53 protein-coding genes and 4 tRNA genes are annotated in these 46,907 nt (G+C 35.5%); 26 read left to right on the forward strand and 31 right to left on the reverse strand.

Annotated features, from left to right (window positions below; all coding sequences use genetic code 11):
• From R7Q39_RS23610 to R7Q39_RS23625, 4 genes are all read left to right on the forward strand, one after another.
• Positions 1-77: transfer RNA gene (locus R7Q39_RS23610), tRNA-Gln, on the forward strand.
• 12 nt (positions 78-89) lie between these two features.
• Positions 90-165 (forward strand) — tRNA-Trp (locus R7Q39_RS23615).
• Between the two features lie 4 nt (positions 166-169).
• A tRNA-Pro gene (locus R7Q39_RS23620) sits at positions 170-246 on the forward strand.
• Positions 247-257: 11 nt separating this feature from the next.
• Positions 258-334, forward strand: a tRNA-Gln gene (locus R7Q39_RS23625).
• Between the two features lie 281 nt (positions 335-615).
• Here R7Q39_RS23625 and R7Q39_RS23630 read toward each other — a convergent pair.
• The 3 genes from R7Q39_RS23630 to R7Q39_RS23640 all read right to left on the reverse strand — a co-directional run bounded on the left by R7Q39_RS23630 (position 616) and on the right by R7Q39_RS23640 (position 2,316).
• The gene (locus R7Q39_RS23630; RefSeq protein WP_229623767.1) at positions 616-1,224 is read right to left on the reverse strand and encodes a hypothetical protein; all 609 of its coding nucleotides are present in this window, start codon (positions 1,222-1,224) and stop codon (positions 616-618) included.
• A 98-nt stretch (positions 1,225-1,322) separates the two neighbouring features.
• Positions 1,323-1,508 carry a hypothetical protein gene (locus tag R7Q39_RS23635; protein ID WP_048516001.1) on the reverse strand — a complete coding sequence of 62 codons (186 nt, stop codon included), beginning with the start codon at positions 1,506-1,508 and terminating at the stop codon, positions 1,323-1,325.
• Between the two features lie 88 nt (positions 1,509-1,596).
• Entirely contained in the window at positions 1,597-2,316 is a 720-nt protein-coding gene (locus R7Q39_RS23640; protein WP_318076938.1) for a uracil-DNA glycosylase, read from the reverse strand.
• 207 nt (positions 2,317-2,523) lie between these two features.
• On the opposite strand from R7Q39_RS23640, the gene R7Q39_RS23645 reads away from it, so the two are divergent.
• Positions 2,524-3,762: a hypothetical protein gene (locus R7Q39_RS23645; RefSeq protein ID WP_258636385.1), complete on the forward strand. Its 1,239-nt coding sequence runs from the start codon at positions 2,524-2,526 to the stop codon at positions 3,760-3,762.
• Positions 3,763-3,818: 56 nt separating this feature from the next.
• On the opposite strand, the gene R7Q39_RS23650 is transcribed toward R7Q39_RS23645, so the two are convergent.
• On the reverse strand, positions 3,819-4,139 hold the full coding sequence (locus R7Q39_RS23650; protein ID WP_318076939.1) for an integration host factor subunit alpha: 321 nt from the start codon (positions 4,137-4,139) through the stop codon (positions 3,819-3,821).
• Positions 4,140-4,351: 212 nt separating this feature from the next.
• Between R7Q39_RS23650 and nrdG the strand changes: the two genes are divergently transcribed.
• A complete protein-coding gene (nrdG, locus tag R7Q39_RS23655) occupies positions 4,352-4,816 on the forward strand; it encodes an anaerobic ribonucleoside-triphosphate reductase-activating protein (RefSeq protein ID WP_085762451.1) in 465 nt (154 codons plus the stop codon).
• A gap of 37 nt (positions 4,817-4,853) precedes the next feature.
• On the opposite strand, the gene R7Q39_RS23660 is transcribed toward nrdG, so the two are convergent.
• The 3 genes from R7Q39_RS23660 to R7Q39_RS23670 are packed head-to-tail and all read right to left on the reverse strand — an operon-like array spanning position 4,854 to position 7,282.
• Positions 4,854-5,618, reverse strand: a complete 765-nt coding sequence (locus R7Q39_RS23660) for a hypothetical protein (RefSeq protein WP_258636383.1) — start codon at positions 5,616-5,618, stop codon at positions 4,854-4,856.
• A gap of 3 nt (positions 5,619-5,621) precedes the next feature.
• Positions 5,622-6,602 carry a hypothetical protein gene (locus R7Q39_RS23665; RefSeq protein WP_258636381.1) on the reverse strand — a complete coding sequence of 327 codons (981 nt, stop codon included), beginning with the start codon at positions 6,600-6,602 and terminating at the stop codon, positions 5,622-5,624.
• Positions 6,603-6,610: 8 nt separating this feature from the next.
• A complete protein-coding gene (locus R7Q39_RS23670) occupies positions 6,611-7,282 on the reverse strand; it encodes a hypothetical protein (protein WP_318076940.1) in 672 nt (223 codons plus the stop codon).
• A gap of 420 nt (positions 7,283-7,702) precedes the next feature.
• Here R7Q39_RS23670 and R7Q39_RS23675 point away from each other — a divergent pair, with 420 nt between their 5' ends.
• Positions 7,703-8,218, forward strand: a complete 516-nt coding sequence (locus R7Q39_RS23675; RefSeq protein ID WP_258636394.1) for a hypothetical protein — start codon at positions 7,703-7,705, stop codon at positions 8,216-8,218.
• Between the two features lie 37 nt (positions 8,219-8,255).
• On the opposite strand, the gene R7Q39_RS23680 is transcribed toward R7Q39_RS23675, so the two are convergent.
• On the reverse strand, positions 8,256-8,648 hold the full coding sequence (locus R7Q39_RS23680; protein WP_021486088.1) for a hypothetical protein: 393 nt from the start codon (positions 8,646-8,648) through the stop codon (positions 8,256-8,258).
• A 139-nt stretch (positions 8,649-8,787) separates the two neighbouring features.
• Positions 8,788-9,585, reverse strand: coding sequence for an SIR2 family NAD-dependent protein deacylase (locus R7Q39_RS23685; RefSeq protein WP_318076941.1), 798 nt, complete (start codon positions 9,583-9,585; stop codon positions 8,788-8,790).
• A gap of 112 nt (positions 9,586-9,697) precedes the next feature.
• Here R7Q39_RS23685 and R7Q39_RS23690 point away from each other — a divergent pair, with 112 nt between their 5' ends.
• Together R7Q39_RS23690 and R7Q39_RS23695 are read left to right on the forward strand one after the other, a co-directional pair.
• The gene (locus tag R7Q39_RS23690) at positions 9,698-10,669 is read left to right on the forward strand and encodes a hypothetical protein (protein WP_318076942.1); all 972 of its coding nucleotides are present in this window, start codon (positions 9,698-9,700) and stop codon (positions 10,667-10,669) included.
• A 72-nt stretch (positions 10,670-10,741) separates the two neighbouring features.
• Positions 10,742-11,317 (forward strand): hypothetical protein, encoded by a 576-nt coding sequence (locus R7Q39_RS23695; protein WP_258636391.1) that lies wholly within the window; start codon positions 10,742-10,744, stop codon positions 11,315-11,317.
• A 29-nt stretch (positions 11,318-11,346) separates the two neighbouring features.
• Here R7Q39_RS23695 and R7Q39_RS23700 read toward each other — a convergent pair whose 3' ends face one another.
• Positions 11,347-11,856 (reverse strand): hypothetical protein, encoded by a 510-nt coding sequence (locus R7Q39_RS23700; RefSeq protein ID WP_318076943.1) that lies wholly within the window; start codon positions 11,854-11,856, stop codon positions 11,347-11,349.
• 200 nt (positions 11,857-12,056) lie between these two features.
• Between R7Q39_RS23700 and R7Q39_RS23705 the strand changes: the two genes are divergently transcribed.
• Positions 12,057-12,605 carry a hypothetical protein gene (locus R7Q39_RS23705; RefSeq protein WP_318076944.1) on the forward strand — a complete coding sequence of 183 codons (549 nt, stop codon included), beginning with the start codon at positions 12,057-12,059 and terminating at the stop codon, positions 12,603-12,605.
• On the forward strand, positions 12,592-13,275 hold the full coding sequence (locus R7Q39_RS23710) for a hypothetical protein (RefSeq protein WP_318076945.1): 684 nt from the start codon (positions 12,592-12,594) through the stop codon (positions 13,273-13,275). The genes R7Q39_RS23705 and R7Q39_RS23710 overlap by 14 nt, the downstream gene beginning before the upstream one ends.
• Positions 13,276-13,783: 508 nt before the next feature.
• On the opposite strand, the gene R7Q39_RS23715 is transcribed toward R7Q39_RS23710, so the two are convergent.
• From R7Q39_RS23715 to R7Q39_RS23725, 3 genes are all read right to left on the reverse strand, one after another.
• Positions 13,784-14,659 (reverse strand): 3'-5' exonuclease, encoded by an 876-nt coding sequence (locus tag R7Q39_RS23715; protein ID WP_318076946.1) that lies wholly within the window; start codon positions 14,657-14,659, stop codon positions 13,784-13,786.
• Between the two features lie 186 nt (positions 14,660-14,845).
• Positions 14,846-15,235 carry a hypothetical protein gene (locus R7Q39_RS23720; protein ID WP_318076947.1) on the reverse strand — a complete coding sequence of 130 codons (390 nt, stop codon included), beginning with the start codon at positions 15,233-15,235 and terminating at the stop codon, positions 14,846-14,848.
• Positions 15,236-15,249: 14 nt separating this feature from the next.
• Positions 15,250-15,375, reverse strand: a complete 126-nt coding sequence (locus tag R7Q39_RS23725; protein ID WP_318076948.1) for a hypothetical protein — start codon at positions 15,373-15,375, stop codon at positions 15,250-15,252.
• Positions 15,376-15,535: 160 nt separating this feature from the next.
• Between R7Q39_RS23725 and R7Q39_RS23730 the strand changes: the two genes are divergently transcribed.
• The gene (locus R7Q39_RS23730; protein ID WP_258636490.1) at positions 15,536-16,273 is read left to right on the forward strand and encodes a GIY-YIG nuclease family protein; all 738 of its coding nucleotides are present in this window, start codon (positions 15,536-15,538) and stop codon (positions 16,271-16,273) included.
• Between the two features lie 8 nt (positions 16,274-16,281).
• The gene (locus tag R7Q39_RS23735) at positions 16,282-17,007 is read left to right on the forward strand and encodes a peptidyl-tRNA hydrolase (RefSeq protein ID WP_318076949.1); all 726 of its coding nucleotides are present in this window, start codon (positions 16,282-16,284) and stop codon (positions 17,005-17,007) included.
• 102 nt (positions 17,008-17,109) lie between these two features.
• On the opposite strand, the gene R7Q39_RS23740 is transcribed toward R7Q39_RS23735, so the two are convergent.
• The 5 genes from R7Q39_RS23740 to R7Q39_RS23760 form a co-directional block, all read right to left on the reverse strand.
• A complete protein-coding gene (locus R7Q39_RS23740; RefSeq protein ID WP_318076950.1) occupies positions 17,110-18,108 on the reverse strand; it encodes a hypothetical protein in 999 nt (332 codons plus the stop codon).
• A gap of 50 nt (positions 18,109-18,158) precedes the next feature.
• The gene (locus R7Q39_RS23745) at positions 18,159-19,190 is read right to left on the reverse strand and encodes an ERCC4 domain-containing protein (RefSeq protein ID WP_318076951.1); all 1,032 of its coding nucleotides are present in this window, start codon (positions 19,188-19,190) and stop codon (positions 18,159-18,161) included.
• A gap of 101 nt (positions 19,191-19,291) precedes the next feature.
• Positions 19,292-20,143: a thymidylate synthase gene (locus R7Q39_RS23750; protein WP_318076952.1), complete on the reverse strand. Its 852-nt coding sequence runs from the start codon at positions 20,141-20,143 to the stop codon at positions 19,292-19,294.
• Entirely contained in the window at positions 20,140-20,388 is a 249-nt protein-coding gene (locus tag R7Q39_RS23755) for a hypothetical protein (RefSeq protein ID WP_318076953.1), read from the reverse strand. The genes R7Q39_RS23750 and R7Q39_RS23755 overlap by 4 nt, the downstream gene beginning before the upstream one ends.
• 80 nt (positions 20,389-20,468) lie before the next feature.
• Positions 20,469-20,852: a DUF6750 family protein gene (locus R7Q39_RS23760; RefSeq protein WP_044129018.1), complete on the reverse strand. Its 384-nt coding sequence runs from the start codon at positions 20,850-20,852 to the stop codon at positions 20,469-20,471.
• Between the two features lie 377 nt (positions 20,853-21,229).
• Between R7Q39_RS23760 and R7Q39_RS23765 the strand changes: the two genes are divergently transcribed.
• Both R7Q39_RS23765 and R7Q39_RS23770 read left to right on the forward strand, forming a co-directional pair.
• Positions 21,230-22,567: a hypothetical protein gene (locus R7Q39_RS23765; protein WP_318076954.1), complete on the forward strand. Its 1,338-nt coding sequence runs from the start codon at positions 21,230-21,232 to the stop codon at positions 22,565-22,567.
• A gap of 108 nt (positions 22,568-22,675) precedes the next feature.
• Positions 22,676-23,074, forward strand: a complete 399-nt coding sequence (locus tag R7Q39_RS23770) for a hypothetical protein (RefSeq protein WP_020331476.1) — start codon at positions 22,676-22,678, stop codon at positions 23,072-23,074.
• A gap of 327 nt (positions 23,075-23,401) precedes the next feature.
• Here R7Q39_RS23770 and R7Q39_RS23775 read toward each other — a convergent pair whose 3' ends face one another.
• The 3 genes from R7Q39_RS23775 to R7Q39_RS29325 are packed head-to-tail and all read right to left on the reverse strand — an operon-like array spanning position 23,402 to position 24,528.
• Positions 23,402-23,767, reverse strand: coding sequence for a hypothetical protein (locus tag R7Q39_RS23775; protein WP_318076955.1), 366 nt, complete (start codon positions 23,765-23,767; stop codon positions 23,402-23,404).
• A gap of 15 nt (positions 23,768-23,782) precedes the next feature.
• Positions 23,783-24,163 carry a hypothetical protein gene (locus R7Q39_RS23780; RefSeq protein WP_021486224.1) on the reverse strand — a complete coding sequence of 127 codons (381 nt, stop codon included), beginning with the start codon at positions 24,161-24,163 and terminating at the stop codon, positions 23,783-23,785.
• Between the two features lie 14 nt (positions 24,164-24,177).
• Positions 24,178-24,528, reverse strand: coding sequence for an aminoacyl-tRNA hydrolase (locus tag R7Q39_RS29325; protein WP_411977359.1), 351 nt, complete (start codon positions 24,526-24,528; stop codon positions 24,178-24,180).
• A 610-nt stretch (positions 24,529-25,138) separates the two neighbouring features.
• Here R7Q39_RS29325 and polA point away from each other — a divergent pair.
• From polA to R7Q39_RS23805, 5 genes are all read left to right on the forward strand, one after another.
• Complete coding sequence (gene polA, locus R7Q39_RS23785) at positions 25,139-27,823, forward strand: DNA polymerase I (protein WP_258636499.1); 2,685 nt, start codon at positions 25,139-25,141, stop codon at positions 27,821-27,823.
• 102 nt (positions 27,824-27,925) lie between these two features.
• The gene (locus tag R7Q39_RS23790; RefSeq protein ID WP_318076956.1) at positions 27,926-29,524 is read left to right on the forward strand and encodes a hypothetical protein; all 1,599 of its coding nucleotides are present in this window, start codon (positions 27,926-27,928) and stop codon (positions 29,522-29,524) included.
• A 35-nt stretch (positions 29,525-29,559) separates the two neighbouring features.
• On the forward strand, positions 29,560-30,816 hold the full coding sequence (locus R7Q39_RS23795; protein ID WP_258636503.1) for a hypothetical protein: 1,257 nt from the start codon (positions 29,560-29,562) through the stop codon (positions 30,814-30,816).
• A gap of 10 nt (positions 30,817-30,826) precedes the next feature.
• A complete protein-coding gene (locus tag R7Q39_RS23800) occupies positions 30,827-32,083 on the forward strand; it encodes a hypothetical protein (protein WP_258636504.1) in 1,257 nt (418 codons plus the stop codon).
• Between the two features lie 108 nt (positions 32,084-32,191).
• Positions 32,192-32,590, forward strand: a complete 399-nt coding sequence (locus tag R7Q39_RS23805; RefSeq protein WP_318076957.1) for a hypothetical protein — start codon at positions 32,192-32,194, stop codon at positions 32,588-32,590.
• Positions 32,591-32,625: 35 nt separating this feature from the next.
• On the opposite strand, the gene R7Q39_RS23810 is transcribed toward R7Q39_RS23805, so the two are convergent.
• The gene (locus R7Q39_RS23810) at positions 32,626-32,985 is read right to left on the reverse strand and encodes a hypothetical protein (protein ID WP_318076958.1); all 360 of its coding nucleotides are present in this window, start codon (positions 32,983-32,985) and stop codon (positions 32,626-32,628) included.
• 332 nt (positions 32,986-33,317) lie between these two features.
• Between R7Q39_RS23810 and R7Q39_RS23815 the strand changes: the two genes are divergently transcribed.
• Complete coding sequence (locus R7Q39_RS23815; RefSeq protein WP_021485429.1) at positions 33,318-33,590, forward strand: hypothetical protein; 273 nt, start codon at positions 33,318-33,320, stop codon at positions 33,588-33,590.
• Positions 33,591-33,617: 27 nt separating this feature from the next.
• On the opposite strand, the gene R7Q39_RS23820 is transcribed toward R7Q39_RS23815, so the two are convergent.
• Positions 33,618-34,196, reverse strand: a complete 579-nt coding sequence (locus R7Q39_RS23820) for a hypothetical protein (RefSeq protein ID WP_258636509.1) — start codon at positions 34,194-34,196, stop codon at positions 33,618-33,620.
• 67 nt (positions 34,197-34,263) lie between these two features.
• Between R7Q39_RS23820 and R7Q39_RS23825 the strand changes: the two genes are divergently transcribed.
• Positions 34,264-34,638 carry a hypothetical protein gene (locus R7Q39_RS23825; RefSeq protein WP_116920932.1) on the forward strand — a complete coding sequence of 125 codons (375 nt, stop codon included), beginning with the start codon at positions 34,264-34,266 and terminating at the stop codon, positions 34,636-34,638.
• A gap of 25 nt (positions 34,639-34,663) precedes the next feature.
• Here R7Q39_RS23825 and R7Q39_RS23830 read toward each other — a convergent pair whose 3' ends face one another.
• Positions 34,664-35,656 carry a hypothetical protein gene (locus R7Q39_RS23830; protein ID WP_318076959.1) on the reverse strand — a complete coding sequence of 331 codons (993 nt, stop codon included), beginning with the start codon at positions 35,654-35,656 and terminating at the stop codon, positions 34,664-34,666.
• A gap of 399 nt (positions 35,657-36,055) precedes the next feature.
• Between R7Q39_RS23830 and R7Q39_RS23835 the strand changes: the two genes are divergently transcribed.
• Positions 36,056-36,865 (forward strand): hypothetical protein, encoded by an 810-nt coding sequence (locus R7Q39_RS23835; protein WP_318076960.1) that lies wholly within the window; start codon positions 36,056-36,058, stop codon positions 36,863-36,865.
• A gap of 37 nt (positions 36,866-36,902) precedes the next feature.
• On the opposite strand, the gene R7Q39_RS23840 is transcribed toward R7Q39_RS23835, so the two are convergent.
• Both R7Q39_RS23840 and R7Q39_RS23845 read right to left on the reverse strand, forming a co-directional pair.
• Entirely contained in the window at positions 36,903-37,208 is a 306-nt protein-coding gene (locus tag R7Q39_RS23840) for a hypothetical protein (RefSeq protein WP_053317402.1), read from the reverse strand.
• The gene (locus R7Q39_RS23845) at positions 37,192-37,890 is read right to left on the reverse strand and encodes a hypothetical protein (protein ID WP_318076961.1); all 699 of its coding nucleotides are present in this window, start codon (positions 37,888-37,890) and stop codon (positions 37,192-37,194) included. Before R7Q39_RS23845 ends, R7Q39_RS23840 begins: the two co-directional genes overlap by 17 nt.
• 191 nt (positions 37,891-38,081) lie before the next feature.
• Here R7Q39_RS23845 and R7Q39_RS23850 point away from each other — a divergent pair, with 191 nt between their 5' ends.
• Positions 38,082-38,417, forward strand: coding sequence for a hypothetical protein (locus R7Q39_RS23850; protein WP_318076962.1), 336 nt, complete (start codon positions 38,082-38,084; stop codon positions 38,415-38,417).
• Between the two features lie 35 nt (positions 38,418-38,452).
• Here the strand turns inward: R7Q39_RS23850 and R7Q39_RS23855 are convergent, their stop codons facing one another.
• On the reverse strand, positions 38,453-39,352 hold the full coding sequence (locus R7Q39_RS23855) for a hypothetical protein (protein WP_318076963.1): 900 nt from the start codon (positions 39,350-39,352) through the stop codon (positions 38,453-38,455).
• Positions 39,353-39,556: 204 nt separating this feature from the next.
• Between R7Q39_RS23855 and R7Q39_RS23860 the strand changes: the two genes are divergently transcribed.
• On the forward strand, positions 39,557-40,015 hold the full coding sequence (locus R7Q39_RS23860) for a hypothetical protein (RefSeq protein WP_318076964.1): 459 nt from the start codon (positions 39,557-39,559) through the stop codon (positions 40,013-40,015).
• A 217-nt stretch (positions 40,016-40,232) separates the two neighbouring features.
• Here R7Q39_RS23860 and R7Q39_RS23865 read toward each other — a convergent pair whose 3' ends face one another.
• The 4 genes from R7Q39_RS23865 to R7Q39_RS23880 form a co-directional block, all read right to left on the reverse strand.
• Complete coding sequence (locus R7Q39_RS23865; RefSeq protein ID WP_318076965.1) at positions 40,233-40,499, reverse strand: hypothetical protein; 267 nt, start codon at positions 40,497-40,499, stop codon at positions 40,233-40,235.
• Positions 40,500-40,513: 14 nt separating this feature from the next.
• A complete protein-coding gene (locus R7Q39_RS23870; RefSeq protein WP_258636523.1) occupies positions 40,514-41,356 on the reverse strand; it encodes a hypothetical protein in 843 nt (280 codons plus the stop codon).
• Positions 41,357-41,455: 99 nt separating this feature from the next.
• Positions 41,456-44,734, reverse strand: coding sequence for a hypothetical protein (locus R7Q39_RS23875; RefSeq protein ID WP_318076966.1), 3,279 nt, complete (start codon positions 44,732-44,734; stop codon positions 41,456-41,458).
• Positions 44,735-44,847: 113 nt separating this feature from the next.
• A complete protein-coding gene (locus tag R7Q39_RS23880) occupies positions 44,848-45,972 on the reverse strand; it encodes a trypsin-like serine protease (RefSeq protein ID WP_318076967.1) in 1,125 nt (374 codons plus the stop codon).
• Between the two features lie 246 nt (positions 45,973-46,218).
• Between R7Q39_RS23880 and R7Q39_RS23885 the strand changes: the two genes are divergently transcribed.
• Complete coding sequence (locus R7Q39_RS23885; protein ID WP_318076968.1) at positions 46,219-46,887, forward strand: hypothetical protein; 669 nt, start codon at positions 46,219-46,221, stop codon at positions 46,885-46,887.
• The last annotated feature ends 20 nt before the right edge of the window (positions 46,888-46,907 follow it).

Genomic DNA, 46,907 nt, shown 5'->3' on the forward strand with positions numbered 1-46,907 from the left:
TGGGGTGTAGCCAAGTTGGTTTAAGGCAATAGACTTTGATTCTATGATCGGGGGTTCGAGTCCCTCCACCTCAGCCAGAACAACAAAGTGTAGAGGTAGCTCAGTTGGTAGAGCATCGGATTCCAAACCCGCTGGTCGGGGGTTCAACTCCCTCCCTCTATGCCACACTCGGTGAATAGCGCAGCCTGGTAGCGCATCTGCTTTGGGAGCAGAGGGTCGAGAGTTCGAATCTCTCTTCACCGACCAAATTACATTGTTGGGGTGTAGCCAAGTTGGTTTAAGGCAATAGACTTTGATTCTATGATCGGGGGTTCGAGTCCCTCCACCTCAGCCATATTCCTTTCTGATTCTAAGAGGTTTTTATGTCATATAATAATTATTGTCTAATCATGAAATGCTTAGATATCATTGAGACAGAACTAAACAATATTGCTGAACATGTTGGACATCCAACATTCGATGAATTCATCAAAGGAAAGTCCTATGAATGAAGATAAAATGGTAAGTGACCTTGAAAGGATGCTGTTTTTAGTAAAAACACTAGACACACTAATAAGAAGAAAACTAGAATAATTGTTATTCCCCAGATATACATATCTGGGGTTATTTATTTTACTATTGCAATAGGAATATATCTTCAATTTGCTTCCAATCTTCAATAACTGGATAAGTAGATTCTGCCCCAGCTTTTCGATTACTAAAAAGATAAGACTCAATCCCTAAATCTACAGCCTCTTGAACATATTTTTCGTTACTATCTATCAATCCAGCAATTTTATTGCCTGGAATATCCATCAATAGTTCCAATACATCTCTTTTAGTTTCAGATCTACCAACAAAATGATAACCACTAAAAATATCACCAAAAAGTTCTTCTAGATTTTTTTCTCTTAACTGCATTTCATGCTCTGAACGTCCACAAGACATAACAAGCGAAATGTCATATCTGTAAGATAGCTCAATCAGAACTCGTTTAACACCTTGTGAATGCAGTTCTAATGACCCAATATACTCAGAATCACAGTATTCAGAATATAGTGATAACGCCTCTTCAAGAGAACTCGAACCGAATAAATCAACGATCCTTAGTGGATTAGATGTTTCTCTGGATTCCAAGTGTTTTGTACAGATTCCTTTATCGTCAAGAAACTTTTTTATGCCGCTTATAGGATTCAGAATTATTCCCTCGGCATCAAGTATCAAGATATCTTTCTTTTTCTTCATTTTATTTCTCATGTTTATTTGGTTTTGCAATAAAATAGCAATAAAAAAGCGCCATTGCAATTGTGGCGCTTTCAAGTATGGGGATTGATAAACTAAAGCTATTTTTTGGTTATTAACTTAACCCCTGAGACAAAAAATAGTGCTAAAAATGTAATGCCAACAAGATTAGCTGACTCTGGTGTTTTAATCGCTGTTTGTAACATGTTGGTTCCTAGAACCAATATTGTAGTTAGCAATAGAAGCATTGCGCCTATTACATCACTGAACTTTTTAAATTTTAACATACTAGTTTCTCCCCAAACTCTATATTAAGAATCTTATATTATTCGATACATAAAATCAATAATAGTTCAATGAAAATATAGATGTTTTTTAGAGATTTATCCAATTAATTGCCTTTTGACCGTTATCCAAAAGGAATTGATTGCACTTATAAAAACATTCTGACCCAAGAAAAGGGGCAAAGTCTACCCCTTGCTTATTTGATCCAAGCGGACTTGGATGAGATGTCTTTAATACGCAATGATGAGTACCCTCAGCCAACTTGGTTATCTTATGCGCATCCCTGCCCCATGATAAAAATACAAGAGGTTTTTCTCTTTTAATCAGCGCTTGAATTACATTATTTGTAAATGCATTCCAGCCCATCTTCTTATGAGAATTTGAACTTCCCTTTCGAACCGTTAAAGTTGCATTAAGTAACAATACATTATCAGCCCATTTTGATAAATCACCAGAGCCATTAGGTTGAAAATCTGGATAGCAATTTTTTAATTCCTTATAGATGTTATTCAAGCTTCTAGGAGGCTTTACCCCTTTAGGAACAGAAAAAGACATTCCCATAGCTTGAGGTATTAACCATCCATCCACAAACTCCTGATTTATGTATGGATCTTGCCCTATAATCACACATCGAACATTATCAATCGAAGTTCTTTTGAAGGCATTAAACACCATTCCCTCAGGGGGATAAACCACAAACTCAGATTTTTCTCTTTCTAGTTTTTCACTTATAGAGCATAAAAGCTCATAGTTTGAACTGATAAGAGAATCCCAACCATTAAGTAATTTTAACTCTTCGATAATTGTCATTTAACACTCACTAACATATATAAATAAAACATTTATTGTGCTTTCTATCACAAAAACCTTTACATACACGTTGTTTTATTTAAGAATATTATTTAAGAATATTACTAAAAGAAAAACAACAAATAATAAAAAAACGAGGCCAGTATGTTAAGAATAAAAAAATCATTTCTTACGATTTCTGTGGTCGCTAGTTTATCAGCTTTTAGCGTGAATTCACATGCTGAAGATGCAAACACAGCTCCTGTAACAGCAAATCTAAGGATTCCAATTGCCAACTTAGTTAAGTCTAATGCACTTCCATCTTATTTTACACCTTGGAAGGAATTCACTCCACATCGTGATCACACACCTTGGGAGCCATCTACGCCAAGCATTATAGCTTCCACACAAGGTCATCGCGGAGTAATCTTCAAAGATTCAGATGCCGATGTTAATGTTCCTGATTATTCTCAAAGCCGAACATTTACGGTAGATGAATTCCGTATGGAACAAAAGAAAATTGAAGATGGTCGCGGTGAAGTTGCAGATGATGGCGAGCCTATTCGACACGAAAGAACCATCAATAAACAAGAAAGCCGTGTGGTCGCTGTTGACAATACAGCTTGGGAAGATACAAGTGCAGTATCGTGTACTGAATGGAACTCTGTTGGTTCAGCAAGTAGATATCTGACTCCTTACACTCAAGATGCTGAAGGTCAGGAAAGAACTTGTTCTGTCGAACAAAAACGCTCAATTACCTTGAATGACCCAGATGGTGCAGTTACATACGATCAGATGAGAACATACCGTTATATCGAGACATCGACACAGCGCGGTTTGATGGATAACAGAAGCTGTAAAACACTACTGAATTTCTACAATGCCAACAAATCCGAAATCTCATCTGCGCAACCAGGCTGGAATCCAAACGGATGGAAACGTTTAGATGTTACCCCTAGTAATGCATACGTTACTTACTGCAACAACGGTTGGACAATGGTAGCAGCTCAGCGCGAAAATAGCCCTGTTGCATGGACTGGTGGTAACTACCAATACGATCTAAAATCTGTCTACAATAGAGGCGTTGGTTTTGCGATCCCGAATGAAGTATTACCTATCCACACTCGTTGGGGCGTTGGTCAGAATGGAAGTGTAACTGTCGGTTTCGATAGTGGTAGATACAGTACTGGAAACATGCACGCTACTCTATATTCACGCGGAAGGGCTTACATTGTACATAGATCTACAGGAAGACACTTTAGATGGCATAACCCTCGATCAGATTTGATGTCTGAAGGTCAATACAATAATACACTGACAGTAGAAGACTATACTGGTCGCTATGGTAGCTACTACAGATGGGCTTTCTCTCCTTGGCACTCAGCAGCATGTTCAAGAGGATACGCTCTTAATGGCGCTAAATATGGCTATGTGACAGGTCAAGCTTGGACAGTATTCGTTTACTAACGAATAACAAACAAAAAAGGATGAGTTTAAAACTCATCCTTTTTTAATCCCATCAATTATTTTCGTGACTCGAAAGCACTTTGAACCTCTGCCTTAAAATTATCCGATGGCGCAAAAGTAACAACGCGTCTCTCAGAGATCATAACTTCATCACCAGTTTTCGGGTTGCGACCTGGACGGCTTCTTTTATGATTAATATTGAAGTTACCAAAATTAGATAGCTTTAAAGGCTCACCGCTAGCAATTGTTTCTTTAATTTCATTAAAAAAAGTTTCTACAAGTGCAGTCGCATCTTTAGTCGTGAAGTTATGCTGATCAACTAAACGTTGAACTATGTCTTTCTTGGTAAGGTTTTTTTCTAAAGTTGTATCTATCATGATCTTTTCCTTATTTATTTAAAATTAAATATTTGTTCTTTAAGGTAATATTTTTAATTTATCTCAATCATAATTTTATGAATCAAAGAGCTAACAGTCAACGAATTTTTGATTTAAATTGCTTTAAATCAATAAAATATTCAATAGCTTCTATCTTATATCCCTTGATTTTGGTCTCAATGATAGAATTTGATTAATAAAGGAGATAAAAAATGAATTACATGACTTATAACCCTGTTGATTTTATCAATGGTGAAGGCACTAGATGCTCTATCTTCGTTTCAGGCTGCGAACATCATTGTCACAAATGCTTCAACGCAAAAAGCTTTCCATTCGATGCTGGCAGTGAATTTAATAGCGAAATAGAGAAGACTATTATCAATGACCTAACAGACACAAGAATAAAGAGAAATGGATTAAGCATACTTGGTGGAGAACCTCTCCATCCCAAAAATCTAAATTCAGTATTAAAGCTTGTTAAGCGTGTTAGAAGTGAGTCACCACAATCAGATATATGGTTATGGACTGGATATCGACTTGAAGAGTTAGACAAAGAACAACTTGAAGTTGTTAATTACTTAGATGTATTGATAGATGGTAGGTTTGACCACAAATTAGCCGATCCATCCCTTAAATGGAGAGGAAGCAGTAATCAACGCGTAATTTATCTTAAATAAAAAAAGCCATGCTGAGCATGGCTTTTTAATAGCTACTCTAAACTTCAGAGAGCATAAAATGTGTTTCTACAGTCAACACATGTGACAACAAGTCAATTTGTTCCATACTCAACAAATCTTTTACCAAAGGTTCACGTTCAGTTGATTGCTCATCCTCAAAACCAGCAATCATAGCAACCATTGTAAGCGATTCAAGCTCTCTGACTCCTTCTGCTAATAAATCAAAGAAATCAAAAGGTACAAAGAAATCTTCATAGCCAGGCTTTGAAACAGATAGAACATTCACTTCAATACCATAGAAATTATGAGAAAAAATCGTAAACACTATATCATTAAGGGTGATGACGATATTCTCATTTGAAGTATCAAAATTAAGATGATCAAGATCCTCATCTTTAATCTTATCAATCATGTTTAACACTAGTTGATAATTTTCATCAACCATTTCCAAGTAGCCAACATCTAAAATATCTTTAGACATGAGTTTATCTACAAGTTCTGGAAGGTGTCTTCTACTATCAAACATTTCATTTTTGTCAGATATTTCAATAGCTATTTTTGCTAATGAAGACTTATTAGGCAACAACGTAAAAATTTCATTTTTATCACCAGGTCTTGTTAAAACGAGACCATTTACGAGCACCCTGTTCGCTACATTAATCTTGAAATCATCCGTTAGACCGCTTTCACCTTTCATATGCTTATTGAAATTGAAACAGCCCGATTCTCCATCAAGTAAATGAATCATAGTCAAAGCAGGGACTGAAAGAAGCATTGTTGGCAAATTATTAATGTTATTCATAATTTATACCCTACTTTTGTGCTTGATGATGAAATCATTTACTAATGGAGCTTGAGTGTATCCATATAAACCTTCAAGAACGACCTCAAGATGCACTTCACTTGGAAAACTAAATCTATCTAGCAGTAAACTCTTCACAGAAGATCTGACATCACGACCTAAATTCTTTGAGTCAATTACTACATTAACCAACTCTAAAAGAGAGATCGAAGATTGTTCGTTTGTTGCCAACATTGTAGCTCTTGCTTTCTGTAAAACATCTTCACTTAATTGAGGATTCAACAAATATTTATCTTCCTCAATGCATGGAGTGAAAATCATTTTGCTGCGTTTTAGTTCATCAACAAAGTCAGGATTCCGAGTAGAACTTCTATTTTTTGATTTAGTTTTAGCCTTTTCAATCAAATCAAGAAGCAATTCAGCAGAAGCGAAAAAGTCATTAATTACGATTTCTTGTTTGAACGCTCCAAAGACATTCGCATTAAAATCATAAAGCATGATCTCTTTAGTGTGACTTTCTAAATCCAATTTCAACTTGAATGAGCCAAAATCCTGATGACCTTTCCCTAGATATTTTGGAGCAATATGACCATCAGCATCAATAAACCCATTTTCTTCCAAAGCTAGCATAATCAGTTGAAGTAGTTGACGGTCTTCATCAAGATAAGTTGAGTTTAGATGGTACGCTGAGATAGCTTTAAAATAAGCCAAGGTAGAAGGATTTCTAATCTCAATTTTAATGTTTGATTTTACATCACCAGAGTTAAGATCTGTTACATAGTATCCATAATCACCATGTACAGCGACAGCATAATCTTTACTCTGATCATCATTGAACACTAACAGAGCAACGGCAGACCAACACATGACTTCTGAAACATCAAATGACGAACTTTGAGAGAGGGTTTCAAATAGTTTTTTCACTTCTTCTCTTGTGTGAATTCGAATAATTGTATTCGCATTTTCCGTGTAAATGTTTGACATGTAACCACCTAAACCATGAAGAAAATTTTATTAACAAGAGCAACTAACTGAACATATGGATACTCATAAGTGTTTCCAGCATCCTTCAGCTTCTTGTTGATCATATCTTTAACATCTTCGAAATTAGAAAAATTAGATTTCGAGAACTTAGCCTTAAGTTCAAACACAATATCTTCAATTTCTCTTTCAGTAAGAGGTTCATGCTTTGTGGATGTACAAACAGATTTTACTGGTCGATTTGATGTCAAGCATGTGTGCTCGTCAGCAAACACTGGAATCGATAATCCATATGCCAAGCCAGAGAAAACTCTAGTTACGTATTCAGTATTCAGTTGGTATTTAAAATAATCAATCTCAAGCTTCTCTACAACAAATTGAGGTGACTCTTCAACAATAATTAAGGACAACTGACCAAGATGATCGTTTAGACTCATAACTTCAAATGGCTCGATTCTAAAGCCTTCAGGTGCCTTCTCTCCCATACTGTTTACGATATGAGTTAACTGATCTTGGTCAAGATTTAAACATCCTGGATTCTTACCATAGATTTCAGTCAGCATCGTGTACAGGGCATTCTCATTCCGAGGAACTATCTTCAAGAGCTTTTTGTCATGCTCATAGACTAAAAAAACTGTTCCATCAAAACAGTCTCCTAGATAAACATTTCCATTTTTATTCATAATATTAATTCTTTAATAGTGATTAGTTTTTACGCAACTGCCTGATCGCGTATATGTTTTGTTTTAGTTTAGTTGATAAGAATACATTAGAAGAATTAGAAAGTAAATAAATTGATTATTGAAAATACAAAGTATTTTCTTACTAATCATAGTTATAAATATATACTTAATAGTAATTATATATAAATAATATTAATTGATCACAAACCAATTCGTGTCAACTTTTTTTTAAAAAAGATCATCAGAAAAAAGTCTTGATCTTCCAGAATGACGATCTATAATCCTATCCGCCTGATTGATACTGATGTGTTTGATTTTTGAACGTTATCTTGAGATAACCGCGACAAGCGCGGAAAATCAATTCACTGTTTTGTTTACGTTTTTTTGTTGATTATTAATTAAAATAGAATGAATTTCATTGTGAAAGCTGCTGATAGCAAGCTTTTTGTGTTTTTGTCATACACCCTAAGCCCGATAGCCATAACTAGCACTTACGTGCTTTTTGTTTTGCTTGGAGCAGGTGTATGGGCTATTCCACCAGCTATAATCTGCATAGGTTTAGCGATCTTTGCTAACTACTGGATCGTTTCGAATGGCTTTGAATGGGAGAGAAAGTCAGCAATCGCATGGCGTTTTCTTCCTCTGACTCCTATTAAAGAATCAGAAATCAGAGAAAACATCAAAAGAGAATCGAGAGAATTTTCCGATGAATGGGCTTTTGAAATTGGCAGTGATGAATGCGATAAAATCATAAATGATCTAAAAAACAGAATAGAATTTATGATGAATACCTTTGGTTTATTGAATGAAATCTCACTTCTTATTGAGCTTAATAAAGCGCATGAGATCGCTTATTCGTCATATTTAAAGAAGATCCAAATGGAAGACGATAAAGTATACGTCGAGTTTATTAGGAAATGGGGATGGCAAGACTAAACCAAATTAGAAACAAAAGGGGGTTTCCCCCCTTTTGTTATGCTGCTAATTGTTTTTTAGTTGCTTTCTTTACGTACTTAAAAAGAGAAGCGAAAAGAATTAGCGGCGTAATTGCCAAACCAGCAGCTTCAATGATAGAGAAGTTTACTAGAAGGCTTTTCGGTAGCATTGATGTAATGCCTAGAGAGAACATGAACGCTCCCAAACCCAACATTGACCATTTATCTTTGTAACCGATGAATTTTACAACATCGTCAGCGACAATGATTAAAGATACAAAACCTAAACTTTTCAGGTATACAACATTTGTTGTGTAAGTAGGGTTTAGAGATAAGACAACCGAATATACAATAAGAAATACTGTTAAAACGGTTGCGCAATAGATGATGGTCGAAGACATGACCGCCATTGCTAATCGTGTGTTCATCATAAAAGTTTCCTCTTTAGTTATGTCTTTCCCCAAAGACGAAGCAATTATGCATCCGTGCGATTCAATTGTCAATAAAATAACAAAAGATATTGTATATTTTTTATAATATATAAAAAAGAGGCTATTGCCTCTTTTTCGTTCACTCAAATCTTAAGCAGTTTTCAAAAAACTCAGATGATGTCATCTTAGCTCTATAGTGAGGGATATTAGTCTGACTCAATACATCAAAAGCATCACTAGGCTCAACATAAATGATCTTAGCATTGTAGGCTTTATGACAACCCCTTATTGGTTCTTCCATATATGGGAATTGAAGTGATGTTCCAATCACAAATACGTGACTGACAGGCTCTCTCAAGAAATCTTCTAGTAGATAGATCTTTTCCATATCAAGCATACCATTGAACGGTACGATGTTTGGTCTCAAATCCGACTTACAAAATGAACAAGCTGGAGCATTCCTTTTCGTCTTAATATTCAAGTCTATGTCACTTATTGGAATGTAGCCATGTTTGATTCCTCGAACATTAATGCAGTTTTTGCAATACACAACAGATAAGTTTCCGTGAATGTCAATGACGTTTTCCGACCCAGCTTTCTGGTGGAGGTTGTCTACTTGCTGAGTGAATACACACGAGTCTTTGACTAGCTTTTGAATCTGCGCAATCTGTGTGTGAGCTATGTTAGGCTTGTAGCTTTCGTAACCCTTAAGTAGAGGCGAGATTACATCCCAAATCACTCCTGGTCTTTTATCCATGTTGAAGGCTGATAATAAATGCTCAATCTTTCCCTTCTGGTTTGTATAAAGACCTCCCTCACCTCTATAAGTAGGTAATCCACTTGCTACACTTATTCCCGCACCTGTAATGAACAAAACTCTATCTGAGTTTGAAATCTCAATCTCATTGTCATTTAGGCTTATTACTGCTTTTTTCATAAATTACCCTATTGCTTATTTATGCTATCTATACACTATCTGAACCTCACAATCAATACTTGACCCTGCCTCAACTTTATGTATAATTGTGATAGTTATCTAGGAGTGTTTTATGTCATTCGAAATCTACAAAACTAAGTATCAATACTGCATTTCATCAAAAAACCTACTTCATATCACAAAGCAGAATTTTGGGTATATTCCTGGTTATGACGAATTTATGCGAAGTGAAGCTGAAACACTAATTCAGACAAATGACATTCTTGGTTATAAAACAGACGCAGAAGAGAATTACTGGATCAACAATGGTTGCCCTACAATCTTTGTTGAGGATAAAGATCTGATCAATGACCTGTTTATCGCCAAGTACAAGACTGGTTTGAACGCAATGCTAGCGGCTCCCTTCCCCATTTTCTCTTTTTCGTTTCCGAGTAAGACTGTAATTAATGGAGTTGAGTTGCCACCTTGCTTAGTATGCTTATCAGGTGAAGCTGATATTTACGAAAACATGACTACTCCTTATGACGAAAAATACTTAGGGGCTGAGTTTACTCCAAAGCCTTTAACTAATAGGACATTCCTATCCATTAGTTATAGGACAAAGGATGGGTATTTAATGAATAAGTCTGTGATTATTGAAGAGGTCATGGACATCATTAATGACATGAATGAAATGGGTGATGCTAAGTGCTTCCTATACGATCAATCTTTGAATGAGCTTGAATCAAAGATGATTCTAACCCTTACAAAGATTGTTGCAGGATTGCTCATCTATCATTCAGCAACGGAAGGTAAAGGGCTTAGAAAGGGATTCCCATCAAAAACGGTTAAACTTCCAAAGCAGACAACCAGAGTAAACTATATTGGTATGTCACTATCAAACTGCAATGAATACACTCCAAAGCAAAAAGGAAGCAGTAATTCGGGTGGATATAAAGTCCTATCTAGAGAATCTTTCTTTAGAAACTTGCAGGCTGAACGCTATTATCAAGGAAAATTCCAAAATGAGCCTAAAGGTAGTCGCTGGGTTTACGTTAGTGGAATTAACCGCGATGTAGATGAGTACACTCAAGGAAAATCATAGGCTCACCACTTCTTTTAAGATTGGACATTCAATGCTAAAATTATATTTAAAAATAAATATAAGGTGCATTAAATGTCCAAATTTACTTATGTAACATCATGTGTTGGGGCTGATGGTGACGATATCAATGAAATGAAAGATGCCCCACTATCAATTGAAATTGATAAATCCGATTTCTTCAGAACTATTGGCTCAGGTATAAAAGACCAAATCGTTGATATATTTGAATTGAATAGCATTCAAGAATTTATAGATGACTGGTACACCAGTTCCTACACTTCTTGTTATCAAGGAATTCCTTGCTTATTCGTACAGCATAGCGGTATTGAACATGTTTTCGTTGACTCCAATCGAGTTCGAGAACTTAGACACGGTGAAGAGATTGAAGAGCGCCGTGATGCAATTTCCGATATAGAGGACTTGTTAGATGAGTATCAACCTTGGCAGGATGCACAAGGAAAATCCGAATGGTTTAAAGCTCTCTCAAGCTTTGTAAAAGAGAATAAGGCTCAATTCGATGCGCACAACATCTTGCTCAGTTCCATTTACACCAGCGGATACCCATACAGTGAAGTTATAGCTGAAATCGATAAAAAACTACTTATAGAACCCAGATCCAAGGAAAGAGTGTCTGGACTAAATCTTTAATAAAAAGCCCATCATGATGGGCTTTTTTCTTATGATGGACATAAGATTTGTTCTCTTCTTAAAATTTTCTTCTGTTCTAGATCTGTCCTTGCATCTATAATTAAAGACGAATCGACATCCCAATCGAATACTCGCAATACTATAGCTTCCTTACACATGTATTCCCACGCTGGAGCCTCTGAAGCTTCACCAGACCAGTACTTCAGTGCTGCTTCCTTAACAACATGACTTTCAACACAGAAGCCTGAATCCATTAACTCAGTCACCTTTGTGCTCCAATACATATCGTGTTTCGTAACATCTCCTTTCGGCACGACCAAAAAAGTGTATTCCTCACCGCCACCTGCGTATTCAAGATCTTCAAGCTCTTTCACTAAAAACACACTATCTTTATGTGCAGTGAACTTATTAGGTCTATGGTATTCCAACCCCCTATAAAATCCAGCAGCTCCCCACTTTCCTTCATAATCTACACAATTTCTTAGTTTTGTTCCTGGTGGAAGGTAATCATCTGAACCATGATAAAATATTTTAGACATATAATTTAATACGAATATAAGATTTGTTATTTATTAAATAATATCACCATTAAGAATAGATATCTTTTCAAAAAAGAAAAAAGAAGATCTTTTTGATCAAAATTCACATTGCATTGTATAATATGAATAAAACGTCTGAAAAATATAAATAACATAATATTCAGTCTGAAAAAATTGATTAATAAAGAAATAAATGCAACATGATAAACCAAAAATACGCCACAAGTTATATAGAAGGCTTTGGAACCGAGAGTGTGTTCTGCGAATTAGCTCAAAGTAAAGGTTTCAAGGTCATTCCTGCGTCAAAGAAAGAAAACATTGAGGATCATATAGATTTTTTTCTATATCGAGACAGGAAGCAATATTCGGTTGACGTTAAGGCAATGAAGCGCATAAGCAGAAATTCTATAAATAAAGATGAAGATGCAATCTGGATAGAATTCAGAAATGTTCGCGGGAATAATGGCTGGATATACGGAAAACAAGATCTTGTAGCCTTTGAATTTGATAGTTATTTCGTTTTAGTAAAAAGAAAAGAGTTATTGGATTTTGTAACAGTTAGTCTTAACTCATTTACCAAAGTTGTTTCATCGTCAAGACATGCATTGTTCAACTTGTATCAAAGAAGAGGAAGGCAGGACTTGATAACAAGAATTAAAAGAGATAATATTCTAGCTCTAAAAAATAAAATTTGGGTTAAAAATGAAGGATTTAATCAAATCCCAGAAGCAGTTAATGCAGTCCATTAATTCAAGCTTTTGCACAAATGAATCAGAAATTCTTGAATGGTACGATGGACCACTTTTCGTAAAAAGCAAGATTGAAGGCAAAGATTTCTATTACCACATTTTAAATATTTCTAAGGGGTACTTTGCAGCATTTCATCTAAAACCAGGCATTGATGCTATTGAGGGAGAAACTTTAGACCCTGCTTTATCAAATGTATTTTTGAATGAGTTATTTCACGGCAATAATGCTTATGAGCATCTATATCTTTACGATTCTGTCTCTGGTAAAAATCAAGCTTTAGATTCAACGAACATAAAAGATTTCATTACCCCTTGGAAAGAAAGGGTGTATGAAAGAGCTATTTATCAGTTCTTAGTTAAAGGTGTTTCCGAGTTTTACGCTTCAATAGACAACAAGTCGGATTCACTGCCTCATTCAACCAAAATTGATATTGACACTAGCTATGATGAAGTACTTGTTGAACTTGTAAATGTTGCTCGGCTTTACGGCTGTAGTGATACTTTACCTAAAACACAACAAGTATGCTTAATGGTAAAGTCAGGTGAACAATTTAATGGCTGTTTCAACTATCGAATCACACAACAAATTTCTGTAAAATTTAACTTCTCGATTGATAATGAAGTTATTAAACTGAACCTACATCTTGTTCCAGCGGAAGGTGATGATTAACAATATGTTAATTGAATAAAGCCTCGCCATCTAGTTATGGTTGATAAAAATTGTTGGTGCAGGGCTTGTGTTCTGCACTCAATTTTTCTTCTAAATAACAGGTAAATAGGAAAGAGAGCAAAGATAGAGATTCGTAGAAATGTTGTTGGTTTAACAATATAAGCTTCTTATAAAGTCCAATATTGAGCACATTACCCCCAAACCGCGCCATAAGTGCCTAGACAGGCACCTTATACCACCTGCCATTATCGCTTTTGTCCTTTCACGCAAGAAAGGGCGGGGTCATGCCTAATGCTCGTGGGAAGAATGCCATGTGCCTTCAAAAGTAATCAAGGGCAAAGATTTTTTTGAAATTTCAGCAATGAACTGATTTACAGAGATAAAAATATATATTTCTACAGCGAATGGCAAGCATGTATTACTAATTTAAAGCGAAGAATGGGCGCTACACCTGACGGTATAGCACCCACAACTTTTATCAGCCCACCATCTAGTAGTGGTGGTTTTGCTAGGAAATAGCTTTGAAAACCCTTTCTGTATAGATAGCATCACTGATAGCCCTATGCTCCTTTAGCTCGGACTCTAGACCTAAGTTCTGCACAGCTCTTTTAAGTCCCATCGTATCTCGACCATGAATTTTTGCGTAGATTGATTGGAGATCTAAAAAGCTATGGTTCAGTTCGGGCTGACTAGTTCTTCTTAACTCTCTATTAAACGCTTTTTGCTCGATACCACCCCAGTGGACAAAAATGCATTTTTGTTGCTTATCGAGAAAGCTTTTCAGTTTTTCAAGATAGAAATTTTCGAAGTTTGGCATACCCTGGAGCATTTCAGTGCTAATGCCTGTTTTTTCTTCACAGTATCTACCCATTTTCATCTCTGGGAATGGTAGAATCAAAGAATCTAATTCAAACGCCGCTTCTAGGTTATCCGACCTTACCGCAACAAGACCAAAATCAACAATAGATTCTGTAAACTTGTCTGATCCACCTAGCCTATATTGGTTGTACTCAAAATCGAGAAATAATAGCCACTCAAAGTTTTCTCTTACTAGGTTAAGATGGTTTTTTGCATCTTCTGCACTTCTATGAGGCTGGGATTCGGAGTTAGCGGGAAGCCCTTGAATAAGCTCACCTAAAAAACGCTCTAGATTAAGCACATCATTGCCAACAAATTCGGTCATTGTCGGAAGCTTGTGGTAAAAATCATCTAATGTGATTTTACTTGAGAAATAGTCAGGATTGGTCTGACTAAGTAAATTACATGCAGATGAAATGCTTTTTTTAAGGCTTTTAACTTGAGGTTTTCGATGCAAACCCTTTTCAGTAGACTTGTATTGATCGAGGTTGCTAAGCCATTCCAGCAATTTACTTACGTCATTCATTTCAAATACCTTAATTTTATCCAGAATTTTCTCTTTTACACCATTCTAAGAATTCTTGATCTTATTGTATGTCTGAAGGAATTTCTACAGTCCCATGCTTTAGCATCAGAGCATAATCCAAAGAAATAGCATCTCTTTGCTCTTCACTAAAGTGCTGAATTTGATTATTCAATATAGCGTCCTCAGTTAACAAGTTCGTCTTTGATGTAAGGCAACAAGAGTTCTAGAATTGTTATACATCATTACAACCCTTAAGTAAATAATAGCCAGATCGAAAACTATTCTTGAATCCATCTTTTTAGTTTCAGGAGACATTAAGGGCAATGGATGTATCGTTTCAAGAGATGAATCTGAAAGATACTCATAAAGAGGGATAACAAACTCATCTCGGTATGTACTGTATGAGCGCAACTTTATTGATGCTGATATGCGATTTATAAATCTGAGTAAATCAGAAGACTTTACACCTGACTTAGACAATGACTCAGTAACTTTATACAAGTCTTTATATTTTGATTTTTTATTTATTAAATTAACGAGTCGCAGGGCATCTTTACCTATGGTTAGATTATACAAAACTCGCTCCTTACTTAAGCGTTTTCACTTTCTATTTCCGTTTCACCATCTACTTCCTTCCAGCCATTCTCCCACTGAAGGAAAGCGTCACTTGGATTGTCCACGTATGTGTTTCTAAAAGGGTTTGCATGGATACTCATTCCAGAAGCCCTACAGGTTTTACCATTTTCATACGGGGTTTGATTATTGAGATTGTCCATATTATACACCGTTGCAATTATTGTTATTTAAAGATATATTGCCATTTGTTCTTACTTCTATCAAATGTTTTGCATACATTTAGTTAAAAAAGTGATAAAAATGAAAGAATTTTATTATGAAATAAAATGTCAGAAGCAGGACTCATTAGGTAGTTGGGCTTTCCCTCCTATATATTCAGGACTATTGAAAGCTAAAGACAAAAAAGCAGCCAGAAAAGCCCTTGAAGATGAGTTCGACGTTGAATTACCTTGCCGTGTTCTCAAAAAAGATTTTGAAAAAAGCCCATATTTGCTCAAATTAAGAGAGCATGACGGAACTGATGAATATCTAAATCGTTTATTTGAAAACAGGAAATGCAAGGAGTGCAGCAATTCCTTTAGGCGAATTGACCTTTACAATGACCACAACGAGCAATACAAGGGGATAGAGTTTTGCTCTAGAGAGTGTCAGCAGAAATACGGAAAGAAACACATTGCGTTCAATGCTTCCTGTATCGATAAGACACATGGAAATGCGCCTGTCATCTATAAGATCACTAATACGGCTGAAAATAAACACTATATAGGCAAAACCTTGCAGGTTTTCACGTTACGCTGGTATCAGCATTTTTTTCAGGGTGGTGATTGCAAATTTCATAAAGCAATCAGAAACACCAAACTAACAGATTGGGAGTTTAGTGTTTTAGAGATTATTGGAGAATCACCAGAAGGTATGCCTATAGAGGAATACGTTCTCTCTAGAGAAACCCATTGGATGAAAAAGTACGATTCAATCGATAACGGCTACAATAGTCAAGTTTCTAGCATTACTGTACACGGGCATCTGGAAGAAGGTTGAGGTAAACGATGTTCACTATATATATTAGAAAAGACCTTGGAATGACTAGAGGTAAGATGTTATCCCAAGTCTCACATGCAGCTATGAAATACACGCTGTCACTATTTGAGCAAAATGGTGGAGTTTTAACTACTAGTTTGAGCACCATCGAAAAACTAAACCATGTATTGACCCACATAGACAAAGTTCTGAATATCCAATTTGTAAAAAGTGAAGAAGAACTTATCAATGTAAGCAATGCTAGTTCGAATCACTCAGTAAGTATTCTTGATAATGGACTGACGCAATTTAATGGCGTTAGAACACTAACTTGTGCTTTGGTTAATACCGACCTTAGTCTTCCAACTATCAGAACCACTGAATATGGTAAGAAAGAGAGTGATCATAAACAAGTACTCGTGTTTTATAGTAATGAGAGACTAAACAAGACAATCCAGATCAGATCAGCCATTAAAATGGCAATAGCGACTATCCTTGCTCATCTCTCTCATTGCAGTATTGAACTTGATTCTGAGAAAAATAGAGATCTACAAATCTGGCTCGATGATTGCTTTAAGAAGGTTACATTAAAAACTAAAAGTATTGATGTATTGATGAATCTAAAAGAGCAGTCAGAATCAAGAGGTTTATTATGTGTAGAGGATAATGACGCATACTCAACAATTTCTCTCGCGATAGGACCTGGTAGCAACAGAATGTATCATGAGTTAACTGACAAGTTAACACTATACTAATTGAAATTGCAGCCTATAGGCTGCTCTTCATAATTATCTACTAATAATGGTACTTTTCATACCAGATATACTTAAGCCAATCTAGAAAGATTGGCTTTGATTTTACTTTTTAAGTTGTTGAATAGCTTTTTTAAAACTGCCGTATTCAGTTTGACCTGAAAAAATAGAATGGTCAAACCTACTCAATATGGCATCCATTTTTATTTTTAGAAAATTCTCGTGTGATATAAAGAAACTACCATCTTCAAGGGTATGGATGAAATTGACTCTTGATGAATATTCAGGAATGAACAAATCTAAAAGCCAGCTTATATAAATTGAGCTTCGTATTTCTTTGTACAGCTTTGCATCTTTTGAAATCAGAATATATGCCTTTCTAATTATGTCGAATGCATTTCTATCACAATCAATGTAGTAGACAAACTGATCTTTAAATTCGAATGCATCCAGCGTTATAAAATTAATACCAAGATCTTCTGGAATTTCGTTGATGAATTCATTTAGATTATTTAGAAGAGCCTTCTTCTCATCATTATCTACACCCGACTCGCACGAAACATCAATTTCTTCAATAACTTGCAAGCAATCTTTCAAAGCGGAAATTATGTTTACTGATAGGTATATTTTAAACTTTGAAGGAAGTTTATTTATGTGATCGATTACTAATTTATCTTTCGTTCTTTTCGAGATTTGGTATTTTGATATATTACTTAAACTTGAGTATTCAGAAGTTATTTGCTCAATTTCTAAAGTTAGTTCCTTATGCACATTAGTTTTCTTATCAGTAATTACCTTTTCGAACTCAATACCATTCACATCTTTAAGATTTGCGAAAAATCTTGATTTAACTATCTCTTTCTTCTTTGAGTCAATGACAGCAAACGTTATCGAATCCATTAATGGGTTGTTCTGTCTAATGTAAATTCTATCTATTTTCAAAATTGTGTTTTTAGGAAGGGATATTGAGTTCGAAACATTTACTGCTTCAGATCCAAGGTAGGACTTAAGGAAGTTTTCATTTCTTCTTTCATTGATAACATTAAATGTAGTTTGGGATGCTAGCTTGATAGCATCCCCGATAGTTGGTATATAAAAAATCATCTTTAATCTCCATTTTTAGAAATTATAACAATGATTATCTAAATTATATACTAGCAATATCTCAATGAATTATATATTTTTTGAGCGTTGATCTCTCCAACACCTTTCAGCTTTTTCAAATCCAATAAAGACATTTTACTAAGTTCTACAATAGATATTCCTTCTCTTAAAAGGTGTGTAGCAGTCGTATGAGATATTCCTGGTATGTTCAAAAGCATCTTATAAAGATGATAGTTACTTGATTCACGCGATTCAATATTACAACGTGAAGGCACTACTTTGTAGTAGAGTTCTTGTTCAAGAAACCCCTGAGCTAACTTTGCAACCAAATACGCCGTATGATGCTTATTATAAGCCTGCAAGATGTGTTGATTATGGATCGCCGTTATGTAGTTAACCACACCATCTGTTTGCTTCGTTTCAGGGAAGGCATTATAAAGGCTTCTTTTCCCTTCTTGTTCCGATTCAATTATCCAGACAATTTTTGTCTCTTTATCACCGCGAGCGAACCTGAAATCAGATAACCTTTCAACTTGATCGTGAAAGTGCTTGGATACGGTGCTATTGTAAAGATCAGTAACTGTCTTCCTCTCTATAACCATTAATCTTTCATTTAGGTGTGAACCTATATGAATGTCACCAATACTAAGAACTGTTTGCTCGATTTGATTTATGGAAATTCTTTCGACCAGATCTCTTAACTCTTTAGGTTCTCTTGTGTCTATAAGCAAGTATGAATTCATTTTTGTGCTCTTTTTAAATGGAGCACTTTCGATATCCCACTTATAGGTTTGACTGCCTAGTTCAAAAGGCTCTCTGGTATCAATTAGAGAGCTTATAATGCTTGAGATATCTCTACCTTTGGATTTTATCTTTTCGTGAGATGTCTGCTTCTTAATCACTTGCAGACCCCTATTTTCAAGCTCATTCGCTAAGGCTTCAAGATCTCTATACTTTGAGAGTTTGATTGGATTGCTTTCATATGAAGTATCTGTAATGCCTTTAAGATACACATAATCACCATCAAGGACTATCTTGAACTTAACTCCGTCTTTATCAACCTCAATCTCGCCTCGTTCCAACTTAATTACACCTAAATAGATAAATGTCAAAAATTATAGTTTAACAAATTGAATTTAAAAATGAAAAATAAAAAGCCGAATCGCAAGATTCGGCTTAGGGGCTAAACTGAAAATGGATATTCAATTGGGTCGTAATGTTCGTAACCTTCAACTACAAAGTCATCCACTGTTACCCATGTTTCTAGATCCTTCAGTGTTTTGATATCAGGATTAATGATTAACTTAGGTTGCTCCAAAGGCTCCCTTTTTAACTGCACATCTTTCATCAGATCAAACTGATTTTCGTAAATATGGCAGTTAACTAGCTTATGGAATCCCTTACCTGGTTTGTGACCCGTAATTTGAGCCATGACAGCTAGAAACACATAGACTTGCTGCATGTTTGCTACCAGTCCCAGCGGCACATCTACCGACCTTGACGTACTGTTCAGGAACAACTCTCCATCCAATAATGAGAATTGATGCGAATGCATACAAGGTCTCAAACACCCCATATGGAATTCACCTGGATTGAAAAATGTGATGATCTCACCTCTATTATCAATTCCATTTTTTAAATGATTGACTACGTTTTCTAATTGGTCTATACTAGTCCCATCAGGGGTCTTCCAGCCACGAGCTTGAACTCCATAGATCCTACCGCAATCATCGGTGCCTTTTCTGTGTGGATTCTTTAGCCAAGCCTCATTTTCATTAGCGTTTGCATCCCAAGAGCGTGTTCCCAATTTTCTAAAGTCAGCAGCATTACTGTATCCACGAATATAACCAAGCAGTTCCGCTATCGCTAATTTTATCGGACTTTTTCTTGTTGTTACTAATGGGTATTTTCCTTCATCAACATCATAAGTGAAGTCAGCGTTAATAACCGTTAGGCATCTTTCTCCTGTTCGATCATTTACTACCCATTTTCCTTGGTCAACAATTCGTTGACATAAATCCAAGTATTGTTTCATGAGTCTTTCTCATATTGTAATTTATTTATTGATTTAATAAGTTCATTTTTAAGTTCTTTTCTACGAATACCACCAACATGCAAAAATTCGCTTTTATCCTTATCAACTAGCAAGAGAGCAATGGCTTCTGGCTGTACTTCAAGGGATTCCGATTCTATCAAATCAGCAATTTCTCTTAGCCACCAGCATATCTGGCTCTTGCCTCGGATGTTTTTGGGTTTTGCAGGGAATCTTAGAACAGACATATGATCTCAAATCCAAGTATTTATTTCAATAATAAAAAGGCGACATCTCTGTCGCCTTTAGCATTTTCAATCTTGCTTTGCTAGAAACCTGCATCGGCTTCAATACGCTCATTAGCTTCTTTGGCATCAAAACCAATTGTACCAGTAAGAAGAGCTACGATACTTGTAATGGAGAGCAGACCCACACCAACAAGTAAACTAACTAAGCCGTTTTTAGCATGTCCTTGGTTTGGCTGCTTATTGTCTTTGTAGAACAAGAACAAACCAACACCAACTAGAACTAGACCTACCAAGTAGAAAAAGCTCATAATCATGCTTTTAATTGCTTGAATGTTACCTTCGATGTTTTTTGCTGCTTCACCAGCATCTTTTACACTCGCGAACGCTACGTCTGGAGCTAGCAGTGAAAAACCTGCCAATAAGCCCAAGCCAAGGTACATTCCATGCTTTCTTGTTAATTTCATGATATTTTCCTTTTTTATTATTTATTAATTTCTTTTGTTATTGATATGTATAGTCTTACTATACTTTGGACATTATATTTAATGATCTTTATTCGATCAACCATTATGTTAATTATTAAAATTTAATGTGATTAATAATTACCCTAATGATAAATAAAGGCATTTCAAATGATTCCACACTAACAACTGGTTTTGTCAAAGAAAATTTTGATTGTTTCTACAGCACTCCCAACTTAATGACCAGATTTTTTTAATCATATATTTAAATATACCTCTTTTCCTTCAGTGTAACATTGTGTATTATAGTAAACATTCAGGCGAGCTATCAGCTCGCCTTATCTAATTACAATAATTGTCATAATCATTTAGGTGTGTATATGGTTTGCGTAGAACAAAAAGGCAATAAAATAATCGACATTCAGCAAACTTTAGCAAAAGACTACACTAGAGAGACAAGTATTGAGCTTTTATTCCCAAAGAATTTTGAGATTGATGATGATAGTCGATTTGCAAATGGTTTCGATAGCTTTATTACTCAAAGCCGTAGATTCCATAAGGGTAACAGCATCAGTACTATGCTGCTTTATGTGAAACAGCTAGAAAAGAAAGATCTACCATTTGAAAAATTCAGTATTTCCATTAGCTTGTTCGCGTTTCTATTTAATGGTCAGCTAAAGAGCAGTTCGATTAATGAAACTGAAGAGGATTCATTAGAGAATTTCGACAATAGTATCGATTCTCTTAAAACTTTATTGAACTCATTTAGGGATTTCCCTATTGAGGATGAAACTAAGTTTGAAAAATTTAGAAGCGTAGATTTTGTTCTATCTTTCAAGTTTGAACAATTTCTACTAAAAAGCCTACTTACATTGCAGTCAATTAAAGATTCACAGGATCTTCGTGCAAAAGTTAACAATCTATGTCTTGAAGAGCAAAAACATCGAAAGGACAAGATGTATCACGAGAAAGTGGGTTCTATGGATCTTAAAACTGAAGATGTTGATAAGATCACTCGTCTCACAAATAAAATGGAAATGCAGGAGAGGATTACTGAACTACCTCTTAAGCTAAACACGACCACGACCAATGTAGGTACAAAGGAAAAGTATTTAGCTATTGCGCTATCCACTGGCATTATTATGATCCTGTTCGGATTTATAATGCTCCAGTTACGACTTATGGGGTTTGATACTGGCTTACAATTTGTTTTAGGTTTTGCATTTCTTTATGTTATCCGCGATGTATTTAAAGAAAGCATCAAATCACGGATTTATAAAAAAATCATGGAGCATAAACCAAGACAAAAGGCGATTCTTCATTATCCTGGTCAAACCAAGCCCATTGGCTATAGCCAGACATGGTGGTCTGAAGGTTTGTATCGCTCAGATAAAAAGCAGCGAGGTGATAATTCGATAACAATTAAAGAGCGCACAACTTTAAAGGATTTCGATTATTATGGGTTTAAGAAAATAAAAACAGACTTACAAATTGATTTGGCTGAAATCATGAAAACCATTCCAAGTGATGGCAGGGAGATTTATTTGTACACAGCCAATGATAAACCAAGTAAAACAAGAGTTCCGCGCAGAATCAGAGTTGAACTCAAGATTCACGAAAAGAAAACATATAAAGGTCATGAAGAGACGGTTACATCAAGATTCCGAATTTTGATTGATAGAAATAAGATTATTCGTATAGAACCTATAAACTATTAAGCCAAAGCCTAGCAATCGCTAGGCTTTCTTTTTTAAGTTAAAAAGGATTGACTTAATCGGTTTTGAACATATAATTTACACAAATTAACAAATAAAAATGGAACTATAATGAAAGAACTACTTAAAACTATATTCACAAAAGACAACGCTAAATCATTTATCCATCGTTTCAACGACAATCTGGATAAGGTTATTGCTTTTCGCGATTCCGTAGGAAAGAAGGCTTTAGTAGGTTTTCTTGTTGTTGCTTCGGGTATTGCTCTTAATCACTATGATATTTTGGGTGGTTTGGCGATTTTTGTTTCAGTTATTGCTGGGATCTATACCTTTTTCACTTTCGGTGTGTACATGGCATTCCATATTCTTGAGTTCTATGTAACAAGCAAAATCAACGCTGCTGTAGGTTCGGTTGTTAGAGTTGGGATAGTTGCTGATGAGCTTACTGACTATACCGTTGAAAAGTTCAGAGAGCAAAGAACACAAAACAACGCAAAATCAGAAGCATAAAAAAGCCCCAATCATGGCAAGGCATTACGGTATCGTGGCGCTAGTCCGTTGCCCATTTAATCAATAGCCCTTGTTACACATAGTAAGGGCTAATTTTTATATTGGACAAATTTTATCCTTCCATATCCTGCTTTTAATAAATAGAGTTAATAAAAAATGCTAGAAACTTTTTACTTTCTCTGTAATGTCTAGCGTCACTCTTTGTGGGTGTTCCCCATCTTCGATGTGCAACTTCTAACCCAAAAACAAAAAGAGGACTAAACGAGTCCTCTTCCTCTGAGCACCATGAAACCGCAATGCCTTGCGATCATGAGCTTTTTTCAATTATCACAACTCTTCTCTGTACATCTTCATTTCTTCTTCCGTTAATCCGAAAGCATCAATTAGTGTGTTAGCAAAGTTACCCTTTGGCAACCATTTACTAGGCTTGTATCTTTGATCAAGAAATCCCTTTACGTTACCTAGAGCTTCTTCATAGCTCTCAGCAGATGGGTCGTGAGATGTTTTCTTAGGGTCTTTCCCGCGAATAACCGCATACAAAATGTACATTTCGAACATGTGTGTGCTTTCTCTTTCATTTTCCTTTGCATTTACAAAGCCTTTAAATTGTGAAACGATTTCAAAAAATCTGTTTTTTTCTAGTGTTTTCATTGTATTGTTCTCTGCAATTGTTTTCGTAGTTGTAGCATTCATTTTATTATTCCAAAATTAATTAAATTCTTTAGATTTGATAGCAGTAATGTAAATAAGATCCCTTTCTTCTTGAGTGAGACCAAAAGCTTCATCAAGAACATAAGGTATTCTTCCCTCGAATGAATACTTAAAGCGGTATTCTTTTCCGTTCAGGTAGTCGTAAATATTTTTTTCGGCTTTTTTGTACTTTAAAGAGTTTACATTGTGAGTCGCCTTAGCAACCGATTTGCCTCGAATCAATGCGTTAAGAACGTACAACTCCATGCTGGATTCGCACTTATGACTCTTTGCTTTCTTTGCTATAGCTTTAAAGCTATCAACAATTTCTAGATATCTTTCTTTTGTAAATTTAGTTTTTAGTTCGGATTTAAATACATTTAGGTTGATATTTTTCATAATATTTCTCTCAATCATTTTATTAATTTTAGTTTTCCAAGGACGCGTTTAACCTGGCGTTTGGTACATGGACCTACACCGAGAGCTGTGACTATTGGACTTCCATCGAAGTATGGGGGATGCACATGTTGAGAATCAACAACTAATGCGCAAGGTACACCTAGCTTCTGGATTTCGTGATGGATTTTGTGGATATGTATTTCGTCGTTAGCCCAAAGACATACTTTTGAACCGCCAAATTCAGGGTTCTCGTAATCGTCTACAAGTGAGTTGCAGATTTCTTTGTTTCTAACACTATAATGAAAGGCGTGACCAATTTGAGAGCAAAGCTTTCCAGCATTCATCTCTAGGTCTTGTCTTGCTATTGCGTAGACATAAAGGTGCTCTTGATGAGCGGTTTTTGGAGCGTCCTCAGAGTTAGACTGAGTGCTTTTTTGAAGAGTTTCTGAACTTAGTTCAGTGCGGTCTGTCCGTGCGCAAGAGCTATCTGAATGGCATTGTCATGATTGTTTACCTACATATATAAAATTAAAAGGTGGTCTACAGAAGAATCGAGCTTCTTGAGAGCTTCGGTGATGCGAACCCCTCACTCCGAGATAGACCATTGGTGGCTTGCAGGGGTGTCGAACCCCTCTTCTAGATGGCTAGCGCACCCTCCAGAAATTCCCACGATCCAAGCCTTGGTGACTCGCAGGGGTGTCGAACCCCTCTTCTAGATGGCTAGCGCACCCTCCAGAAATTCCCACGATCCAAGTCAGTTGCCGCAGCGTTAGAAACCAAAATAAAGTTCTCGCATTTCACCTCAAAGAATAAGATTGGCTTTCCTTCGCTGCGAAAACAATATTATGAAATATAAAAAAGACTGTCAATGGGTATTTCGAATATTTTTATACATCATAATAATTATTTGTCTTTTATTATACCTTGATTTGGTGTAAGGTAATGATTCAATTAATCAAATAAAAGATTTCCAAAATGACACTTGAGCTTAATAAGACCATGATTATTATTGATGGTAATTCATTTTATCATCGTGCTTTCCACGCAGTCCCTGCTTTGAGCAACAAAGAAGGCTTCCCAACAAATGCCATTACTGGCTTCTGTAACATGGTGAACCGAGCAATTAATTCAATTTCTCCAGACAAAACGATTGTTGCATTCGATCATAGCGGAAAAACTTTCCGACACGATATGTATTCTGAGTACAAAGCGAATCGTGATAAGACCGACCCTGTCTTAAAGCAACAGGTTCAACCAATTAAAGATATTGTTGAGGCTTGGGGTCTACCTATTTTGTCCATCCCTGGTTATGAGGCCGATGACACTATCACAACTATGGCGGTTAAAGCATCGAAACTAGGTTACATGGTTTACATCCTGACATCTGATAAAGATATGTACCAAGGGATCAATGAACGAATCAACATTATTGATACGCAGCAGACCGAAAGAAGCACAAAGCTACTCGATGCCGCAATTGACAGAGAAGGTACATTTAAGAAGTTCGGTGTATACCCTGAGCAGATTATCGACTTCTTAGCGCTTCAAGGAGATAAATCAGATAACATCCCAGGCATTGATGGTTGCGGAGATAAGACCGCAGCAAAATGGATCGCAAAATACGGCAGTCTTGAAGGTGTTTTGGCTAATGCAGGAGAAATTGGTGGCAAGTCAGAAGAAAAAATCGAAGCCGCTAAGTCACACCTATCACTAAGCAAAGCCCTAGTTACTATCAACAGTGATGTCGATTTAGGAAAAGACGTAGAAGGATTTGTTGGTTGTCGTGACGAAGTCCGACTTTATGAGCTAACAACAAAGTACGGTCTTATGAATCTAAAGAAAGCGCTTGGACTTAAAAACCCAAATGCTGAAAGCATTGTTACTCAGTACACTACTGATGAAACGAAAATCCGCGAAATGCTGTTCAATAAGTCTAATTCGTCAATGCTAAATAAGCCTATCCAGATCGACTTCTTCAAGTGTGAAGAAGGTGTGCAAGATTTATTTAGTACACAAGGTAACAAGCACTTAGTATTTAAAATTAATGATGAGTATTTAGTGGTTGATGTTGAGCAGTACACAAATGAATTAGCCACATTAGCGAAAACGCTAATTGACAGCCATGACTTTGTGATTGTCAGCCGAAACGCTAAAGATGTACTAAAAACATTTGGGAGTTGTTATGACTCAATTGATGTGTTCCGATTAAAAGCACATGATGTCAATGTGTTACATTATGTCGCTGTCGGTGGTCAATCCAAGAAGCCATCAATAGAGTTTTTGAATAGCACATACTCTCATTTCAATCTCAATCCATTAAGAGAGAAGTACAAACTAAATACTACTAAAGCTGATTGGAACAAAGTACCATTCGAAGATGCAGCTTTGATTGTACTTGAGGAAATGCAGGTTAGCGCGAAAGTGTACGAAGAGTTGACCGAGCACTTAATGACTAAAGAGTATGCTGTTGACTCTAAGATCACACCTATTTTGGCATATATGGAGTTCATTGGGGCTAAAGTTAACCTAACGAACCTTAGAGCAATTGGTTCTGAGCTTAAGAGTCGCTTAACTACGTTAGAAGAGAAAATTTATAAAGAAGCTGGTAAGGAATTCAATATCAATTCACCAAAACAGGTGCAGGCTGTTCTATTTGAAGATTTAGAAATTCCATCAAAGAAAAAATCTACTGCTGAATCTGTACTTACTGATTTAATCGATAAGCATCCTATTATCCCAATGATACTTGAGCATCGTAGTGTATCTAAATTGTTGTCAACGTATGTTACAGGTATTGAGAAACGAGCTACCGAGAAAGGTAGAGTTCATACAACATATAATCAGGATGTTACATTAACTGGTCGATTGTCTTCTGAAGATCCAAACCTTCAGAATATCCCTATCAGATCGGAAGATGGGAAGCGCATTCGCTCAAGCTTTGACGCGAATACGGGGAATAAAATTCTTTCTATCGACTTTTCTCAAATTGAACTACGCATTCTAGCTCATCGAGCAAATGAAACTTTGTTTATCGATGTGTTCAATGAAGGAGGTGATATTCATGAAGCTACAGCGAAACAAATTGTTGAAACTGATGAAGTGGATGAATCGCAGAGACGAAGAGCAAAAACAGTCAATTTTGGTTTGATCTATGATATTTCAGCGAAAGGGTTAGCTAAACAACTTGGTATCGAGAAAAAAGCTGCTGAACAATTTATGGCTAAGTATTTCGAAAAATACGTATCAATCAAACCTTACTTTGAAGGTGAACTAGATTTTGCTAAAAGTAATGGATATGTAGAAACACTTGGTGGTCGAAAGATCAATGCAGGAGACTTAAACTCTCCAAACTCAATGGTTCGTTCACATGCCGAGAAATCAATCAAAAACGCAGGTATCCAAGCAACAGCATCGGAAGTGATTAAAGCGGCGATGATTGAAGTCTTTGACTATATCCTGAATGAAAGAAATGACATTAAACTCCTGATGCAAGTCCATGATGAACTAGTTTTTGAAGTTTCAGAAGCTAGACTCGAAGAAACTAAAGACACACTCAAAAAGTTGATGGAAGAAGCATACAGTAAGGTTTACGAGATCACCCTAAAGGTTCCGCTGGTGGCAGATGCCAACTCTGGTGAAAACTGGAACGAAGCGCACTAAAATCTAAAACGATAACTCACCAATTCTAACCCGATTGGTGAGTTTTTTTGTAAATGGTCACATGGTATAATTAATTAAATAATCTTCTTCTGGATAATAATAATGAACAGAGTTAACGCGTTACATGTGATAGTAGACGGGGTTTCAGCAAACTCATGTGTTATAAATGACATGTATGCTGGCAATAACACTCCTATATCACCTTTAGGAATATTTGATTTTCACACTCAAGAAATTGATGAATTTTCTTTTCAGGACTATGAAAGTAAAATTTATGAAAAGGAAGTTTATAGAATAAATGCAATTGACCTAGATTCTATTGAAACTTCATTTTTAAATTCTGTATATTACAAAACTGATATGGCAATCAGTGAAAAAAATATACTGGCTGGCTACAAATCTGGATTTATTGACATCATAAAAGATACGATACATCTAGAGTCAGATGGATGGTATAACAAAGATAATCAAAAGATTTGTGAGGCAAATGTAAGCGCTCATGAATTAAAAGAAATTTTATCTTGGTCAATACAGATCCTGCCTCATTTGGATACAGATACAATAAAAGAAATGGACAATAATGGCGTTGTTACATTCGACGGAAAGCCTATTGCATTCAAAACAGACTCAAATTGGACATTTGTCGAAAATGGGCGACAATTGTCTGGCGATGCTATGAGAGTTTTACATCACTCAGATTGCTCTTTCACATACTCAGAAGCCACTGATAACTTGGATCTATATCATGCTGTCACAATGAGTGAAGACGAGTATAACAAAAGTGGTACAAAATTTTTCGGTTATGTAAGTAGAGGTAACTCAAAGCAAGGTGATGGACTATATTTAACTGGGAGTCTAAATGAAGCCGTTCGTGTATATGGCAATCCAGAATCCTTTGAACGTAAAAGTCATGCATACGCAAATAAAGAAGAGCATTTAGTACACCAAACTCAACGAGGGGTTTTGCATAAATTCTCTGTCTCAAATGCAAATATATATGATGCGTCATTTGATAATAACTACCCTACTTTGCTAATGGACTCAAAACCATCACCCATTTTACTGAGAACTATTGCAAACAAATATGAAATTGAAGATAAAATCAAAGACATTGTTTTAGCTAAGACTAACTCAATGATTATTAATTCATCCAATCAATTTGATGTTTATCTAGCTATATATGAATTTGCAAATTCATTAGGTAGCTATTCTGGGAATCCAGATTCAAGAAACGTTGTTAAACAAGTATTTTCCGCGATGGGCTATGATGGAATTAAAGTTACCCCACCAAATAAAAAGAAACTAAACACAATAAATGAAATAGCATCTTTATATAAAGATTATTGTAGTGGTAGAACAACAGAAATATTTTATGACGGGTTAAAAATTAAGCCTTTTGTTGCTAAGCACATTGCAAGCTACGCGGTAAAAGTTAAAGACGCACAAATACCAAAAATGGAAAATTTTCATGTTATTGTGTTTTCACCCGATGATTTGTTATGCAAGATAAAAGAAAGCATCACTCTACCTAAGCACAAGAAGTACTTTGTAGAAAGAGGTGAAGGAGTGGAAGTTATTGATGATTTTTACGACTTGGAAAAAGGAAGTCTTGATAAATTATCCTTTAAACAGATAAAATCAATAACACATCAACGCGACAATGGTAATTTCGATAAGCCAGGAACTGAATTGACAATGTAATTAAAAGCCCTAGATGGGCTTTTTTAAGGTGTAAAATGATAACCATTAAGAAATACGGAAAAGCATTCACAAGCAAAGATGTTGAAAACTTAACGCAACATTTTAATGATCTATTTAACAATAATATTGATATTGGAATTTCTTTCCATGAAAAGGATGACAAGCCATATCATGCCATGACTCATATATACAATGATGATAATAGATTTAAGAGTGACTTTATAAACAGTGAATGTTCTAGTGAATCTATTATAGATGCTATTCAAATTTCTATCGAATCCCATTTGAAATATAGCTCTTGCAAACACAGCGAACTGAAACCGCACATAACAAAAGAAGGTGTCATCGTTACAAATGGTGTAATGGAGTGCTCAGAATGTGGAATGCTTACTCTTCCTTCAGTAGAAGATAGAAGTTCAGAGAGAAGAACAATACTTCTGTCCGCATTTGGAAGAGCTAAGGAGAGATACTATACGACATCATTTAACTGGAGTGGTATTTCTATACAGGGAGGTGATAACGGAGTTGTTATTTCAGCCTCTAAAGGTAAATCTTATGCTACTTCATTTTTCGAAGCGTTCCCCACCATACACAATGTTAAGACATTCATTAGAGGCGAAGGCTCTACCTTGGTTGAAGCTGAACAGGATGCATACGAAAAGTTAAATAAAAAAATGAAATGCAAAGAGCATGATTGGGTAAGAAATGATGGTCGAGTTGAAAGAAAAGATGGATATGCGACTTGTACAAAGTGCGCCTTATCTGGTCATGCTCTTGAACCTACTACCCAATGTACTATATGTAAATCACCAGCAAAATTGACGAATCTAGATAAGTTTTATTGTGATGCTCATTACAACGAGCTTTCTTTTGATGAACTATATGAAAATGATGTTAAGTTCAATACAGAAAGGTATGAAGATCCCGATTCGATAATATCCATTGAAACAGAAGACGAACTTAAAAGTGAAAACTTCGAGAGCTATTTGAGCAATAAATTTTATGTGCTGCTGAGAGATCAGTCCTTACAATCAGGAACCATGCTTTCTAAAGAAGAATCATTTTATCTCACAAGAACCTTTATTCAGATCGTCAAAAAACACATATACGAAATAAAAGGTTATGCAAACTTTAAAGAAATACCTGATATAAGTAGTCGAGAATTCAAAAACAACATGAAATTCTTAGAGAAAAATATGGTTGAATATTTCAATAAAAAATCAAAAAACGATGAAGCGGCATTTGCAACTTTGTTCTTTGGTTGGGTAAAATTTGCAGGAATCAAGAATTGAGGAATATAAAGTGATAACGATAGAAAATGGGCTAACATCAGATTACCCTATAACCAAACACGCCTTGTCAGTAATTCAGGAACAAGTTAACAAAAACCATAAAACAACTGAACGAATTAAGGTTGTCATTAATAATGATGACTTAAAGCTGGTTGAAGCGAGCATTCGATATGTCTCAGAGAATGATGGTAAAATTCCAGATTTTTGGGTTTCTAGTGAAAAGAATTTAATCTTGAGTCAAGCTGTTGAAGATGTTTTGTTTAAATACAAAAAATTTAGAAACTGTGATCACGAAAAGTTTGTACCTGCGATTTCGCAGGAAGGGCGAATCTTTTCTGATGGTACTTGCACATGCTCAAATTGTGGCATTACAACTACAGCGGGCTTTGGTGAGAAAATTGGCACTACCAATACATTTAAAGTTAACCTAGCATCAAGAAAGTACGAAACCAGGTATGATTGGGGAAAAACACACCTTCAAGCTGGCGAAAGCGGTATTGTTATATCAAGAGGAAAAGGTTCTTATATGACAGCGTTTTTTGAGGCATTCCCGAAGGTTAGCGGATTTGGAACTTTCATTCGTGGAGAAGGTAAAGATATCGATGAAGCTGAGAAGAATGCATGGGAAAAATTTCAGAAGCAACTAGCATGTGTGGAACATCACTGGAATAGAAAAGTGCATGGTAGCGTAAGAACAGACGGTTATGCTCAGTGTGAATGTTGTGGTTTACGAGCCACTGCTCTAGAACCAACAACCAAGTGCAGCAAATGTGAAAAAAATACAGCTAGAGAGTTTGGTGATGGGTTTTTATGTGATGATCACTTCTACGAGTTAACTTTCCAAGATTTCTTAAATGAAGAAAATCGGATAACTTTAGAATGGGATGATGAACTGAAGACAGAGAAGGAAATTCAGAACAAGAAGTTTGAAAATTTTGTTTGTGCTCATTTTATGGTCTCGCTTAAGGATGCGTTTATTGCTAACAATTACAGAGATGATAAGATAGATGATAAATTAATGAGATTTTCGATTCACTATTACAGCCAGTTCAAGAGACATGTGTTTGGAACAAGACCGTTTGAATATCTTCAAACAGTACCAGATACTGATAATCCCGATTTGATATCTAATTTGAAAATAATGCAAGACAATATAAGTGACATTGTCAAACAAGTTATGGATAAAGAGGAAAAGATCAGCTTCGAGCGACTTATCAATGGTCTGACTCCAATGCCTGGTTACATAAAACCTAAAGATAACGCTTGATGTTGTTTTTTATTTGTTTTATTATTTTGTCAATCCATTAAATTTAGAGAAAATATGTATTATCTAAAAGACATCTTCTAGTAATAGTTACTCACTAGGAGATATAAGATGGCAAATCGTCAACACACTGAGTTTTTTTGCAACCGCCCAGAGGCAAGAAAGAAATCGTATTTTGTTTATGAAGAACGAGTTACTAGTTTTTATGAATATGATGAAGATTTAGCTACTGGAGATGTCGAAATTGACAAAGTTCATTTTCGAAATTACAGCTACACTAACTACTTGGGCTTTAATCGCTCATATGGAAGAAAGCGTTCAGCTAAAGGCGTAATGCAGGATTTAAGAACCAGACTGGGTCATGCGTTAGACTACCCTGAGTACAACTTCAAGCGTAAGAGAGTTTGTAAGTCATACTGGGATATTGCCGATGGAGACAGCTATGCATACAAGCTCCAAAATAACTGGAAAGGCAACAGTAAAAGAAAACACCAGTGGATTGCGAAATAAAAAAACCGAGCCTAGCTCGGTTTTTTATTTATTCATTAAACTAAGTGTCTGAGTGCGTTTGGGTGAATTGACACGTTTTCACCACAGATCTCTTGAAGAGCGACATCTTCAATAGACAATTCATTTTTAGCTAGCAATGAATCAAATCGCGATTTAAGCAGTCTATCTTCAATGACCATTTTTACAAGCTCCGTTGCATTATTAAAGAGAGTACATTTATCTTCCTTAACAAGTTCAAACTTGTAATCCTCTATTCTGACTGGAATAAAGTTACCATGTGAAGACATACCCGAATAAGGATCTTGTATAGCTTGTGCTCTTAAGAAAAAAGTCTCAACACCCACCTGAACTGCAAACACAAACTTTGTTTCTTTTCTAACCTTAAACTTTTCCATTTTTTACCATATTTATCTTATGTATAAACTAAAAGTATTTTCCATAATTTTTGATTTTATTTCAATAAGTTTTGTTATAATACCGATGATTAGCTAAGAAATTTATCGACAACTTTTAGTAAAAAAGCAATCCAACCAAATCCTAAAATGGCTGAAATTAGCACATAAAATGCAAGTAATTTCCTTACATACAAAGTTTTGAAGTTCATTAGTATGTATGATGTAAGAATTGCATTCAAAATGATTGCTGAGAATGACACACCTATGGGTATGCTTTGAAGTAAAACTGTCACTTTAATACCAATATCATTATTTAAACTAAGATTAACAAAATGAATGAACCACATAAAGTAATTGCTAAACAATACTTACAGAAAATTAAAGCATTCAAAACCTACGAGTGCAATCCAGAAGACCCTATGAGTAATAGTCACCTGTCATGGATGCTTCATGTAATTAGTTGTGAAATTTATGACCCTGCACAAGAATCAGAAACCAAAATGAATCGTTGGCTTGGGTATGTACAAGGGGTAATGGTTGCGAAAGGAATGATCCAGGTCAATGAAGAAAGAGACAGAACTAGAGCTATTTTCAACGGCAAATAAAAACTAAGAAAAATCTCATAAATAAACTTAATGGCTCTTAAAACCAATTTCGTCCAGATGCCTTTGTAGAAAGAAAAACTCTGAAAAATGCTCAAACAGCCCTACATCTAAAGAGTTTATCTCAGATTTTTTCGTTCTTATTTTTAAGATGTCATAAAAAGTGAACAGCGAGCCTGAATCAATCATATTGAAATCGGAAATGTACATGTTTTTTATAAATTCTATTGCTTTAACCTCAGCACTAGGAAGCCCGTCAAGTTCCGCTGCAAGTATTTTTCTAAGTTTCACACTCGTTTCTACATAAAGATTGAATTCACATTCATAATCTTCATCGTTTATGAATTTTTCAGTATCTGGCTTGAGTTCAACAAAACCATTTTCAAAATTAAAGACTCTTTTAAAAGTGGCTTCTTTAATGTTCTCTATAAATCTAAGATTTTGGTCAATAATCTCAAATTCTATTAATGTATTGTTTGGAGTTCCAGTAGCGTACAAAACCTTACATTCCATATGAAAAATAAATAGATTGCATAACTCTACAGAAAGCTTTCCGTAGCGCTCAAGAAGCTTTGCCAAAGAATACCAATTCGCATGATTTCTGTTCATTTATCATTCCAATTCATAATTGATTTGGGTAACATACTATCAATATTAATTAATTGAGTAAATAAAAATGGAAAGTCTAGTAGATAACTCTAAAAAGAAAGTTCCATGCTTCATAGATGAATTTAGCTATTCAAAATCAGAGCAATCTGCATACTATAGAATGCGAATGCTGCTAACACTTACTAGCAACGGATGGAATGTTGGAGAGGCATTCAATGACCGCTATATGACCATCGTTGGTGGAAATTGCGCTTATTTAACGATGGAAAAAGACGGACAAACTCACACTAGTTATTCTGAGAGAGAGTCATCCATCTTTGATTCTGTTGAAAATATCTCATATTCGGCAAAAGAAGCTGAAAATATTCCTGCTCTTCATAGTTGCTTAGCAAGATTAAGAGAACGAGAATCAGAATACGAGAAACATAAAGAAACACATTGATATTGGAGAAACATAGTTTCTCCTTTTATCTGACAAGCCGAGGCTCATTTGACAGTCTTATGTCAAAATCTGAGGTGATGATGATTTGGTCTTCGCTAAATACTATGTAGCTATCTATACCCGTATCCTCTAGCTCATTTTTATAAATGATGCCATCAACGCCCATATCGAGGAATATTCTCTTTAGCTGAGAGTACTTTTCCTCTAGATTCGTCTGTGACATGATTTTATCAACCTGAGATGAATCTAATTTTGCCTCTCTAGCAATATCTAAAGGAGACCAAACACCAAGATCACTCATCCTAATGGGGTTCCGTAAAATCAAGTTTGCACGTTTAACAGCGGATTCTTTCACAAACTTGGCAGCACAAGATGCAACAAAGCGATCTTCTGTGGAAAGTATTTCTGCTCCATTAGCTAAAACATTGAATTGAGGCTTTTTACCAATATTAACAAGCATGGTTTTATACTTTTCAGTTATTGGAAGATTGATGTAGCTATCAATCTCATGCTTAAGTTCTTCATCTGACAATGAATTAATAACGTCTACTATTCCTGGCTTTGGGTGTTGTAGTCTTGGTATGATTATAGCTTTAGCTTTAACCCTTAGGTCTGTAGAATTTTCGTCGCCTGCTCTTATCCCAAATGGACTTTCAGAAGAAAACTCTTCTCTTTCAATTGATACATCCATTCTTGGAATGCTTTTTAGCCGCTTCAACGCGGCTGACTTTGTTCCAAAATGAAAACCAATATCAGATGAGTGCTCAAAGCTAGTGAAGAATTCATTAGTTCCGTGGTACACATTTCTAATATTCGCTAACTTACAATTTTCCTTCCATTTTTCAATGTAGTCATTGGCTATATTAGATAGGTTAAAATATATTATAGGGTTATCAGTATTACCACCTGCTATAAGATCATATCCCATGTCTTTAGCAAGCTCTTTTACTTCCTCTGATACCGCATTTTTTATGAATAAAACTTGTGGCGCTGTCACTTTATATCTCCATTTTTGCATGTATGCATTATACCATACCTGATTAAGTCTCGGTAAACCATTTACCTTCATTCTTAATGGTGTATTATGTGATAAAGAAAAACATCAAAAGGAAATTAAAATGAAATCATTATATATACACAGTAAGCTGTCAGAAGATAACGACTCAAAGCTATTAAAAAGCTCTTTTCATCAAACAACAAAAACAAACTAGAGAAGATAGATAGTGAAGAAAACTCTATTTATGTCTATAGCAAAACTCCAGAATCAAAATACAGGGCTATTTCGTATGCGCTATCAAAGTCGTATTCAAGGCAACTAGATGCGCACTTTATTCTAGATTTTGACACAGATACTGACTTATTGTTTTCAGTTGCATTAGCAGCGTCAAGAAACTGTTCTAACCCTAAGAATGTATATGTGTTTGATCATGCAATAAGCACCCCTTCTAAATCCCATAAAGTAAACATATCACCTTATGTATCATTTACTTCATTATTGCGTTCCGATAAATACTCAAAAACGACCAATCAATGGCTAGACTCATTTAATTCTTTACAAAGTGAGTTCCCTTGGCTTCTATCTGAGAATGAAGAAATTACGGATGTCGAGAAAATTGAGATATTCAAAAATTATTTAGTTCTCAAAAGTGAAAATTTATCATCTTCATACTTTAATGAAAGCAATGAATCATGGGGTGATACTTTAAATGAATCTAAATCAATATATTTAATACGAATGCCTTCATCACTAGAGAATCATGAAAGAAGAGATTTAATTAATCCAATGATTATTAACTTGATTGAAAGATTATCTAGAGTTAATGATTTGAAGATAGGATTAACTATTTATGGTTTTGAGAGAGTTAGAAACCTACATTTAGAAAAGTTAATCATTGATCTTCAGATTCAATCAAAAACATTTATTGAGTGTGATGTTGTGTTAAGCGATGAGGAATATAATCCAAGATTTTGTGATAGATTGATGGCAACCAGCCCAGAAATCCTTCTCGATAAAGTTGATGAGGTTCGTTTTATCAAAAATCTCAACGTACCATACTTATTCACACATAATTCTATTGTAAAGCTCGATAAAAACGCCAATGACACGGAAGAGTCAATGTATGATAAGAGCAAGATTAAAGAGTCAAAACTTCCTATATATGACCCTAGTAATGCATATCTAAAGTTATTGACACCTACAGATCAGAATGAAGTACTAGAGTTATAAGTTGAAGCCTTTAACCTGATGGTTAAAGGCTTTTTTATTAACAATGTAATTCCACTAGCTCATTCCATTCTGGATCACCATCAAACCAACCATTACCATCAAGTCCTAGCCCTGCCATATCTAGTTCATACAATATCTTACATGAAGAAATTTTGATTGCTTCCTCATCATCCAAGGATATCAGTTCGGATAAGTCTGTAGGGTTATCTGCCCATCCGTTTCCATAAACAGATAAACCTTCATCTTCCAAAAGATCATAAATTTTTTCGCTTATGACCTCTTTAGGCAGGTTATCTTCCGAGCTTTTTTTGATTAAATTTTCAACTTTACTTCTTAGACTCATCTTTATTAATCCTTGCGGTTACATCTTTGTATTTAACACAATATTTAACACCTGTTACTTTTTCGATCCATTGACCAACCTCTTCAGTACAGACTGGCGTATAAGCTGTTCTTCTATCCGCCTCTTTAAGTGGTTTAGAACCCTCATTGAGTTCCACACTCCAAACAATAGCTTGATTTATTCCTATTAACTCTTCTTTTGAATTATATACAGCGCCTCCAGACATTCCAGCCCAAACGGGTGCATTTGTTAATCCAACTGTACAGTTATTTACAGTCAAGTATTGTAAGAACTCTCCCTCGCTTTTAGCGGGGATAGCCAAAAAGCTTCCATACCCTTTGTGTGTAACTTTCTCTTCTTCATTCACTAGTTTGAATTTTACTGGAGTGTCAATTTCGCCTTTATCCTTAATTAGAGCAATATCGCACAACGGGTGTTCATATACATCATCAAACATTATAAAAAATGCGTTATGTTTTGCTGTCAGAAGCCAGTTTTCATCAATTCTTACTGCACTACCTTGCATTGCTAATACACCTGGCACACCCAAAAACTTAAGATCAACATTATCCATTTCTGTAGTTGGTGTAACTAAGCCATTACCTGCACAGCCTGTAAGCATAAGACTTGAAATGAGAGGTATAGTATTTATTACATTTCTTATTCTTTTATTAATTTTCATAACCAGACTTTTTATTGTTTATTTTTAATCCGATTATATTCGTAAAATCTCATATTAAAAGCTTTTTCTTGTTATTTTTTAATCGCTTAAATATTATCTGGATAATATCCTTTCATGCTTTTAACTGAACCCTTTATTTTCAACAAGTTATTTGGTAAGTTAGAATTCTAAATAAAAAAATGAGCTAAACAATGCGACGAAAACGTAAAAAGAACTTTCCTCTTTCAGGTGGTTATTATATTAATAAAGAAAATGATTCTAAGTTTAAGGTCAGAACCGTACTCTTCCACAAGTTATATAGTGTGTTTATCGACAACAACAAGATCCGCATAGAAGAAACGCTAACTGACGGAACCATAGACCATGTTGGTGAATTTACAACTTCAGATTTTCTCAATCAGCTAACACCTTCAATCCCAATTGAGTCTTCCTTCAATAATCCTCAAATTACAATGGCAGTACACCTTGCTATTCATGGAATCCTGAGCGGTAAAGACTCACCTGAACGCATTGATGGTTGGGTATGAAAAAGCCGCTCTAAGAGCGGCTCAAATCCAATAGCTTACGCTTTTTCATTGTAGAGTTTTCTTGATATTCCATCGGGAAACTGAGAAAGGAAAATAGACTCTTCTTCAGCAACTTTACATAACCCAAGCTCATGCTGAGTACTGAGGAACTCATCAGGATCGTACTTTAAAACGTGTGTTAACGGTGTATAGTGGTATGACTTTTCACCCTTAATGATGCCAACAGCATGAGTTCTTTCAATATTCATATCCTGAACATCCACCACCGCAACTTGAGGAAGAAATTGTCTGTTGTGAGCATGATCATTGAACTCAATTTTGAATTCATGTCCTTTATTGATGCTCTGTACGTGGTAAACAACAATGTCCTTTCGTGTAAACATTAAGTCTGAAAGGCTTAGATACGAACTTTCTAGATGTACGAGTGTTCCATACGCATAACGTAAATCTGGATTATTCAACCTAATCGTTATCGAACGGTTTTTCTCATCAATATTTGAGACCAAAAAAAGGTTAGGAATCTCATAATTGTCTGCATAATTAATGATTTCTTCTGAGGCTTCTTTTAGACGATCAATAGATTCGTCAACAGCGGGATACCAGGATATCATTTCGATATACTTCAGGATTTCACCTTTAGCACTGTTATCAATTTCCCCAAGTAGCGTTCTCTTGATCGAGTCCCTAATGTTGCGCCATTCTGAATTGGATTCCGCACAAAAACAGTCCATGAAAATTGGGGTTTCATGCTTTTTAGCATCAGTACTCAAATCGTTGAACGTTCCAAATTTCAAGCCAACAGCAATACGATCTTGCAACTCATTTAACTTTAGGGATAACAATGGTTCATATTGATGAAATTTGATTGCTTTTCTAAGTAGTTGAATACCACGTTTCAATGCAGGGATTTGAGAAGTTGAGTAGGATTTACGCATTTCAATACCTTTTAACTATGCGCGGCATTTTGATTTATACAGTTGCTAAGGAAACCGAAAGCCGCTAAATAAAAGATATAAAACGACCATTTAATGAACTTTGTATTCGCTATCATTTACTGACACCTTAACGCTAGACTTGTTCTAAAGCCTGTGATCATAATATAATGTAACAATCAAAAGTCAACACAAAGAAAGAATAAAATGAATGAAATCAAGAGGATTATTGATGAATTTGGGAATAACCAATCAATTTCATTACGAAAATTAGAATTAATCTTATACTTATATGATTGGTATTCATGCTTAAAAAACGGGGTTAAGCGCACCGATATTGAGTGGGAATATGAGCATGGCAGTATTAAATCAAACCTAAAAGATGTATTACTTCGAAGTTGTTTAGGCGCTCAATTCACTATTAGGATTTACTCCGAATTGAGTAAGCTTGGTACAGTCTCATATGTAGAACTTGGAACTAGCGAAAACACTGCTGAATTTGACAACGTTCTTTATTATTTGTCGCAAAAATTAAAACACGCACTATTCAATGATATTGTTCATCTTGTAGAAAGTTCATACCCACTAAACTCCCCAACAATATATAAGAAGTTAAATCTACCCTTGTTGGCATCAGAGTTTAGAAAGACTATCAAGCCTGCATAGAGCAGGCTTGTTATATCAAAAATGTGAAATTAGTGTTCTTGTCCGCATGGGCAAGAGTACCATTCCGCTTTATCTGGAGTCATATCATGCTCATAGATCGTATCCAGCATTCTCCTGACGGTCAAAGTCCTTTGCCAAGTCAGAAAATAGTTTTTTAGCTTCTTGACCAGATTCGGCAAGTCTTTTAACAGTATCGACATTTTTCATTATCTAATCCTTAGCTATTTTTCAATTCAGGAGGGAGATTCGCTATGACAGCTTGTTCTCTTCCATGTACGGTGCTCAGATCAAACTTCGGTCTTTTTGAAAGTTCCGCAATTTGATCCTGTTGAATACAGTACAGCTCTGCAAGCTCTTTTACAATATCCTCAAGATTTTCTGATTTCAATTGACAATTCAATGAGTTGTCTTCAGCTCTTGAGATCGTTATTTTGTCTGTGTTTAAAACTATGCTCTGTGATTTTGAGATTGTAATTGAAGACATTTATTACCCCTTAATTATTTATGCTTTCTACGTTTTTTAGTTCCTGGTCTTGTTTTGAATGATTTACCATCAAAACCTTTTGCATCTCTCAAGTGCTCATCTGCAATTTGAATAATTTCTTCCTGAGTTGAACCTAGAACTCCACAGCAAAACATCTCAATCTCTTGGTAAGCCTGCTGAGGGTAAAATTGCTTTTGGAATTGTAGTAATCTCAGGTTTGTATTGGTTTCAATATTCAATGAGCATGACTGGAAATTATAGTTAATTCGATGTACTTTTAGGTATGGCGTATTGTAGTTTACAAGCAATTGGCGATAAAAATCACTATCATTTGTAGGTTTAAAAGCATTGAAAATTCGCTCAATGATGTCAAACCAATATGCTTCACCATAATCTGTGTCCTTGAAAGCGCCTAGATTGCTCATATTGGTGATAAATCGCTTTGCCGATACAGCATCGTAAAAGGTTAGATAAGGCATTTCTCGCTCTGATTTAACGCCATTTAGCGACATGTATTCAATGACCTTTTCTAATCCAGTTCTAGTAGTATTGAATTGATGGAATGCTTCACTACAGAATGTGATTAAAGGGTAATTCTTTCCACAAAAAATCAAAACTCCAACTTCAATAAATGGATCTGAGTATCTAGTACCCCAAGTATTACGTCTTGAGATGTCGCGGAAAATTTTCCTAAGTTCCTTTGCTTCAAGTTGCAGTAACTTGTCGATTACTTCAATCGCTGAAACTTCCTGTAGCAGGTGCGTTTTCTTATTACGTGCAAAGACGTAGTTATCATCTGACTGACCAAAAGCTGTACAAGAGTCGTAATAATCACTATCTTTAGAAATAATTTTCATTTTCACATTCCTTATTTATTGTTCTTATTATACACATCGAATGCTGGTCGTCAATTTTTTTACAAATAAAAACCCTCTTGTTTTAAGAGGGTTTGATGTTTATTTCTCTATCTTAAAAGGAACTTTTAGAGACTTTGCTGTTTGAGCAACATGAGAAAGCGGAGTTCCATTTCTCACTATGATTGCAGAAGCGTTCATGCAATCCATCATATATGAGATAGGTATAAAATCATCTTTAATCACTGCCTTTGCCTGATCATTTTCTGAAAGCATTAAGAACTCATCAACAGAATATGTTTCACCAGAAAATGAACCTTCTACTACGACTATCATTTCATTCATATTATTAGTTTCAGTGGTATCTTCAATGAAGATTTTTTCATCCAGTTGTGAAATTGTACTACCAGCTACTCGACTAATATCTGTAAACTCTGAGCAAAGTTCATTTCTCAGCCTAATCAAAGCAATAGATACGATTAAGTGCAATACATCTTTATATGTTGTGGAACTCAAGTTACTATTTTCTGTACTTACTTGTACAGGCTTATCAGCGAGATCATATCCTGGCAATTCACCAAACTTAGAAACCGCACTGGTAACGCAATTCAGTATGATACTGTCGCGAACTGTTTCAAAGAGTATACTGCTACCACTAAAGTACAAAGTTATGATTGGATCAATAATCTGTTTAATCAAATTAACCTTAGCATTTATAGTGATCGAGTTAGACAGGTCAATTTCAGACAATTCTTTAGTGATCGCGACAAGACGGGTTTGTGTCGCAATATAGCTTAAACTTTGGTTAGGCTCGACAACCTTAAGCATGGACATGCTTCCCTTTGCCAAGACAATCCTACCTTCACTCAGGCTGCTCAATACAGATGTTCCTAAAATAGAAGAACTCTCATTAAATACAACAGAGTATCGACCATTCAATGCATTACGCGTCTGTTCGTGAGAATATTCTACACATTGATGTCTAACTTGAAAAATCTCAATTTTTCCAAATCTGGTAATGCCAAATTCAACTATTACTGGAACACCTTCAATAGCTTCGATTTCTTTCAGTTTTTTGAGTAATCTAGCCTTTGTAATTTTTGAATCTGACCAATTCTTGCAGTTACCTTCCCTATCTATTTCATAGTAAGAGCTAGAAGTTCCCAGCGTAACCGAATCATTAGCGCCCAAGGATATGCCAACTAACCCTATGTTTGTACCAATTGACTGCATTACACCTTTCAGTGTTGTCTCCACATATGGAACGAGCCAGAATTGGATATCATCTTGCTTTAGCAAGATGTTTGCATCCTTAATTGCGGCTTCATAGACTTGCATTGCGTCTTCTTTTCCGCTTATCAAGTAACTTTCAAATTTTCCAGAAACGTCCATTTCTTCTTTAGTTAAATGATTAGATCTCAACAGATATTTTTTGTTTTTTACATGTCGAAGTAAGTCCTCCTTGTTTTCAATTATCCAGCCAGCTTTACAGTTTGTAAGATGCTTTACTGTTAAAAGATATTTCTCACCAATACGAGCCTTATCTTCTTTAATTTTCTTACAGCTAAATGCAATGGCAAGAACACCACCTATTGAATAGAATGAAAGCACGTAATTAATCATACTACTTACACTTATGAAGCTATAAGCTAGCCAGTACGCGATCAGAGAAAATATCGCATATTTGCACTTATCTGTGGTCACATAAATGTACGTTGCTAACAGCGGTGCAGCAAATAACACACCAAAAATCTCTAAATCTATCAACTTGGGATTCAAGTGGAAAAAGTTGACAAGAATGTATGAAATTACAATAAAACCAATACTTGATGTTTTAGAAACATTTCCGTTTTTAGAGACCGATAAAGCACCAAAAATCAGGCTAACAACTATCAACGCATAAATATTAATCTCTCTGTCTTTATCTAAAAACTCATAGTTTATAACTGATAGTAGTTTAGTTAACGGTTGAAGAATATTGTCATCGTAACTAGCTATATGCTCACCATTTATAACTGACCTTTCAAATGCTCCAAAGTACATAGAGTAATGGTAAGTGAATCCTTTGAATTTAAATCCGTTGTCAGCAAGATTCTTAGCTAAAAGTTTTCCTAATAATGAACTGAACAGATCATGCGAGGCTATAACCAATTTATCATTTTTGTATCTTTTCAATGGTTCAAGGTTAACTAGCAAAGAACCATTTAAACTGAAAATGTTTAGTTTCGATGCGTTGATAGAATTGTCTCTACCCATTGTGTCAACGCATTGCTCAGTAAAACAAATGTAAGTAAAATAATCAAAATTGCTATAGCTTCTAGCATGAATCTCTATAGGTGAATAATATCTATTTTCATTTATATGTGATTTCGTTACAACAGGGTCATCACTTCTTAATGAAATTTCACGGATTAATTCAGAATTGCTTGTAACATAAAAATCCTTAACCCCTGATTGCTCAGAAAGGATATTCAGTAAACCATTCTTATAATTGTAAAAACTCTCAGAGCTTGAAAAGTTATCATTTTTATTTATTAGAACAATCGTTTTTTTGTTTCGATTAATCTTGGTATATATTGAAGACCAGTATTTATCTCCATACGCGTAAGCTAGATCTACATCTAAATAAATCATATCTTCTTTATATATCTGAGAAATAGAAGAAATGAATCGAGAGGCTACAATAATATTAAAATCATCGAGAAGCTTTGCTCTTCTCGCATTAAATTTCTCAATAATCGGAAAATCATAATCTTCAAAGTCATATTCTCTGAAATTTTTGACGCAAGTTTTTTGCTCACAATTAAATGTTGCCAACTCAGGCTTAACTAACATAACCTTGGTATTTGTATTCTTAGCCACCTTCTCACTGAAATCGAGTAAGGTTTGATAGGAATGCGATCTTAATAATACATAGTCAAACTTATTAGCATTAATGTAATCAATAGCTTTGTTGTACTCAGCGTAACCATATGTATTATTGTTATTTAAGTAAATATTTCGGACATCTTGAATTTTTATTAAGCTTACTCGCTTACCAGAGTTGATGACTTCAGGAACCATTGCAATAGGTAAGAATCTGTCGGAGTTGATTTGAACACTTTCACTTGATTCGAAATATGTTTGCTTTAAGCTGAATTTTTCTACTCTATGATCGACTACGTTTTCAAAGATGAAATACGTAAGTAGCACCAACATTCCAACCATTGCAAAAAGCATGTGTTTCTTATTTCTTATACCCACCCCACCAGAAACAATAGCAAGAAGTATTGGAACTAAATAGCCAATGCTGTTGATCGCCATAATCGGAAATGCGGAAGCGTTAAAGCTTACTGCCAATAGAGAGCTTCCTGCAATGACGTTGCGTAAGATTGTATTCATAAGTTTATAATTTATTTATTGATATTTAAATAGGAATTCATCGAAATATAACACGAAAATTCATAAAAAAAGAGGGCATAAAGCCCTCAATATCAATATTATCTTTTGTCTGCTTACTTTTTCTTTCTGCGACTGTAAGCAGTGGCTCCTAAAGCAATCAGAACACCTAGACCAAAACTACCACCAGATTTATCTCCTGAATCACCATTACCGTCTGTAGCATTGTCGTCATCATCACCGACAAAGTCTGGGTCTTCTCCTGAGTTACCACCCACTTCACCCTTGTCAGTGTATGAAGGCATATTCTCATCAGCAAGAGGATCATAGCTAAACACGGTCATTTGAGCTAATTGGTTAACTACATATTCTTCACCAATCTCAGCAGTGATTGTGTTTTTAATCCAGTCTACATAGTCAGCAATATTAGTAAATTCAGAGTAGTTATTGTTGTCACAGTTATCCTTACCGATAGAGGCAATGCCAGCTAGTCGCAGACCTTTGTTGTTATCCCCTGCATTATTTGGGTTTTTCCAAATTAGTGGAGCGCCAAGATCTCCGTAACACATGCCTTGTGTGTATTCAGGATGTGGGGTAGTACCACAATGTGTCAAGCGAGTATTGTAACCATCACACTTATCATTTGGCACACCAGATAGGTAATCACGCTTTAAAGCGCCATCTAGCGAGCCTTGATAACCAGTTGTTACAAACAACGGTAAACGTTCCTGGTTCTCTACCCAGAAATCTGATTTTTGCTGCGTTAAAACATTTTCATCTTCGTCAGCGGTCATTAATTGAATTACACCGTTCATTGGGAAGCTGCTTTCATTGAACTTGACCAGTGCAATATCGTTTGCATCAGCAGGGTTTCCAGTAGCGCTTGAGTGTACGAAGAACTTATCGATATTTAGTGTTGCTAGACCTTCACCATCATAATCTGGGAATGATACTTGCGCACTTTCGATGTCATTCTTATCAAGACCCTTTGACACATCAAAGAAACACTGAGCAGAAGTTACAGCCCACTGAGTGTCAATGATTGCACCGCCACATACTTTTGCTTCTTCAACGCCATTCATTGTAGTGATTACCTTAACTTGCCAAGGGTAATTACTTTCAAGAACTTCAACACCGCCAGTAGTGACTTGTTCTGTTCCATTAGTGGTGCTTGCTAAAGCAAGAGGGCTTGATACAGCAGTCATTGCAAGAATAGCAGATAGTAACTTTTTACTTTTCATAAAAACTCCGTTATGGCGTTAAAGCCTTGATAAACTAATTAAAATCAGAATGTTAATCACTTTGTATGTTTTGAATTATACACTTGCAGGATTAAGTGTCAATAATATTTACTGAAATAAAATCGATTTCAAAAGTTAATTTGATTTGAATCAATTTCTTGTTTGGTTGCTAACTTTATATTTTATTTTATTAACTATTTTATAGCGGCATGTTACAATATTATAAAAATAATATTGGAAACGGCAATGAACGTCACAAATCGCTTACAAACTGATTTTTCAGGTTTTTTTGATGAAATAAGTGAGTCACACATTAGACTAAGAAGTGGCCTAGAAATAAAACTTACTGATTCGGTACGGAAGTCCTTTGAGGATATTTTTAATTCAAATTCTAAAATGGAAAAGGTCAAAACCATTCTGAATATGGAGAAAGTCACTTATCCCGATGGAAATCCATTCGTAAACGGTGAAGACAGACTCTTAGTTCCATTGAGCAGTAAATCTAAACTAAAAGAGATAACAACACACTCTCCAGAATCCGTAATAGGCTATATAGCCACAGATGATTGGAGCAACAACGATTTAGAATGCGCCTATGTGTATGACAACAACCTGGATACCCTAGTCCATCAACGCAGATTTGATATGCTGGGGGGAGTACAAACTGTTGACGCATACCTTAACACCCCAACGACAGTGGGTAAAATAGCATTTACCAATGATTTAGTCTCAATGGAAGACAAGCTTAATATCTTTAACTCGTCACTTCCTGACCCAATACCTAACTTCAAGATTGGAGATGTTTTTGTAATGCCTCTAAGGGATGGGTACAGAACTGAGGTAACAAAACAATCTAAATTCTACCCAAAAGCGCCAAGTGCTCCATCTAAATCTAATGAGCCTAAGCGAAATTAATTTAGGTGGTGGTGAAAGGC

This window comes from Vibrio sp. 947, assembly GCF_033339115.1.
In the GTDB taxonomy this organism is placed as follows: Bacteria; Pseudomonadota; Gammaproteobacteria; order Enterobacterales; family Vibrionaceae; genus Vibrio; species Vibrio alginolyticus.

What these genes read in the sequence shown, in the direction of transcription:
- R7Q39_RS23630 (WP_229623767.1), bottom strand. Translation starts at nt 1,224, where the DNA reads ATGAAGAAAAAGAAAGATATCTTGATACTTGATGCCGAGGGAATAATT.
- R7Q39_RS23635 (WP_048516001.1), bottom strand. Translation starts at nt 1,508, where the DNA reads ATGTTAAAATTTAAAAAGTTCAGTGATGTAATAGGCGCAATGCTTCTA.
- R7Q39_RS23640 (WP_318076938.1), bottom strand. Translation starts at nt 2,316, where the DNA reads ATGACAATTATCGAAGAGTTAAAATTACTTAATGGTTGGGATTCTCTT.
- R7Q39_RS23650 (WP_318076939.1), bottom strand. Translation starts at nt 4,139, where the DNA reads ATGATAGATACAACTTTAGAAAAAAACCTTACCAAGAAAGACATAGTT.
- nrdG (WP_085762451.1), top strand. Translation starts at nt 4,352, where the DNA reads ATGAATTACATGACTTATAACCCTGTTGATTTTATCAATGGTGAAGGC.
- R7Q39_RS23660 (WP_258636383.1), bottom strand. Translation starts at nt 5,618, where the DNA reads ATGAATAACATTAATAATTTGCCAACAATGCTTCTTTCAGTCCCTGCT.
- R7Q39_RS23665 (WP_258636381.1), bottom strand. Translation starts at nt 6,602, where the DNA reads ATGTCAAACATTTACACGGAAAATGCGAATACAATTATTCGAATTCAC.
- R7Q39_RS23670 (WP_318076940.1), bottom strand. Translation starts at nt 7,282, where the DNA reads ATGAATAAAAATGGAAATGTTTATCTAGGAGACTGTTTTGATGGAACA.
- R7Q39_RS23680 (WP_021486088.1), bottom strand. Translation starts at nt 8,648, where the DNA reads ATGATGAACACACGATTAGCAATGGCGGTCATGTCTTCGACCATCATC.
- R7Q39_RS23685 (WP_318076941.1), bottom strand. Translation starts at nt 9,585, where the DNA reads ATGAAAAAAGCAGTAATAAGCCTAAATGACAATGAGATTGAGATTTCA.
- R7Q39_RS23690 (WP_318076942.1), top strand. Translation starts at nt 9,698, where the DNA reads ATGTCATTCGAAATCTACAAAACTAAGTATCAATACTGCATTTCATCA.
- R7Q39_RS23695 (WP_258636391.1), top strand. Translation starts at nt 10,742, where the DNA reads ATGTCCAAATTTACTTATGTAACATCATGTGTTGGGGCTGATGGTGAC.
- R7Q39_RS23700 (WP_318076943.1), bottom strand. Translation starts at nt 11,856, where the DNA reads ATGTCTAAAATATTTTATCATGGTTCAGATGATTACCTTCCACCAGGA.
- R7Q39_RS23705 (WP_318076944.1), top strand. Translation starts at nt 12,057, where the DNA reads ATGATAAACCAAAAATACGCCACAAGTTATATAGAAGGCTTTGGAACC.
- R7Q39_RS23710 (WP_318076945.1), top strand. Translation starts at nt 12,592, where the DNA reads ATGCAGTCCATTAATTCAAGCTTTTGCACAAATGAATCAGAAATTCTT.
- R7Q39_RS23715 (WP_318076946.1), bottom strand. Translation starts at nt 14,659, where the DNA reads ATGAATGACGTAAGTAAATTGCTGGAATGGCTTAGCAACCTCGATCAA.
- R7Q39_RS23725 (WP_318076948.1), bottom strand. Translation starts at nt 15,375, where the DNA reads ATGAGTATCCATGCAAACCCTTTTAGAAACACATACGTGGACAATCCA.
- R7Q39_RS23730 (WP_258636490.1), top strand. Translation starts at nt 15,536, where the DNA reads ATGAAAGAATTTTATTATGAAATAAAATGTCAGAAGCAGGACTCATTA.
- R7Q39_RS23735 (WP_318076949.1), top strand. Translation starts at nt 16,282, where the DNA reads ATGTTCACTATATATATTAGAAAAGACCTTGGAATGACTAGAGGTAAG.
- R7Q39_RS23740 (WP_318076950.1), bottom strand. Translation starts at nt 18,108, where the DNA reads ATGATTTTTTATATACCAACTATCGGGGATGCTATCAAGCTAGCATCC.
- R7Q39_RS23750 (WP_318076952.1), bottom strand. Translation starts at nt 20,143, where the DNA reads ATGAAACAATACTTGGATTTATGTCAACGAATTGTTGACCAAGGAAAA.
- R7Q39_RS23755 (WP_318076953.1), bottom strand. Translation starts at nt 20,388, where the DNA reads ATGTCTGTTCTAAGATTCCCTGCAAAACCCAAAAACATCCGAGGCAAG.
- R7Q39_RS23760 (WP_044129018.1), bottom strand. Translation starts at nt 20,852, where the DNA reads ATGAAATTAACAAGAAAGCATGGAATGTACCTTGGCTTGGGCTTATTG.
- R7Q39_RS23765 (WP_318076954.1), top strand. Translation starts at nt 21,230, where the DNA reads ATGGTTTGCGTAGAACAAAAAGGCAATAAAATAATCGACATTCAGCAA.
- R7Q39_RS23770 (WP_020331476.1), top strand. Translation starts at nt 22,676, where the DNA reads ATGAAAGAACTACTTAAAACTATATTCACAAAAGACAACGCTAAATCA.
- R7Q39_RS23775 (WP_318076955.1), bottom strand. Translation starts at nt 23,767, where the DNA reads ATGAATGCTACAACTACGAAAACAATTGCAGAGAACAATACAATGAAA.
- R7Q39_RS23780 (WP_021486224.1), bottom strand. Translation starts at nt 24,163, where the DNA reads ATGAAAAATATCAACCTAAATGTATTTAAATCCGAACTAAAAACTAAA.
- polA (WP_258636499.1), top strand. Translation starts at nt 25,139, where the DNA reads ATGACACTTGAGCTTAATAAGACCATGATTATTATTGATGGTAATTCA.
- R7Q39_RS23790 (WP_318076956.1), top strand. Translation starts at nt 27,926, where the DNA reads ATGAACAGAGTTAACGCGTTACATGTGATAGTAGACGGGGTTTCAGCA.
- R7Q39_RS23795 (WP_258636503.1), top strand. Translation starts at nt 29,560, where the DNA reads ATGATAACCATTAAGAAATACGGAAAAGCATTCACAAGCAAAGATGTT.
- R7Q39_RS23805 (WP_318076957.1), top strand. Translation starts at nt 32,192, where the DNA reads ATGGCAAATCGTCAACACACTGAGTTTTTTTGCAACCGCCCAGAGGCA.
- R7Q39_RS23810 (WP_318076958.1), bottom strand. Translation starts at nt 32,985, where the DNA reads ATGGAAAAGTTTAAGGTTAGAAAAGAAACAAAGTTTGTGTTTGCAGTT.
- R7Q39_RS23815 (WP_021485429.1), top strand. Translation starts at nt 33,318, where the DNA reads ATGAATGAACCACATAAAGTAATTGCTAAACAATACTTACAGAAAATT.
- R7Q39_RS23820 (WP_258636509.1), bottom strand. Translation starts at nt 34,196, where the DNA reads ATGAACAGAAATCATGCGAATTGGTATTCTTTGGCAAAGCTTCTTGAG.
- R7Q39_RS23825 (WP_116920932.1), top strand. Translation starts at nt 34,264, where the DNA reads ATGGAAAGTCTAGTAGATAACTCTAAAAAGAAAGTTCCATGCTTCATA.
- R7Q39_RS23830 (WP_318076959.1), bottom strand. Translation starts at nt 35,656, where the DNA reads ATGCAAAAATGGAGATATAAAGTGACAGCGCCACAAGTTTTATTCATA.
- R7Q39_RS23840 (WP_053317402.1), bottom strand. Translation starts at nt 37,208, where the DNA reads ATGAGTCTAAGAAGTAAAGTTGAAAATTTAATCAAAAAAAGCTCGGAA.
- R7Q39_RS23845 (WP_318076961.1), bottom strand. Translation starts at nt 37,890, where the DNA reads ATGAAAATTAATAAAAGAATAAGAAATGTAATAAATACTATACCTCTC.
- R7Q39_RS23850 (WP_318076962.1), top strand. Translation starts at nt 38,082, where the DNA reads ATGCGACGAAAACGTAAAAAGAACTTTCCTCTTTCAGGTGGTTATTAT.
- R7Q39_RS23855 (WP_318076963.1), bottom strand. Translation starts at nt 39,352, where the DNA reads ATGCGTAAATCCTACTCAACTTCTCAAATCCCTGCATTGAAACGTGGT.
- R7Q39_RS23860 (WP_318076964.1), top strand. Translation starts at nt 39,557, where the DNA reads ATGAATGAAATCAAGAGGATTATTGATGAATTTGGGAATAACCAATCA.
- R7Q39_RS23865 (WP_318076965.1), bottom strand. Translation starts at nt 40,499, where the DNA reads ATGTCTTCAATTACAATCTCAAAATCACAGAGCATAGTTTTAAACACA.
- R7Q39_RS23870 (WP_258636523.1), bottom strand. Translation starts at nt 41,356, where the DNA reads ATGAAAATTATTTCTAAAGATAGTGATTATTACGACTCTTGTACAGCT.
- R7Q39_RS23875 (WP_318076966.1), bottom strand. Translation starts at nt 44,734, where the DNA reads ATGAATACAATCTTACGCAACGTCATTGCAGGAAGCTCTCTATTGGCA.
- R7Q39_RS23880 (WP_318076967.1), bottom strand. Translation starts at nt 45,972, where the DNA reads ATGAAAAGTAAAAAGTTACTATCTGCTATTCTTGCAATGACTGCTGTA.
- R7Q39_RS23885 (WP_318076968.1), top strand. Translation starts at nt 46,219, where the DNA reads ATGAACGTCACAAATCGCTTACAAACTGATTTTTCAGGTTTTTTTGAT.